65 protein-coding genes and 2 pseudogenes (2 of these 67 cut by a window edge) are annotated in these 57,671 nt (G+C 33.1%); 34 read left to right on the top strand and 33 right to left on the bottom strand.

Features of this window, described 5'->3' with window-relative positions:
* The 20 genes from gltB to DM397_RS12455 all read left to right on the top strand — a co-directional run.
* Positions 1-2,308 carry the 3' portion of a glutamate synthase large subunit gene (gltB, locus tag DM397_RS12555; RefSeq protein WP_111377868.1) on the top strand. Its footprint begins 2,210 nt before the window's first position, so only the last 2,308 of its 4,518 coding nucleotides appear in the window; the start codon falls outside the window, past its left edge; its stop codon occupies positions 2,306-2,308.
* Positions 2,309-2,421: 113 nt separating this feature from the next.
* Complete coding sequence (locus tag DM397_RS12550) at positions 2,422-3,876, top strand: glutamate synthase subunit beta (RefSeq protein ID WP_111377867.1); 1,455 nt, start codon at positions 2,422-2,424, stop codon at positions 3,874-3,876.
* A gap of 556 nt (positions 3,877-4,432) precedes the next feature.
* Positions 4,433-5,656, top strand: a complete 1,224-nt coding sequence (gene lysA, locus DM397_RS12540) for a diaminopimelate decarboxylase (RefSeq protein WP_111377865.1) — start codon at positions 4,433-4,435, stop codon at positions 5,654-5,656.
* Positions 5,657-5,788: 132 nt separating this feature from the next.
* A complete protein-coding gene (locus DM397_RS12535) occupies positions 5,789-6,262 on the top strand; it encodes a DUF6934 family protein (RefSeq protein WP_111377864.1) in 474 nt (157 codons plus the stop codon).
* Positions 6,263-6,660: 398 nt separating this feature from the next.
* Positions 6,661-7,050 carry a helix-turn-helix domain-containing protein gene (locus tag DM397_RS12530; RefSeq protein WP_111377863.1) on the top strand — a complete coding sequence of 130 codons (390 nt, stop codon included), beginning with the start codon at positions 6,661-6,663 and terminating at the stop codon, positions 7,048-7,050.
* Positions 7,051-7,140: 90 nt separating this feature from the next.
* Positions 7,141-7,857 (top strand): hypothetical protein, encoded by a 717-nt coding sequence (locus DM397_RS12525; RefSeq protein ID WP_111377862.1) that lies wholly within the window; start codon positions 7,141-7,143, stop codon positions 7,855-7,857.
* 38 nt (positions 7,858-7,895) lie between these two features.
* Positions 7,896-8,348, top strand: coding sequence for a hypothetical protein (locus DM397_RS12520; RefSeq protein WP_111377861.1), 453 nt, complete (start codon positions 7,896-7,898; stop codon positions 8,346-8,348).
* 53 nt (positions 8,349-8,401) lie between these two features.
* The gene (locus DM397_RS12515; RefSeq protein ID WP_111377860.1) at positions 8,402-8,938 is read left to right on the top strand and encodes a hypothetical protein; all 537 of its coding nucleotides are present in this window, start codon (positions 8,402-8,404) and stop codon (positions 8,936-8,938) included.
* A gap of 80 nt (positions 8,939-9,018) precedes the next feature.
* Positions 9,019-9,384, top strand: a complete 366-nt coding sequence (locus tag DM397_RS12510; RefSeq protein ID WP_111377859.1) for a hypothetical protein — start codon at positions 9,019-9,021, stop codon at positions 9,382-9,384.
* A 234-nt stretch (positions 9,385-9,618) separates the two neighbouring features.
* A complete protein-coding gene (locus tag DM397_RS12505) occupies positions 9,619-10,176 on the top strand; it encodes a hypothetical protein (RefSeq protein ID WP_111377858.1) in 558 nt (185 codons plus the stop codon).
* A 33-nt stretch (positions 10,177-10,209) separates the two neighbouring features.
* Entirely contained in the window at positions 10,210-10,677 is a 468-nt protein-coding gene (locus DM397_RS12500; protein ID WP_111377857.1) for a DUF1572 domain-containing protein, read from the top strand.
* Between the two features lie 19 nt (positions 10,678-10,696).
* A complete protein-coding gene (locus tag DM397_RS12495) occupies positions 10,697-11,407 on the top strand; it encodes a M949_RS01915 family surface polysaccharide biosynthesis protein (protein ID WP_111377856.1) in 711 nt (236 codons plus the stop codon).
* A gap of 80 nt (positions 11,408-11,487) precedes the next feature.
* Positions 11,488-11,853, top strand: a complete 366-nt coding sequence (locus DM397_RS12490; protein ID WP_111377855.1) for a hypothetical protein — start codon at positions 11,488-11,490, stop codon at positions 11,851-11,853.
* 245 nt (positions 11,854-12,098) lie between these two features.
* Complete coding sequence (locus DM397_RS12485; RefSeq protein WP_111377854.1) at positions 12,099-13,286, top strand: hypothetical protein; 1,188 nt, start codon at positions 12,099-12,101, stop codon at positions 13,284-13,286.
* A gap of 152 nt (positions 13,287-13,438) precedes the next feature.
* Positions 13,439-13,765 (top strand): ArsR/SmtB family transcription factor, encoded by a 327-nt coding sequence (locus tag DM397_RS12480; protein WP_111377853.1) that lies wholly within the window; start codon positions 13,439-13,441, stop codon positions 13,763-13,765.
* Positions 13,755-14,252, top strand: a complete 498-nt coding sequence (locus DM397_RS12475) for an SRPBCC family protein (protein WP_111377852.1) — start codon at positions 13,755-13,757, stop codon at positions 14,250-14,252. Before DM397_RS12480 ends, DM397_RS12475 begins: the two co-directional genes overlap by 11 nt.
* Before the next feature lie 239 nt (positions 14,253-14,491).
* Entirely contained in the window at positions 14,492-14,998 is a 507-nt protein-coding gene (locus DM397_RS12470) for an SRPBCC family protein (protein ID WP_111377851.1), read from the top strand.
* A 102-nt stretch (positions 14,999-15,100) separates the two neighbouring features.
* A complete protein-coding gene (locus DM397_RS12465) occupies positions 15,101-15,487 on the top strand; it encodes a hypothetical protein (protein ID WP_111377850.1) in 387 nt (128 codons plus the stop codon).
* Entirely contained in the window at positions 15,487-16,350 is an 864-nt protein-coding gene (locus DM397_RS12460; RefSeq protein WP_111377849.1) for an alpha/beta hydrolase, read from the top strand. Before DM397_RS12465 ends, DM397_RS12460 begins: the two co-directional genes overlap by 1 nt.
* A gap of 342 nt (positions 16,351-16,692) precedes the next feature.
* Complete coding sequence (locus DM397_RS12455; RefSeq protein WP_111377848.1) at positions 16,693-17,919, top strand: porin family protein; 1,227 nt, start codon at positions 16,693-16,695, stop codon at positions 17,917-17,919.
* Between the two features lie 72 nt (positions 17,920-17,991).
* Here DM397_RS12455 and DM397_RS12450 read toward each other — a convergent pair.
* Positions 17,992-18,105, bottom strand: a pseudogene (locus tag DM397_RS12450) (magnesium chelatase subunit ChlI family protein); the annotation flags it as partial.
* A 51-nt stretch (positions 18,106-18,156) separates the two neighbouring features.
* On the opposite strand from DM397_RS12450, the gene DM397_RS12445 reads away from it, so the two are divergent.
* Positions 18,157-19,659 carry a recombinase family protein gene (locus tag DM397_RS12445; protein WP_111377847.1) on the top strand — a complete coding sequence of 501 codons (1,503 nt, stop codon included), beginning with the start codon at positions 18,157-18,159 and terminating at the stop codon, positions 19,657-19,659.
* 192 nt (positions 19,660-19,851) lie between these two features.
* On the opposite strand, the gene DM397_RS12440 is transcribed toward DM397_RS12445, so the two are convergent.
* The gene (locus DM397_RS12440) at positions 19,852-20,298 is read right to left on the bottom strand and encodes a hypothetical protein (RefSeq protein WP_142479045.1); all 447 of its coding nucleotides are present in this window, start codon (positions 20,296-20,298) and stop codon (positions 19,852-19,854) included.
* 113 nt (positions 20,299-20,411) lie between these two features.
* On the opposite strand from DM397_RS12440, the gene DM397_RS12435 reads away from it, so the two are divergent.
* Complete coding sequence (locus DM397_RS12435) at positions 20,412-20,657, top strand: helix-turn-helix domain-containing protein (RefSeq protein ID WP_162615487.1); 246 nt, start codon at positions 20,412-20,414, stop codon at positions 20,655-20,657.
* A 557-nt stretch (positions 20,658-21,214) separates the two neighbouring features.
* Here the strand turns inward: DM397_RS12435 and DM397_RS12430 are convergent.
* Together DM397_RS12430 and DM397_RS12425 are read right to left on the bottom strand one after the other, a co-directional pair.
* Entirely contained in the window at positions 21,215-22,138 is a 924-nt protein-coding gene (locus tag DM397_RS12430) for a sce7725 family protein (protein ID WP_111377844.1), read from the bottom strand.
* 3 nt (positions 22,139-22,141) lie between these two features.
* Positions 22,142-23,020 (bottom strand): sce7726 family protein, encoded by an 879-nt coding sequence (locus tag DM397_RS12425; RefSeq protein WP_111377843.1) that lies wholly within the window; start codon positions 23,018-23,020, stop codon positions 22,142-22,144.
* Positions 23,021-23,436: 416 nt separating this feature from the next.
* On the opposite strand from DM397_RS12425, the gene DM397_RS12420 reads away from it, so the two are divergent.
* Positions 23,437-24,069 carry a recombinase family protein gene (locus DM397_RS12420; RefSeq protein ID WP_111377842.1) on the top strand — a complete coding sequence of 211 codons (633 nt, stop codon included), beginning with the start codon at positions 23,437-23,439 and terminating at the stop codon, positions 24,067-24,069.
* A 135-nt stretch (positions 24,070-24,204) separates the two neighbouring features.
* Here DM397_RS12420 and DM397_RS12415 read toward each other — a convergent pair whose 3' ends face one another.
* From DM397_RS12415 to DM397_RS12395, 5 genes are all read right to left on the bottom strand, one after another.
* Complete coding sequence (locus DM397_RS12415; protein WP_111377841.1) at positions 24,205-25,017, bottom strand: hypothetical protein; 813 nt, start codon at positions 25,015-25,017, stop codon at positions 24,205-24,207.
* Between the two features lie 7 nt (positions 25,018-25,024).
* On the bottom strand, positions 25,025-25,942 hold the full coding sequence (locus DM397_RS12410; RefSeq protein WP_111377840.1) for an ATP-grasp domain-containing protein: 918 nt from the start codon (positions 25,940-25,942) through the stop codon (positions 25,025-25,027).
* On the bottom strand, positions 25,939-26,190 hold the full coding sequence (locus tag DM397_RS12405) for a hypothetical protein (RefSeq protein ID WP_142479044.1): 252 nt from the start codon (positions 26,188-26,190) through the stop codon (positions 25,939-25,941). The genes DM397_RS12410 and DM397_RS12405 overlap by 4 nt, the downstream gene beginning before the upstream one ends.
* Positions 26,191-26,410: 220 nt before the next feature.
* The gene (locus DM397_RS12400; protein WP_111377838.1) at positions 26,411-27,310 is read right to left on the bottom strand and encodes a DNA-processing protein DprA; all 900 of its coding nucleotides are present in this window, start codon (positions 27,308-27,310) and stop codon (positions 26,411-26,413) included.
* A complete protein-coding gene (locus tag DM397_RS12395) occupies positions 27,307-28,476 on the bottom strand; it encodes a phosphoribosyltransferase (RefSeq protein ID WP_111377837.1) in 1,170 nt (389 codons plus the stop codon). The genes DM397_RS12400 and DM397_RS12395 overlap by 4 nt, the downstream gene beginning before the upstream one ends.
* A 323-nt stretch (positions 28,477-28,799) precedes the next feature.
* On the opposite strand from DM397_RS12395, the gene DM397_RS12390 reads away from it, so the two are divergent.
* Positions 28,800-29,516, top strand: coding sequence for a S1 family peptidase (locus tag DM397_RS12390; RefSeq protein ID WP_162615486.1), 717 nt, complete (start codon positions 28,800-28,802; stop codon positions 29,514-29,516).
* 36 nt (positions 29,517-29,552) lie between these two features.
* Here DM397_RS12390 and DM397_RS12385 read toward each other — a convergent pair.
* Positions 29,553-30,152 (bottom strand): annotated as a pseudogene (locus DM397_RS12385) (ATP-binding protein); the annotation flags it as partial.
* A gap of 65 nt (positions 30,153-30,217) precedes the next feature.
* Here DM397_RS12385 and DM397_RS12380 point away from each other — a divergent pair.
* A complete protein-coding gene (locus DM397_RS12380) occupies positions 30,218-32,056 on the top strand; it encodes a recombinase family protein (protein ID WP_111377835.1) in 1,839 nt (612 codons plus the stop codon).
* 165 nt (positions 32,057-32,221) lie between these two features.
* Here the strand turns inward: DM397_RS12380 and DM397_RS12375 are convergent, their stop codons facing one another.
* On the bottom strand, positions 32,222-32,758 hold the full coding sequence (locus DM397_RS12375; RefSeq protein ID WP_111377834.1) for a hypothetical protein: 537 nt from the start codon (positions 32,756-32,758) through the stop codon (positions 32,222-32,224).
* Positions 32,759-33,153: 395 nt separating this feature from the next.
* Between DM397_RS12375 and DM397_RS12370 the strand changes: the two genes are divergently transcribed.
* Entirely contained in the window at positions 33,154-34,155 is a 1,002-nt protein-coding gene (locus DM397_RS12370; protein WP_111377833.1) for a hypothetical protein, read from the top strand.
* 153 nt (positions 34,156-34,308) lie between these two features.
* Here DM397_RS12370 and DM397_RS12365 read toward each other — a convergent pair whose 3' ends face one another.
* A complete protein-coding gene (locus DM397_RS12365; protein ID WP_111377832.1) occupies positions 34,309-34,959 on the bottom strand; it encodes a recombinase family protein in 651 nt (216 codons plus the stop codon).
* 365 nt (positions 34,960-35,324) lie between these two features.
* Here DM397_RS12365 and DM397_RS12360 point away from each other — a divergent pair, with 365 nt between their 5' ends.
* Positions 35,325-35,615: a hypothetical protein gene (locus DM397_RS12360; protein WP_111377831.1), complete on the top strand. Its 291-nt coding sequence runs from the start codon at positions 35,325-35,327 to the stop codon at positions 35,613-35,615.
* A gap of 114 nt (positions 35,616-35,729) precedes the next feature.
* Here the strand turns inward: DM397_RS12360 and DM397_RS12355 are convergent, their stop codons facing one another.
* The 7 genes from DM397_RS12355 to DM397_RS24220 form a co-directional block, all read right to left on the bottom strand.
* Positions 35,730-36,152, bottom strand: coding sequence for a hypothetical protein (locus tag DM397_RS12355; RefSeq protein WP_111377830.1), 423 nt, complete (start codon positions 36,150-36,152; stop codon positions 35,730-35,732).
* Positions 36,153-36,234: 82 nt separating this feature from the next.
* A complete protein-coding gene (locus DM397_RS12350) occupies positions 36,235-36,537 on the bottom strand; it encodes a hypothetical protein (RefSeq protein WP_111377829.1) in 303 nt (100 codons plus the stop codon).
* Positions 36,538-36,830: 293 nt separating this feature from the next.
* Entirely contained in the window at positions 36,831-37,685 is an 855-nt protein-coding gene (locus tag DM397_RS12345; protein WP_111377828.1) for a DUF5131 family protein, read from the bottom strand.
* A 19-nt stretch (positions 37,686-37,704) separates the two neighbouring features.
* Positions 37,705-37,884 carry a hypothetical protein gene (locus DM397_RS12340; RefSeq protein ID WP_111377827.1) on the bottom strand — a complete coding sequence of 60 codons (180 nt, stop codon included), beginning with the start codon at positions 37,882-37,884 and terminating at the stop codon, positions 37,705-37,707.
* A 188-nt stretch (positions 37,885-38,072) separates the two neighbouring features.
* Positions 38,073-38,498, bottom strand: coding sequence for a hypothetical protein (locus DM397_RS12335; RefSeq protein WP_111377826.1), 426 nt, complete (start codon positions 38,496-38,498; stop codon positions 38,073-38,075).
* A 182-nt stretch (positions 38,499-38,680) separates the two neighbouring features.
* Complete coding sequence (locus DM397_RS12330) at positions 38,681-39,430, bottom strand: DNA cytosine methyltransferase (RefSeq protein ID WP_260677857.1); 750 nt, start codon at positions 39,428-39,430, stop codon at positions 38,681-38,683.
* Positions 39,325-39,567: a DNA cytosine methyltransferase gene (locus DM397_RS24220; RefSeq protein ID WP_111377824.1), complete on the bottom strand. Its 243-nt coding sequence runs from the start codon at positions 39,565-39,567 to the stop codon at positions 39,325-39,327. The genes DM397_RS12330 and DM397_RS24220 overlap by 106 nt, the downstream gene beginning before the upstream one ends.
* 548 nt (positions 39,568-40,115) lie before the next feature.
* On the opposite strand from DM397_RS24220, the gene DM397_RS12320 reads away from it, so the two are divergent.
* From DM397_RS12320 to DM397_RS12300, 5 genes are all read left to right on the top strand, one after another.
* Positions 40,116-40,835 carry a sigma-70 RNA polymerase sigma factor region 4 domain-containing protein gene (locus DM397_RS12320; protein ID WP_111377823.1) on the top strand — a complete coding sequence of 240 codons (720 nt, stop codon included), beginning with the start codon at positions 40,116-40,118 and terminating at the stop codon, positions 40,833-40,835.
* Positions 40,836-40,856: 21 nt separating this feature from the next.
* Positions 40,857-41,201, top strand: a complete 345-nt coding sequence (locus tag DM397_RS12315; protein ID WP_142479043.1) for a hypothetical protein — start codon at positions 40,857-40,859, stop codon at positions 41,199-41,201.
* 115 nt (positions 41,202-41,316) lie between these two features.
* Complete coding sequence (locus DM397_RS12310) at positions 41,317-41,796, top strand: hypothetical protein (protein ID WP_111377821.1); 480 nt, start codon at positions 41,317-41,319, stop codon at positions 41,794-41,796.
* Positions 41,797-41,802: 6 nt separating this feature from the next.
* Positions 41,803-42,576: a class I SAM-dependent methyltransferase gene (locus DM397_RS12305; RefSeq protein ID WP_111377820.1), complete on the top strand. Its 774-nt coding sequence runs from the start codon at positions 41,803-41,805 to the stop codon at positions 42,574-42,576.
* Positions 42,577-42,601: 25 nt separating this feature from the next.
* Positions 42,602-43,180, top strand: a complete 579-nt coding sequence (locus DM397_RS12300; RefSeq protein WP_111377819.1) for a glycoside hydrolase family 19 protein — start codon at positions 42,602-42,604, stop codon at positions 43,178-43,180.
* A 49-nt stretch (positions 43,181-43,229) separates the two neighbouring features.
* Here the strand turns inward: DM397_RS12300 and DM397_RS12295 are convergent, their stop codons facing one another.
* Together DM397_RS12295 and DM397_RS12290 are read right to left on the bottom strand one after the other, a co-directional pair.
* On the bottom strand, positions 43,230-43,625 hold the full coding sequence (locus tag DM397_RS12295; protein ID WP_111377818.1) for a hypothetical protein: 396 nt from the start codon (positions 43,623-43,625) through the stop codon (positions 43,230-43,232).
* A 67-nt stretch (positions 43,626-43,692) separates the two neighbouring features.
* The gene (locus DM397_RS12290; protein WP_142479042.1) at positions 43,693-45,033 is read right to left on the bottom strand and encodes a hypothetical protein; all 1,341 of its coding nucleotides are present in this window, start codon (positions 45,031-45,033) and stop codon (positions 43,693-43,695) included.
* A gap of 197 nt (positions 45,034-45,230) precedes the next feature.
* On the opposite strand from DM397_RS12290, the gene DM397_RS23805 reads away from it, so the two are divergent.
* A complete protein-coding gene (locus DM397_RS23805; protein WP_162615485.1) occupies positions 45,231-45,386 on the top strand; it encodes a hypothetical protein in 156 nt (51 codons plus the stop codon).
* Positions 45,387-45,424: 38 nt separating this feature from the next.
* The gene (locus DM397_RS12285; RefSeq protein ID WP_111377816.1) at positions 45,425-46,054 is read left to right on the top strand and encodes a hypothetical protein; all 630 of its coding nucleotides are present in this window, start codon (positions 45,425-45,427) and stop codon (positions 46,052-46,054) included.
* Here DM397_RS12285 and DM397_RS12280 read toward each other — a convergent pair.
* The 12 genes from DM397_RS12280 to DM397_RS12225 all read right to left on the bottom strand — a co-directional run.
* On the bottom strand, positions 46,049-46,867 hold the full coding sequence (locus DM397_RS12280) for a hypothetical protein (protein ID WP_111377815.1): 819 nt from the start codon (positions 46,865-46,867) through the stop codon (positions 46,049-46,051). The two genes, DM397_RS12285 and DM397_RS12280, sit on opposite strands and share 6 nt — an antisense overlap.
* A 257-nt stretch (positions 46,868-47,124) precedes the next feature.
* Positions 47,125-47,385: a hypothetical protein gene (locus DM397_RS12275; protein ID WP_111377814.1), complete on the bottom strand. Its 261-nt coding sequence runs from the start codon at positions 47,383-47,385 to the stop codon at positions 47,125-47,127.
* Between the two features lie 74 nt (positions 47,386-47,459).
* Positions 47,460-49,766, bottom strand: a complete 2,307-nt coding sequence (locus DM397_RS12270; protein WP_111377813.1) for a hypothetical protein — start codon at positions 49,764-49,766, stop codon at positions 47,460-47,462.
* A gap of 4 nt (positions 49,767-49,770) precedes the next feature.
* Positions 49,771-50,253, bottom strand: a complete 483-nt coding sequence (locus tag DM397_RS12265) for a DUF6712 family protein (protein WP_111377812.1) — start codon at positions 50,251-50,253, stop codon at positions 49,771-49,773.
* A complete protein-coding gene (locus tag DM397_RS12260) occupies positions 50,253-51,455 on the bottom strand; it encodes a hypothetical protein (protein ID WP_111377811.1) in 1,203 nt (400 codons plus the stop codon). The genes DM397_RS12265 and DM397_RS12260 overlap by 1 nt, the downstream gene beginning before the upstream one ends.
* Positions 51,415-51,753: a hypothetical protein gene (locus tag DM397_RS12255; protein WP_142479041.1), complete on the bottom strand. Its 339-nt coding sequence runs from the start codon at positions 51,751-51,753 to the stop codon at positions 51,415-51,417. The genes DM397_RS12260 and DM397_RS12255 overlap by 41 nt, the downstream gene beginning before the upstream one ends.
* 72 nt (positions 51,754-51,825) lie before the next feature.
* On the bottom strand, positions 51,826-52,377 hold the full coding sequence (locus DM397_RS12250; RefSeq protein ID WP_142479040.1) for a carboxyltransferase domain-containing protein: 552 nt from the start codon (positions 52,375-52,377) through the stop codon (positions 51,826-51,828).
* A gap of 78 nt (positions 52,378-52,455) precedes the next feature.
* Positions 52,456-53,472, bottom strand: a complete 1,017-nt coding sequence (locus DM397_RS12245; protein ID WP_111377808.1) for a hypothetical protein — start codon at positions 53,470-53,472, stop codon at positions 52,456-52,458.
* A gap of 14 nt (positions 53,473-53,486) precedes the next feature.
* On the bottom strand, positions 53,487-54,581 hold the full coding sequence (locus tag DM397_RS12240; protein ID WP_111377807.1) for an XkdF-like putative serine protease domain-containing protein: 1,095 nt from the start codon (positions 54,579-54,581) through the stop codon (positions 53,487-53,489).
* 77 nt (positions 54,582-54,658) lie between these two features.
* Positions 54,659-56,983, bottom strand: a complete 2,325-nt coding sequence (locus DM397_RS12235) for a coiled-coil domain-containing protein (protein WP_111377806.1) — start codon at positions 56,981-56,983, stop codon at positions 54,659-54,661.
* A complete protein-coding gene (locus tag DM397_RS12230; RefSeq protein ID WP_111377805.1) occupies positions 56,983-57,498 on the bottom strand; it encodes a hypothetical protein in 516 nt (171 codons plus the stop codon). Before DM397_RS12230 ends, DM397_RS12235 begins: the two co-directional genes overlap by 1 nt.
* Positions 57,499-57,525: 27 nt before the next feature.
* A protein-coding gene (locus DM397_RS12225; RefSeq protein WP_111377804.1) for a hypothetical protein crosses the window boundary here: on the bottom strand, positions 57,526-57,671 show its end. 2,365 nt of this gene lie beyond the right edge of the window; only the last 146 of its 2,511 coding nucleotides appear in the window; the start codon falls outside the window, past its right edge — the gene reads right to left on this strand; the stop codon is at positions 57,526-57,528.

The raw sequence follows: 57,671 nt of genomic DNA, 5'->3' as shown, positions 1-57,671 counted from the left end.
AGCTGCTCAGATTTTCGAGATTTTAGGTTTAAACAAAACATTTACATCTAAATACTTCCCATACACTCCATCAAGAATTGAAGGAATTGGTTTAATGGAAGTTGAAAAAGAAGTAAAAAAACGTTTCCAAAAAGCTTTCCCAAATTCAAAAATTGCAAACTTGCTTTCTCTTGAAATTGGAGGTATTTACAGATGGAGACGTGGTGGTGAAAAACACATGTTTAACCCAACCACTATTTCTAAATTACAACAGGCAGTTCGTTTAAACAGCCCAGAAAGTTATAAAGAATACTCAAATGCCGTTAATGAGCAAAGCTCGAACTTAATGACCATTAGAGGTTTATTTGAATTCAACAACTTAGATCCAATTTCTATTGACGAAGTAGAACCTTGGACAGAAATTGTAAAGAAATTCAAAACTGGAGCAATGTCTTATGGTTCTATCAGCCAAGAAGCGCATGAGAACTTAGCAATTGCAATGAACAGAATTGGAGGAAAAAGTAACTCTGGAGAAGGTGGAGAAGATCCAAGACGTTTCCAGAAAGAAATTAACGGAGATTCTAGAAACTCTGCAATTAAACAAGTTGCATCAGGACGTTTTGGTGTTTCGATCAACTATTTGACAAATGCTAAAGAAATCCAGATTAAAATGGCTCAGGGAGCGAAACCTGGAGAAGGTGGACAGTTACCTGGAGAAAAAGTGGTGCCTTGGATTGCTGAAACTAGAAACTCTACGCCTTATGTAGGTTTGATTTCACCTCCTCCTCACCACGATATTTACTCTATTGAGGATTTATCTCAGTTGATTTACGATTTGAAAAATGCAAACCGCGAAGCTCGTATTAACGTAAAATTAGTTTCTGAAGTTGGAGTTGGAACAATCGCTGCCGGTGTTGCCAAAGCAAAAGCGGACGTTATCTTAATTTCTGGTTATGACGGAGGAACGGGAGCTGCACCATTAACATCTTTACAGCACACAGGTATTCCGTGGGAACTTGGATTAGCTGAAGCTCAGCAGACTTTGATCTTGAACGATTTAAGAAGCCGTGTAGTTTTAGAGTGTGACGGACAGTTAAAAACAGGTCGTGACGTGGCTATCGCAGCTTTATTAGGAGCTGAAGAATTCGGTTTCGCTACTGCTCCGCTTGTAGCTTCTGGATGTATCATGATGAGAGCTTGTCACTTAAATACTTGCCCAGTTGGTATTGCAACTCAAGATCCTGAATTGAGAAAGAATTTCAAAGGAACTCCAGAGCACGTAATCAACTTCATGTATTTCATTGCTGAGGAGTTAAGAGAAATCATGGCACAGTTAGGTTTCAGAACTTTAAAAGAAATGGTAGGTCAGTCACAAAAATTAAATGTGAACAAAGCTATCAAACATTATAAAGCAAATGGTTTAGACTTGTCAACAATTCTATACAAACCGGAAAAAGCGAAAACAGAGCCAAATCATAATACAACTACTCAAGATCACCAACTTGAAAATGTATTGGATTTTGACATCATCAAAGAAGCGATTCCGTCTATCTATAGAAAAGAGAAAACAAGAGTAACTTTTAAAATTAAAAATACAGACCGTTCTGTAGGTGCTATTTTGAGTAACGAAATCTCAAAAATCTACGGCGCACAAGGATTACCTGATGACACTATTTTAGTTGATTTTGAAGGTTCTGCTGGACAAAGTTTTGGTGCATTCGCAACAAACGGATTGTCATTTAAAATTCACGGAAACTGTAATGATTATTTAGGAAAAGGTCTTTCTGGAGGAAAATTAATTGTAAAAGTACCTCCTACTGCAACCTTCAACCCTGAAGACAATATCATTATAGGAAACGTTGCCCTTTACGGAGCTATTACCGGAGAGGCTTATATTAATGGAATGGCCGGAGAGCGTTTCTGTGTTAGAAATTCTGGAGCAACAGCAGTTGTTGAAGGAATTGGAGATCACGGTTGCGAATACATGACCGGTGGTACAGTAGTAGTTTTAGGAAAAACAGGAAGAAACTTCGCAGCTGGTATGAGCGGTGGTGTAGCTTATGTTTACGATCCGAAAAAGAAATTCGATTCTACAGTTTGTAACATGGAAATGGTTGCATTCGATCCAATGGAAGAAGAAGATCTTACGAAACTTAGAAAACTAATCAAAAACCATTCGTTGTACACAAGCAGTCCATTAGCAAAAAGAATTTTAGCAGACTGGGAAAACCAACAACAGCACTTCGTAAAAGTAATGCCAACTGATTACAAAAAAGCATTACAAAGAATTGCAGAAGAGAAAAAAATAGAAGAATTAATAGCTGATTAAAAGGTTCTGAGTTACAAAGGTGCAGAGGTACAAAGGTGCAGAGGTACAAAGGTTGAGCTTCTCAACTCACTTCTCACATTTCACATCTCACAACTAAATTTAATAAAAATGTCATGGGTAAAATAGGCGGATTTAAAGAATATAACAGAGCCGATGAAAGTAATTTAGCAGTAGCAGAACGTGTTTCTAACTACAACGAATTTACTATTCCGGTACCAAAAGATAAATTAAAAGAACAAGGATCAAGATGTATGGACTGTGGAATTCCTTTTTGCCACAGTGGTTGTCCGTTAGGAAATTTAATTCCTGACTTCAACGACATGGTGCATCAGGAAGAATGGCAGAGCGCGTTAGAGATTTTACAATCTACTAATAACTTCCCTGAATTTACAGGACGCTTATGCCCTGCTCCATGTGAGAAATCATGTGTATTAGGAATCATCAAAGATCCGGTTTCTATCGAAAACATCGAGAAAAGCATCGTAGAAAGAGGTTTCGCTGAAGGATGGATTAAACCACAAGCACCAAAAACAAGAACTGGCAAAACTGTTGCTGTTATTGGTTCTGGACCTGCGGGTCTTGCTGCGGCTCAGCAATTAAACAGAGCAGGTCACACTGTAACTGTTTTTGAAAGAGACAACGCAATTGGAGGTTTATTACGTTACGGAATTCCGAATTTCAAATTAGAAAAAGGAATTATCGATCGTCGTGTAGCTATTCTTGAAGCAGAAGGAATCACTTTCAAAACAAATGTAAACGTTGGTGTTAACTTCAGCGTTGAAGAATTAAACCAATTCGATTCTATCGTTTTATGTGGAGGAGCAACAGAAAGAAGAAGCTTGCCAACTAAAGGAATTGAAAGCAAAGGTGTTGTTCAGGCAATGGATTTTTTAACTCAACAAACTAAAGTTTTATACGGAGAATCTATTCCAGATCAGGTTAAAGCAACTGGTAAAGATGTAATCGTTATTGGTGGTGGAGATACAGGTTCTGACTGTATTGGAACTTCAAACAGACACGGAGCAAAATCGGTAACTAACTTTGAGATTTTACCAAAACCTCCAGTTGGAAGAAGCGAGTCAACTCCTTGGCCTTTCTGGCCGTTGCAGCTTAAAACATCTTCTTCTCACGAAGAAGGTTGCGACAGAAATTGGTTAATCAACACTAAAGAATTCATTTCTAACGAAAAAGGTGAATTAACTGGATTAAAAACGGTTGAAGTGCAATGGAAAATGACTCCAGGTCAGCGTCCTGAATTAATCGAAAAAGAAGGTTCTGAGAAAATCTGGCCTTGCGATTTAGCTTTATTAGCTCTTGGATTTACAGGTCCTGAGAAAACATTAAGCGAGCAATTAGGAATCGAAACTGATATGAGAAGCAACTACAAAGCGCATAACTATCAGACAAACGTTCCTCACATTTTCACTGCTGGTGATATGAGAAGAGGACAATCATTAATCGTGTGGGCTATTTCAGAAGGTCGCGAAGCAGCAAGAGAAGTAGATTTATTCCTTATGGGATCTACAAACTTGCCTACTAAAGGAAAAGGAGATTTACCGAGTTTATAATTTTTAAGTTTCTGAGATACTAAGATGCTAAGGTTCTAAGTTTTTTCCCTTGCATTTTATTAATCTTTATTCCGATAACAACATAACTACTAACAAACCCTTGAATTTATATTCAGGGGTTTTGTTTTTTTATTTTTTTCCGCCACGAATTCACAAATTCAAGAAATTCAAGACGCTGAAAATCATCCTCTGCTTTAATTTCACGAATTATATTTAAGCAGATTGCCAATGACACTTGCCATTGGGTACGCAAAGTAAAAATTAGAGAAATTTGTAAATTCGTGGCGAAAAAAAAATAATCCATTTAAATTAGTCTAATTCATAGCAAAAAACAATTTCTACAGCATTTAAGAATTAGTTAAATTCGTGAATTCGTGGCAGAAAAAACTTAGTACCTTAGCATCTTAGAACCTCAGCACCTTTAAAAAGGTTATAAAATTCGAAAAACACCAACTTTTTGTTTGAAATAAAACAATTTGTTATATTTTGTTATTTTTCTGCAAATTATTTGCTGGTAATCAAAAGTGTAATAACTTTGCTCAAAATAATTTGAAAAATGCAAGCAAAAGATTTACTGCAGTTAGCAGACCAATTTGGAAGTCCATTGTATGTTTACGATGCTGAAAAAATCCAATCTCAGTACAACAGATTAACTAAAGCTTTCTCTAAGGTAGAAAACTTAAGAGTTAATTATGCCATGAAGGCATTGTCTAACATTGCGATTCTTCAGTTATTAAAGAACATGGGGTCTGGCTTAGACACTGTATCAATTCAGGAAGTTCAATTAGGACTTCATGCTGGCTATGAACCCGAAAGAATTTTCTTTACACCAAATGGAGTTTCTTTAGAAGAAATTGAAGAAGTTGCCGCAATGGGTGTACAAATCAATATCGACAATTTATCTATTCTGGAGCAATTCGGAACAAAACATCCACATATTCCAGTATGTATTCGTATCAATCCACACGTAATGGCGGGCGGAAACGCTAACATTTCTGTTGGACATATCGATAGCAAATTCGGAATTTCTGTACACCAGATTCCTCATATTTTGCGAATTGTTGAAAACACAAAAATGAGTATTGTCGGAATTCACATGCACACAGGATCTGATATTTTAGATATCGAAGTATTCTTGTATGCTGCTGAAATCTTGTTCGATACCGCAAAACATTTCAAAGATTTACAATTCTTAGATTTCGGAAGCGGATTCAAAGTGCCTTACAAAAAAGACGATATCGAAACAGACATCGAAGAATTAGGTAAAAAATTATCTAAAAGATTCAATGCTTTTTGTGCTGAATATGGCAGAGATTTAACTTTGATTTTTGAACCAGGAAAATTCTTGGTGAGTGAGGCAGGTCATTTCTTAGTAAAAGTAAACGTAGTAAAACAAACGACTTCAACAGTTTTTGCTGGAATCGACAGTGGTTTCAACCACTTAATTCGTCCAATGTTTTACGGATCTTCGCACCATATTGACAACATTTCTAATCCGAAAGGAAAAGAGCGTTTTTACTCTGTTGTAGGATACATTTGCGAAACAGATACTTTTGCAAGCAACCGTAGAATTCAAGAAATTACTGAGGGTGATATCTTATCTTTCAGAAATGCTGGAGCATACTGTTTCTCAATGTCTTCAAACTACAACTCAAGATACAAACCAGCTGAAGTTCTTTGGATGAACGGTCAAGGAATCTTGATTCGCCAAGCTGAAACATTTGAAGATTTACTTAAAAATCAAATTCCGTTGCCACAAGAAATTGCAGCTACGGTTTAACAATAGAAAAAAAGAGAATATCATCGAAGTCCCGTTTCTTAATTGAGGCGGGATTTTTTTGTTGAAAATTTTATCTCAAAAAAGTCAGACAGGCTTATAAAAACTTTAAATTTGTAAGAAATTTACATATTAATGAATTACAAAAAATATGCTCTTATCAAAAATGAATTATCTACAGTATTTAATTTTGTAAGTATCGGACATAAAGGCAATTTTAGAAAAATAGTTGTTTATTCCCCTACACAAAATCCCAATGTATACAATCTTGGTTTTGGAGATTTAAAATACGATCCCTCAAAAAAGAAATATATTATAGATGATCAAGTCATAAATGATAATGGGGATATTAGAATTGTTTTAGCAACAGTAGCAAAAACTGCATACGAATTTACAAGTGTTAACCCCCATATAACAATATTTTTAAGAGGTAGTGACACTAGAAGAACAAACACTTACAAAAGAGCCATAATGTTAAATCTAAAGGAATTATCAGAAACTTTTGATATATTTGGTGCACGAATGATTGAAAATAACAAAATCATAGATGAGCCATTTGATTATAAAAAAAACTATGATGGTTTTTTAATTAAAAGGAAAAGAATATGAAAAGTGTAAAAAAAATAATTAAGACTAAAAGATCAATCAAAAAAGACTCAAAAATCATTATTGATACATCACTCAATAATCTTAAAAATATTGAGTTCAAGTCTGGAAAACAAGACGAAATTAACAAAATCGAATTTAAACTAAGCTTTTAATCTCAAACTATATATTATAAATCCTATTCTCAAAAAGTGAGTAGGATTTTTTTATTTTGCACCTATGCACATCTGTCAGGCTGAGAGAAGTCGAAGCCCACGTAAAGTAACCCTAAAGTTTTTCATTTTTGACAAGATTGTGGATAATCCACATTCTAAACTGAGACTTAAACAGTCAATTTTACCTCAGAAAAATCATATATTAACTCTTCAATAAGATCAAAAAAATTAAATACCTTTGAAATTATGAGCACGACATCTAAACCAAAACATATCGGCAGAAACATCAGCCGAATCAGGGAATTTCGAGGTATGAAACAGGAAGCACTTGCGCAGGCAATTGGTACAAATCAGCAGGCTATTTCTGGTATTGAAGGAAGTGAAACTATTGATGATTCTAAACTTACTAAAATTGCAGAAGCACTTGGCGTTACGGTAGAAGCTATTAAAAGTTTTTCGGAGGAAAATGTATTTAATTATTTTAATACTTTTAATGAATCTGTTACAGGAAGTTTTATAATGAATAATTCTTGTAATTTCAACCCACTTGATAAAGTTGTAGAACTTTACGAACGTTTGGTTCAAGCTGAAAAAGACAAAGTGGAATATTTAGAAAAATTACTAAAAGAAAAATAATTCCTCTACATATAAAATTTATGAAAGCACAAATATCTCTTTAATTTGTGCTTTTTTTGTAAATGCTAATCTACTAACCACAATATTTCTATGAAGAAGTTGTTGCTTTTCGCATTATTTGTTTTATCTACTGCTTGTAATTTCAATTCAAATAACAAAACTGATTTTAGTAACAAAAAAGAGAATTCTGAAATTAAAAAAGAAAATCCGCAATTAAATTCGGATATTTTTCTAACCGATACTTTAGCCATTAATAAGCAGTATTACATTCAAAAATCAAGAAATAAATCTTTTTATTGTCTTACCTCTATTAATGGTGATACAATCATAAAGCCTGCCGATTACTATTTTGATGTCGAATATTTAGATATTAACGAAGATGGATATGATGACATTCGTATTTATTTTGTTAGTAACATTCCAAATCAATGTGATAATTACTTATATAATAAAGAACTTCAAAAATTCATTCTTATTGAGGACTGTGAGCTTGATATCCGAAAAATTAAAGGAGTTCCATTTTATTATTCATATAATAAAGCGGGTTGCTCTGACCTAAATTGGGAAAGTCATTTAAGTAAAATTGAAAACTTTAAGCTAATAAATTACGGTTACATATTAGGACACGGTTGTGATTTTGAGGTTGAAAAAAATCCCCAATCAATATCTGTTTATAAAATAATTAGCCCAAAAGCTATGAAATTGATTCAAAAGCTTCCTTATCTCAAAAATATTCCTAAAAATGAAGACAAATGGAGTTTTATAGAACGGTATTGGCAAAAGAATTATAGAACATTTGAGAAATAAAATCATATTTTTATCATTCCAAATCAAACCCAAAACAAATGAAATTCACAATAACCCTATCAACACTATTACTATTATTTGCAACCAATTCATTCAGCCAAACCCTAACCGATTTAAAACTAAAACCAAAAGAAATTCCAAAAGGCGGTTATATGGTAAGCGATGGTAATGTTTGCATTACCCCGCAAGCTTGTAGTTTTTATAATGATATTGAAACGTATAGCAACATTGTTGGAACTGTAAAAAGCAAAGCCATTCAGAGTTTTAAAAGCAAAGCCGATCGCGGTTCTATTATGTATTTTGAATTTGATCACGTTTTTAAAGGCGATCGTTTCTTGCAAGGTTTATTGTGGGGAAAAGCAGGTGAGCCAACCGATGAGCATCCAGAAGAATATGTTGTGAAAGGAAAATTTCTAATCATTTGGAGTTTGAAAGCAGATAGTCCGCTAAAGGAAAAATCGGAAACCAAAATAGAAACACTTTTGCCATAAAATCCTAATCAGAGCTATTTTACACCTTTCAAAACATTACAAATAAATTAAACATGAAAAAAATACTTTTTATTCTTATATCTCTTTTAGCGATAAGCTGCAGCAATGACGATAAAACTCCTCAAACCGATAAAACTTCTATAAATCTTGTAACAGGAGTTGATTTTAGACAAACTACAGACGATATGGGATTAAAACTCGGTAACCCAAATACTTTTGTAAAAAACAAATTTATAATTTATCCTAATCCTGCACGCAACAACAACAATCTTTACATTTCTGCGCAAGAAAACATTACAGCAATATGGTTAGTTCCTGCAACTCCTGAAAAAATTTATCAAAGTGTTGATTTCAGCACTATTTTAAACAGCAGCTTATATAGCGAACAATCTATTATATCAAGTTCTAAACTTTCTTTAAACGAATTGGCCACAAATAATCCTAAACTTGATATAAAAACCCTTACTACAGGATATTATAAAATTTTCGTTAAAATTGGAGGTCTTATTTATTGGGATAATTTATATGTATACACCGATGCAGAAGATAATGAAGAGCATTTTAACACACTTAAGAATTTTTGGAAATAGGTACCGAATTATCTTAACGACATTTTAAGACATTAAATAGTATCTTCGTATTTAAAAATTTATCATATTAAAAACACGAAATGAAACCACAAATACGAATCCTGATTTATTCTATACTTTTCTTTTTATACCTTACTTCTACGCACCTTTTACTAGAATTAAACGAAAAATTTAAAGGTGATCCATTTGTAACTTTAGGAGCTGGTTTCGGTATTTTGAATCTTATTTATGCATTCACAGCTTTAAAATGGAAACCTTTACTTAATGCTCTTTGCGCTGTCGGAATTGCGGCTTTAGCAATGTTTCTGGCTTTACAGTTTACCAATTTGCACCTATTTGTCAATTACGATCCTTATCAGGTTAAAACTGCTATTTTTGCTAATGCAGTTTTCTCAATTATTTTTTGGGAGATTGTATATCAAGTTAAGATTAGGAAATCTAAATAGATGTATTTTCAATTGCCTCTAGCTTTAGCTGGAGATTCATAAAAGTCTCAAAAGGGCTTTAGCCAAATCGTTTTTTTTGGCTAAAGCCTTTTTTATATCAATATTCTACCTCCAGCTAAAGCTGGAGGCAATTCATAAAATGATTTAAAAGGATAATACTCAATAATTCATAAAACCATATATTTTCGTACGTATTTTTTTATATTAGCATTTTAAAATTTATCTAAGCCTAATATGAAAATTAGAACTCTACTCCTTTTATCATTACTAAGTATTTCTTGTAAAAAAGAAACAAAAACTGAATCAGAAATTCCTAAAATTGCTTCAAAAGATTCTCTGGAAGTGACTGGAAAGAAAGAACCAGAAACGCAAAAAACAGATACGATTGTATTATCTACAAAACATAAAACCAATAAAATTTTATGTGATCTTGACGGAGATAATCTAGACGAAACAGTAGAAATTTTTAGAAGTACGAACAACCAAAAAAGCGGTTTTAGAATCACTTACGGAAACGGAAAAAGAACTGATTATTTAGGTTTTGGAAATGATATTTTAGATCGTGGTTTTGACGAAATTGATTGGGCTGGAATTTTTGAAAAAGCTCCGAAAAACGAAGTTTACTTTGATAACGTAAATGAAGACGGCGACATTATCGGCGAAGAACAGGTCGCAGAAGAAGACAAAATAAAGCTGCCAAATGACGGAATCTTTATTCATGCAGAAGAAAGCTGCGGAGGTGGCGTTATTTATCTGAAAAACGGAAAATACGAATGGATTCAGCAGGAATAAACTTTTAATAGTAACTCCAAAAATTTATGAAATATGAAAAGTACCGCAGAAATTGCCAATCGTTTTAGAGAAGTTATTTTAAACGGAACTTGGATTGCAAACACCAATTTTAAAGATCAGCTCGAAAATCTAGATTGGAAAATTGCTGTTAGTCCGATTCAGGATTTAAATACGATTGCCGCTCTAGCGCAACATATTCATTATTATATAAAAGGAATTAATCAGGTTTTTAAAGGCGGAACATTGGACATAAAAGACAAATTTAGCTTTGACTTTCCTCCTATCCATTCGCAGGAACAATGGAATAGTTTTCTAAATCAATTTTGGCATGATGCCGAAGCATTTGCCTCTTTTGTAGAACAAATGCCCGATGAAAAACTCGATGCCGTTTTTGTAGATGCCAAATACGGAAGCTACAAAAGAAACATTGAAGCTATGATTGAACATAGTTATTACCATTTAGGACAAATTGTATTGATTAAAAAACAGCTTACACATTAGAATTGCATATAACCTTTTTATGAAAAAAATTACAATCTTATTACTAGTTCTTGTTCTCTTTTCAAATTGCAAACCAGAGAAAAAAGATGAAATTAAAACTGCGGCTTCAAATGAAAGACCTTCAACGGAAGAACCTTTTATTTTAACAGTTGAAAAAATCGATTCTACACAATTTCCAAGTTCAATTAAATACGAAGGTTTTATAAAAAATGCTGTTCGCTGGAAAGATAAATCGGGAGATAATATTGTAATTACTACAGAAACTGGCTATCATATCAATAAAAAATTTGTACATGAAAATGATGGTTCTGACGCTGAATTATTTGCATATCATTTTATAGTTTCTGGCAATGAAACTAAGCAAACTTGGAAAGTATACGATTATATTTCAGATTGTCCTGTTGATATTGTAGCTTCATTTGTAAAAAACACTTTTCAAGTTACCGATTTAAACAAAAACGGAATTGCCGAAACTTGGCTCATGTATAAAACCGTTTGTCATGGCGATGTTAGTCCTTGTGACATGAAGATTATTATGTACGAAGGCAATACAAAATATGCAATGCGTGGCGAAAATAAAGTCGCTGTTGGCATAGATGATAATGGTAAACAACAGTTTGAAGGTGGTGAATATAAACTGGATGAAAACTTTAAAAAAGGCCCAAAAGTTTTTAAAGAGTTTGCTCAGAAATTATGGAAGGATAACTTGATCGAAACATGGGAAGATTAGAATGGGTAAACTTAACGTTAGTTTTTTATTCTTGAAATAGAAAATACTTAAATTTATACATCAATTCTAAAAAACTAAAAATGAACAAATTACTTTTTTGCATCGCATTTTTACTTGCATTATCTACATCTGCACAAACTTCTAAAGAGCTTATCGGAAAATGGCAACTGGTAAAATGGACCAAAAACGGAAAAGAAAAAAGCATTGAAAAGCGTTTTAAAACCGATCAGGTTTTTCAGGTTTTTAAAGAAAATGGTGATTTTGAAAGTGTTATTGGAGATGAATTACACAAAGCAAAATGGAAATTATCAAACGATAATTCTCAATTGACCATTATTTCTGTTATTCTTCCTGTTGTGTTTACCATAAACTCTTTTGACAGTCAAAAACGTGTTATAACAAATCCTGAAGTGGGTACTTTTGAATATAAAAAAGTGGCCGAATAAATTAGATTTGTTTTTCTATTTCTTCTGAAAAACAAAAGTTCTAATCTAGCCCCGATGGAAGCGGTATCTCCCGATTTAGAAAAACAAGGCTATTTCAGCCGTAGTTTTTGTTGATCGGGAATTTAGCGGACAGCGGGAGTAAAAGTTCTTATGAAAATAGCTTTTTCTGCTCCTTAAATAAATTAGAAAAAGGCATAGTTGTTGAAAGTTAAATAAAATATATTTGCAACTTCAAAAAACACACTATGCAAAAAATTACTCTTCTCGTTTCTATATTGTTTTTAACCTTTTCTTCTTGCGGGGTAAAAACAACACAATCAATGCTTAGCGACGGAAATTACGATGGTGCAATTGATCGCGCTGTAGAGGCACTTCGCACCAAAAAAGATTCTAAAGGAAAACAAGATTATGTTTATTTACTAGAGGAAGCTTTTGCAAAAGCCAAAGATCGTGATTTGCGTAATCTAGAAATGCTGAATAAAGAAAATAATCCAGCAAATGCAGAACGCATTTATAATACTTATGTTCAGCTGAATAACCGTCAGGAAAAAATCAGGCCGATTTTGCATTTGCCTCTATTGAAACTGGGACGAAATGCAAATTTTCCGTTTGATAATTATTCGAATGAGATTGTAAACAGTAAAAATGCGCTTTCGAAATATTTATATGAAAATGCTTCGTCTCTTTTGAAATCGAATAACAAATTGGATTTCAGAAAAGCATACGACGATTTTGCTTATTTGGAAAGTATTAATCCTGGATATAAAAACGCCAAAAAACTGATGGACGATGCTCAGTTTAAAGGAACTGATTTTGTAGATGTTTACGCCAAAAATGAAACCGAAATGGTGATTCCGAAAATGCTTCAGGAAGATTTATTGGATTTTAAAACCTACGGATTAAATGATAAATGGACGGTTTACCATAGCACGAGACAAAAAAATGTCACTTATGATTATAGCCTGATTTTGAGTTTTAGACAAATCGCTATTTCGCCAGAACAGATTAAAGAGAAAGAATTTGTTAAGGAAAAACAAGTTAAAGATGGTGTAAAAACACTTTTGGACAGTCGCGGAAGACCTGTAAAAGATAGTTTAGGCAAAGAAATTAAAGTAGATAATTATAAAACACTTCGTGCAACGGTTTACGAATTCAGACAGTTTAAATCTTGTCTGGTTACAGCAAAAGTGGATTATATAGATTTAAAAAGCAATCAGCTAGTGCAGACTTTCCCGATAAGCAGCGAATATGTTTTTGAAAACATTTACTCAACTTACAAAGGAAACAGAGGCGCTTGCGATGATAACTATCTTGGGTATTTTGACAAACGTGCCGTTGCTTTTCCGAACAATGAACAAATGGTTTATGATACAGGCGAAGACCTGAAGGCCAAACTGAAAGATATCATTGTAAAGAATAAATTTAGAAGGTAATTATGTAACACGATTATAGAAGAAAAGACGCATTTTTGATGCGTCTTTTTTTTGCAATATTCTCATTAAAAAAAATTGCATTTTTATATTGCGCAACCAAAAAGTTGCGTATATTTGCAACTGATTAGTTGCGAAATGAATATTCCAAAAACATGAAAAGAGATATTTTTCAAGCTATTGCCGATCCGACGAGAAGAGCAATATTAGTTTTGATTTCTTCAAGTGCATTAACCCCAAATGCTATTGCAGAGCAATTTCAAACTACAAGACAGGCAGTTTCTAAACACATTAAAATACTGAATGAATGTGATTTATTGGAAGAAAAGAAATTGGGCAGAGAAATTTATTATCAGCTCAAAATTGAAAAAATGAAAGAAATTGATCAATGGCTGGAGCAATTTAAAGCAATTTGGGAACAGCGTTTTAGCCAATTGGATCAAGTATTACTTAACTTAAAATCTAAAGAAAATGAAAACTGATTTATTAATGAATTTTTCTATAGACAAGGAAAATAAAACAGTGAATGTAAAACGCGAATTTGATGCGTCATTGCCAAACGTTTGGTCTGCTTGGACACAAGCCGAAATTCTAGATTTGTGGTGGGCACCGGCTCCGTTTAAATCTAAAACTAAAATCATGGAGTTTATAGAAGGTGGACGAAGATTGTATGCTATGGTTGGTCCTGACGGTACTGAGCGCTGGAGTTATTTTGAATATTCTTCGATTTCTCCTAAAACAAACTTCAAGCATTCTGCTACTTTTTCTGATGCTGATGGAAAACCAAATTCAGAATTTGGCAGTTCATATTGGGATATTACTTTTTCTGAAGAAGGCAATTCGACAATTGTTGATATCACAATTAGACGTGACAGTTTTGAAGAGCTGCAAAAAATTATCGAGATGGGCTTTAAAGAAGGATTTACTTCTGCAATGCAAGGTTTGGATAAAATCTTGGCAGAAAAATAAATGTATTTTTAATTGAATTAATTATTATAAAAAACGTTAGATCTGATTTTAACACATAGAAACATTCCCGATAGCTATCGGGATAGAAAACTTAAAAAAGGCGTTTCACTAATCTAAATGCACATAGTTAAGCTATGTGTGGAAACTAGTTTCTTTTATTTCCTTTCTTACAATAAAAATCTATGTTTCTATGTGTTTTAAATTTCATCCGACTGGTTATTAACTAAAATCTAAAGAAAATGAAATCAAATCTTTTAATGAATTTTACCGTTGATAAAGAAAATAAGGCTGTCAATGTAAAACGCGAATTTAACGCCTCTTTATCTCAAGTTTGGTCTGCTTGGACAGAAGCTCAAATTTTGGATTTATGGTGGGCGCCAGCTCCGTGGAAATCTAAAACAAAAAACATGGAGTTTAAAGAAGGCGGCCGCAGATTATATGCCATGCTGGGACCAGAAGGCGAAGAACATTGGGCTATTGCTGATTTTACTTCAATTAGTCCGAAAACTAATTTTAAATATCTAGATGCTTTTAGCGACAGCGAAGGAAATCTAAACGAAGAATTTCCGCGTTCTGACTGGAATGTGACTTTCTCAGAAAAAGACGGTTCTACTTTTGTGGATGTTGTCATCAAACACGAAAAACTATCTGATTTGGAAATGATTATTCAAATGGGATTCAAAGAAGGTTTCACCATTGCAATGGAAGGTTTGGATGCTATTTTTGCAGAAAAAAATAAGAATTAAAAAAAATCTTACTATTTGTTAAATCCTGCTTTTTTGCAGGATTTTTTTGTATTTTCGATCTAAAAATTAATTTTCTAATCTGAAAAACTAAAAAATACACAAATGATGAAATTTTTCACCTTTCTGTTTTTGTTCATTTCTGCCGCTGTTTTTTCTCAAAACAGATACGAGCTTTCTGACGAAGGGCAAGACAAACTCTATCTTTCCGATTCTATTTCAAATCTAGCTAAAGCTGGAAAAATCACAGATCATCCGATTGTGGTGGTTGACGGAATTCCGCATCGCTTTGAAGATCTTGAAAAAGAAAAACTTGTTCTTTCTAAAATTGAAATCAAAAAAATTATTGCTCTTGAAAAAAAAGCTGGAATCAGTATTTATGGTAATTACGGCGAAGCTGGCGTTTTAATTGTTACTACAAATAGAAGTAGTTATTACAAGCCTGAACAAGAAGTGAAACAAGAATCAATACCACAAAATTTCAAAAATTAATGACCAAATTTATTGCCTTAACTTTTTTACTTTTTTCTTCGAATTTTATATTCAGCCAAAAAAATAAAACAAAAACCACAGAAACTCCAAAGCCTTTTGTATTAGGCGTTATCGATGAAATTCAATCAAAAGAATTAAACGAAAAAAGAACTTTAAATATCTATCTTCCTGAAGGTTACAATCCAGCAGAAGACACAAAATATCCAGTTATTTATTTGCTGGACGGATCTGCCGATGAAGATTTTATTCATATTTCTGGATTAGTTCAATTTAATAGTTTTGAGTGGATCAATCAGGTTCCAAAATCAATTGTTGTCGGAATTGCAACTGTTGACAGAAGACGCGATTTTACTTTTCCTACTACTGTTGAAAATGATAAAACTCGATTTCCTACAACTGGGCATTCTGATCAGTTTATTGCTTTTATCGAAAAAGAATTACAGCCTTTTATTGAGAAAAAATACAAGACAAATGATTCTAAAACCATTATTGGCCAATCTCTTGGCGGATTATTAGGAACTGAAATCTTACTCAAAAAGCCAACTCTTTTTAATAAGTATGTGATTGTAAGTCCGAGCTTATGGTGGAACAATGGCTCATTGCTAGATTTGGATTCTGAAATGCTGAAAGAAAATTTTACACAACCAACCGAAATTTATATTGCTGTCGGCAAAGAAGGATTAGCTCCAACAGCAATTCCGCATGTTATGGAAGTTGACGCTAATTTACTGGCAGAAAAACTAAAGGAATCAAAAAGCAAAAATGTAAAAGTCTATTTTGATTATTTCCCAGAAGAAAATCATGGGTCAATTCTGCATACAGCTGTTTCCAATTCTTTTAAATTCTTTTATCCTCACATTTAATGATAAAATAATCTATTTTGTAAAAACGATTCGTTTTGCTTAACCAAAAATCATAAAAGAAATTTATTCTTTTATGATTTTTTTTTTACCACTAGTAATAAACTGTAAAGTAAAGAACAAAAAAATCAACAAAAAGTAGAAAGTCACGCGCCATTAAAAAAAAAACAATCTTACGGTTTCCCGTAAAGATTATAGATACTTATCATACTATATTTGACTCAAAAAAACTGTATAAAATAATCCGACCTAAACCCCACAATTTTTATTGTTCCATTATATAAAAAACGACTCTTTTAGATACTAAACCAAAATAAAAACAAATCTGATAACCTATTTAATTTAATGAAAAAACAAATTTTATTTACTGCTTTAACTTTACTTTTAACTATTAAAAATTATTCTCAAATAGCTTTTGAAAAAGGATACATTATCTCAGAGAACAATCAAAAAATAGAATGCTTAATTGAGAATATGGATTGGAAAAATACTCCAACCAATTTCAAATATCGTCTATCTGAGGATTCACCCATTATTGATTCAGATATTAAAGCCATAAAAGGTTTTGGAATTTCTGGTCAAAACAAGTTTATAAGATCAATTGTAAATATAGATCGTTCTACCAAAAATTTGCAAAACATGAACAAAGACAAAAATCCTGTTTTTCACCAGGAAAATCTGTTTCTGCAAGTTCTAATGGAAGGAAATGCTTCATTGTATTTGTATGATGATGGAACTGTAAGGCGTTTCTTTTACAAAATGAATGATTCTGAAATAAAGCAGCTTGTTTACAAAACTTACTTCGCAAATGATGACCAAATTGCTAAAAATAATTACTTCAGAGAACAGCTTTATCTTGACTTGAAATGCGATAATATTCAGCAAAATGAATATGAGACATTAAGCTATACTAAAAGTGCTCTAGTACGTATTTTTGCAAAATATAATAAATGCACAAATTCTGAATTTGTTGATCTTGAAGTAAATGAAAAGAAAGACTTATTCAACCTTACACTTAGACCTAGATATAATAATAGTTCTTTATCTATAGACAACTCTATTTTTGAAGGAATTGGTTTTGATTTTGGTGGAAAATCAAGCTTTAGTTTAGGAATTGAAGCCGAATTTATTTTGCCATTTAATAAAAATAGCTGGTCTATTATTGTTGAACCAACGTACCAATATTACAAAGGAGAACAAACAATACAAAGTTCTCAAGTTATTGGCGGAACTCTGACAGGTAAAATAGATTATAAATCAATTGAATTGCCAATTGGCGTTAGGCGCTATTTCTTCATTAATAAAAATATCCAAATATTTGCCAACGGCTCCCTTATTGTAGATTTCAGCAACAACTCTAAAGTCAACATCACAAGAAAAGATGGATCTGAACTAAATAAATTGGAGGTAAAGTCAGGTATCAATTTCGGTTTTGGTTTAGGATGTAAATTTTTAGATAAATTTAGTGCAGAGGTAAGATATCAAACTCCTAGAGGCATATTGGCTGATAATCCAGACTGGCGTTCAACTTACCAAACCACTTCTTTAATTGTTGGGTATTCTTTCTTTTAATTTTAATTTTTCTAATTATATATGCTAATTGAAAATCTTATCAATTAGCATATATAATTAAGCAATAAAAAATCATCCAAGCCACCCTTCTCTATCCAAACTTCTATATTGAATAGCTTCTGCAATATGAGATGAAACAATATTTTCAGAATGATCTAAATCGGCTATGGTTCTCGAAACTTTTAACTTATTATTTCAATTATAGCAGTTTTTCAATTATCTTTGTAAAAAAATAATGTGGAAAAAGCTGTTATATACGTACGAGTAAGCACTAAAGAGCAAAATACTGATCGCCAAATTTTAGATCTACAAAAATATTCCAATGAACTTGGATTAAAAATTGTCAAAATATTTTCAGATAGTATAAGCGGATACAAAAAAGGTTTTGATGATAGAGAAAACTTTAATTTAATGATTGACTATATAAACCAAAATAAAATCAATCATGTCCTAGTATCGGAATTAAGTAGAATAAGCCGACAATATATACAAACCGTAAATTTTATTGAAGATTGTAGCAAGAAGAAAATAAATATCCACATACATAAAGAAAAATTATCTACGCTTAATGAAGGTGGAACTGTAAACTATTTGGCTCAAATGATGGTTGGATTATTGTCGTCAATAGCAACACAGGAATCTGAGACACTAGGATATCGTATAAAATCAGGAAGGCAATCAGAAGTTCTAAAAGGAAAATCTTATCATGGTATGCTTTATGCATACGACAAAAAAGATGGCTACCCAGTAATAAATGAAGAAAAAGCAGTAGTGGTCAGAAAAATGTATGATATGCTATTACAAGGCTTAGGCTGTCGAAAAATTGCAAATTACCTAAATGAAAACTATAAAGATCAAAGGAAATGGTCTAGTGCATCTGTTCATTCCATAGTTACCAATCCATTTTACAAAGGTCAGAGAAGATATCTTGATTTAATTATTCCTGCTCCTCCAATTGTAAGTGAAGATGTATTTGATCGTGCTCAAACTTTCATTAAAGAGAGGTTTAGATTTGTGTCAGAAGCTAAATATATCAACCCATTCGCATCATTTATCTTTTGCAAATGCAAAGCAACATTTATCCAAACAATTAATGACAAAAGCAGAACTGATTTATATAAATGTAGTTCGTCGTGTGGAGTAAAAAGTGTAAACAGAGCCTACTTAATATCAGAAATTAAAGATTGGCTCGAACACACGGCAAAAATATCTAAAGACAAACAAGAACGAGCCAAATTCAATACTCAAATTAAAGCAAACATTGCAACTATTGAAATCAATAAAGCTCGTATTTCACAACTTCAAAAAATGTCACGAAAAAACTATGATTTATTTACCGCTGAACATATTGAAGAAAGTCAATTCGATGAAGCACTATCAAGATACAATAGTGAAATATTGAAATTGAATGAAAATAATTCAAAACTTACCGAAGCCAATAATTCTATACACATAGCTTTAGAAAATGAAATTTTTCACTACAGCGATAATTTAGAAGTTTTCAAAAGCCAGATTTTACCAATAATGGAGAGCATTATAATAGATGAAAAATACTGCACTGTCAATTTAAAGGGCTTCTCAATGTTTTATTTTAAAATTTATCGCGGACATGAACTTCAACTTTATAGAAATCATTTGAAAAAATTTGGAAATACAGTTCCTTTTAAACCTCGTTTAACTTTCGAAGGAATCGACGAAAACCTTCAAGAATTAATTGACAATCACTTAGATCCATATTAAACATAGTATTACAGCAACAACAAAAAAACATAATACACTATAAACAAGCCGATTAACACTAACCTTAAAAATAAATGCAAAAGCTGTAATTACAGCATTAAAAACAATAGCTCTATTATTTCTTCAGACTTAAGATAAATAAAAAAAGGACATTTAAAATGCCCTTATTATTCTTTACAATTACTAAATCAATTACACTTTATCAAATAGTTTTTTCACTTGTTTTTGAGTTAAATAATACCCCATCGCGTACACTCCATTTTTTTCAACACCAAATTTTACCGATTTTGTTCCCAATGATTTAGTAAATTTAAAGATAATCTTAGCGTTATCCTTTGTAGTCATTATCAAGTTCTCATCTGGAGTAAATTCTTCTTTAGAAAATTTATCAGATATGGCTTGATATACTTCTTCATATTCTGAATTAGTTAGGTTGAAAAAAACTGGTACTTTAATTTGCTGGTATTTAGAATCGTCAAATTGGAAAATAGAAATATTTTCAAATCTATCGCAACTAATCAAAATCGCCCCGAAAGAACCAACTTTGGTTTGTTTTAATGGTTTAGAAACTTCGCTTATTTGTGAAAATGTAGCCGTTGACATCAAACACATCATTAAAAAAGTAAATAGTTTTTTCATCTTTTTAATTATAAATATTTAGTATTAAATTATTTATTTAAACATAAATCAGCATCGCAATGTTGACATATATGTTTACTTACACAGCGAAAATAACAATTAATATTGACTTTATGTCAATAGATCTCTCAAAAACGAAAAAAGAATTTGGACTTAATATTAAAAAAATAAGAGAGTCAAAAGGACTAACGCAATTAGACCTAGCTACAGCTATGAATAATATAGATTCAGCATCTTTTATTGATAAGACAACTATTTCCAGAATAGAAAATGCCAGAACCAATGTTACGCTCTCTACAATCATAAAGCTATCTCTAGCATTAGAAGTCGACGTGAAGATTTTTTTTGATTTTGATTAAATTTTCAATTATTTAATATTAAACTTAATCATATTCCGTAAGATAATACTTTCAAAAAAAGACAAGTTGTAATCAGTTGATTATCAACACTATCCCTTTACTCCACTCATTAGATAGAATCAAAACCCGAAAAAAGAAAACATGGGTTGTTTTAAATGGTTTTATAAGATAGTTTTAATAAGTAATATTTATATAGTATTACAAATGCATAAATGAACTGATAATTACTATTCAAATTATTGCATTCAATTTTGCTCACAATAATTTCACCCATGATTTAGCATATTTTTTAGACATCTTTGTCCTCAACATAATTCAATCTTACGTCTATCTACAAATTTTAGGATTTAAAAAATAAATTGAACTTCAATAAATTCACAATCCACACCAAAATCAATAATACGCTCTAAAAACAATTTAAACAGTGTTTTAACAAACTGTATCGGTATTTTAATATCAGTTAGCATAGAGATAAAAACAAGTCTTTAAAGAGGCTTAAAACGAGTTTATAAAAACCTAATGAATTAACCTGTTTATAACCTCAACAATTTTTGATTTTATAAAATACTATTTACTAACTCCAAATGATGCTTTATAGATATTTTCTTTACCACACCAAGACCTGGATATTTCGCTTCTGTATAATACTTTCTTAGTTCCTCAATCGCTTCTGTATTAATATTTTCTTCATCCATAAACTTCAAAGCTTTCACGCAAGCTTCAGCAAACTTCGCCTGTATGTTTGCTGTTGATGTTGGATAACTCTTAGAGGTGAAATGCCTAATCCAAATCTCTTTATTAGATTTTTCATAAGTCATATGTATTGAAACCGCGTATGGTACGCTACCACCTTCTACAAATTGGCTTGACAAACATGTATAGTCCGAAAATCCCATAAAACCATCCCTACGATAAAAAAGATGCTCTTCACTAAATTTTTCTTCTGCCATGTCTAAATAATCAATATTTCTTTTCTGCCCATTAAAATTATCATCTAATCTTATTAGACTTTTATCAGTATCAACAGTCAAACTTTTTAACGTTCTATTATTTTGACAAACAATATACTTTACACGTTGACTCATAACCAATTTTTGAAAAACTTCATTAGTTGTATCTGTTAATTCACTACAAATCAACATTATGTCATCATAATTATAAAACTCTATTAAATCCTCGATTTCTTTGTAATTGTTTTTTATAATAAATGCAGGAATCCAATTATTTGTATTTTTAAGTAAATCCTCCATACCATTCAAGGTGAATGCAGACTTCTTATAATCACCATTTTGAGGGTTTAGAATTAAAGCAAATTTCACTCCTCCTTTAATCAATTTAGGAATTGCCAACTTAAAACCTGAATGATTTTTTTTTACGGGTTCAATTATTGGAATAACATTATTTTTTGAACCATGGTTTTCAGCAAATTCTCTTAAGGCAATTAATTCAAATTGCCTCCCTCTTAGGTATGGATAATACATATATTAAAATGGTATTGGTTTATTTAATTTATATAATAATTTTTCATGTAAATTGTTATTTATATTCATTGATAACCCTAACTGCCTCAGTTCTTTTTGAAAAACCGCTAAATTTTTAGTGTTAGACTTCCTTTTTTTTAACTGCTCAATAAATAAATTATGCAATGTTTCTGATGGAATTTCACGCATCAATTCTCTACAAATTTCAAACATATTGAAGCTATTCATTTTAGGAAGCTCACCAAAATATTCTAAAATTATGGTTTTATATTCTTCTGTTCTAATACAATGCATTAAAGCATCTGAATCAATTTCTAAGTTTTCTTTTGCTTTCCGAATCTCTCTCATTTTTAAAGACCTCTTTTGTCTTTCCAAGACAATAACACCAACAGAATCATTTTCTATCAAATAGTCATCTATAAATGCTTCATGAATTATAACATAGCATTCCTTAAATATCTTTCGATAATCCATCAACTGTCCATTCAGCCTCCTTCTAGAGTCCAATTCTGTTTTTATTTCAAATGCCTTACTTGTACCATTGAACAAAACAATATCTGCTATTGAATTACCAACTTTGAACTCACTTAAAGCAATAGTATTTTTTACACCGTACGAGTTAATTAACAACTCAGTTATAAAGGTATTTTTATACACATATTCATTTCTGTATTGCTTAGTTAATTCATTATAAATGTATCTGATATACTCATAATATGTTTTAAAGCTTTTTCCAATTTTAAGTTGGTCGTATTGAAGAATATTATCATCAATAAACGAATAATCATCGTGTTGTAATAAGTTTGAAAAATATGAACTTGAAAATATTGAAGAATAACTTCGCATTTTATCTATGTCCTTATTTTGTATTTTATCCTTCATTATTCATTTTAATTAAAATTACGTGCAAATGTAGATAAATCAAATTTGGTTAATCATTCTTTTGATATTAATGAATAGTATACACTCATATTGCAATCTTTTAATTGTCTAAAAAAATAAACTTTTCTATCAAACAAATGTTATTCTTTATTTTTTGTCATTTTTACGGAAAACCATAATTTCTAAAATATTTTCTGAAACAAGATACATCTAAAAATAGATATTAAACAATACGTATAAATACGGTTTATTAGAATATGTGCAAAAAAAGACTATACTTATAAACTTCACGATTTTAAAAACAAGAAAACCTAGAACACAATGCAAATTACATGTTCAAAATACACCACTCTATATTTGCACAATAATTCACAATATTATACCTTTGGATTCTCAAATTAATCAGAAGCTATAATATGAAAGCAAGATACATAAGAGTGAGTACATCTTCACAATCAACGCGTCGCCAATTAGCCAAGACCCACCCAGATGAACTATTATACATCGACATATGCTCTGGCTCAATTCCTTTCAACGAAAGACCCGAAGCAATAAAATTAAATGATGCTATCTCAACAGGTACAATCAACACATTAAACGTATCAAGTGTCGATCGCTTGGGTCGTAATAGTTTTGATGTTCAATCAACATTAAATCGACTTGACAAAGACAAAGTAAACGTATACATAGATAACTTAGGCATATGCTCAATAGTTAACGGAAAATCTAATTCAATCTTTAAGATTATTACTGACGTGCTGGCAAATGTTGCTACTATGGAACGTGAAGCTTTGTTAGAAAGGCAACGCGAAGGTATTAAAGCCGCCATTGCTAAAAACCCCAATACATACAAAGGCAGAATAAAAGGAACTATTGATACAATTGATGAGGTTCTAACAAAACACAAATTATTGGTAAAAATTATAAAGGCAAATCCAAATCTATCTTTAAGAGATTTATCCAAACTATCTGTAGATAAGGAAAGAAATTACAAAGCAAGCCCAAATACAGTTAAGAAAATAAAAGCAATATTAGATAAAACTACATAACTTCTCAGTAATTCAATTTGCATGTAATTATTGACAGCCCAACAGAATATTTTTCAAACAATAATTTATTATAAAACCCTTAAACTAATACAAACAATAAATTCAACTACTTTCCTCATTATCTATATTTCATAATCAAGGTTTTTTCGTAGATACTCCATTAGGATTTATAGTATCATTGTTTTTTACATTGTCAGCTTTAGTTTTCAAAGAATCCTTAACCGATTTATTAGGCGTAATACTATTTTGCTGAATACTATAAGCCTTAACTTTTACAGTATCAATAACTGTCATCTTTAATTCTTTGATATTTGAAATTTTTATTTCGCTAGAATCTTCTTCAATCAAAAAAGAAGATACAATTATCATAAAAGTCAACAACCCAAAACCAAAATTTGCAATTTCAAAACATCGAGTCCCTAGAATTAAATTTTCTCCTTTAATATTATCTACAGGAGAGGCTTGGTTAACAATAATGACTAGATCATTTATTTCTTCATTTAAAAATTCAATTTCATTTTTTGCTCTTGAAGCTTTGGTTACTGAAGAAGCACTTCTTGTAGCATAACTATATTTATTGATTTTCAGGGTTTTTATTGCATGAAAAATAGTCATTAAATAATGAAACATAATAAAAACAAAAACTACCGTCAGAGAGACTTTAACCGCCCAAGACAAATCCTTAAAACCATCTAGTAACAACGGAACAAACAAGGCAAAAATAGAAGTTACAATACTTGCCTGTCCTACTAACTGAGAATTTTTATTTTCAATTGTTACTCTCCGATCTTTTTGATAACTATCAATTTCTTTTAAATATGTCAAATATCTATCAGCTAGTTTAATATCGGTAATATTTTCATATTGTTGTAAATTCTGCTCAAGATCAGTATCGCTTTCTACGTCTTTTTTAGCTTTTTTAAGCCCTATATATTCAAAGTACCACACACCTTATCTAAGTTAAAAAGTTTATTATTTCATCAGAGATTTGCAAACCAGCTTCCATTTCAAGCCATGCCCATTGCCCATTGGGATTAATTTCTAAAAAAACATAACCACCATCTTCTGTTTTTATCAAATCAATCGCGCCAAATGATAGATTCAATTTGTTAGTTATTAATTTACATTTGTTTTCAACTTCTACAGGCAAATCATATCTTTCAAATGGAATTTTTTCTTTTCTCCAATCAATTGACGTGTCTTCTCTAGATTGCGAATTTACTTTTCCTGCAAATACTTTATCATTAACAACTGTTACTCTTATTTCATATTGTTTATTTATATATTCCTGATAAATACACGGAGTCAAATCAAATTCAGTTAATTTTTGAATTATTTCTAAATCAAGCTTATTAGTGAAAATTGTTTTAAAACCATCTTTTCCTACTAATCTCCCTTGCCTTATTGGCTTTATTATAACATTACAACCATTCTGCTCAAAAAAATGACACAACTCTTTATGCGAATTTGTTACTAATGTATTTGGTATTTTAAACCCTATTGACTTTGCTATTTTTAATTGAAAAATTTTATTTTCAGCTATATAAATCTCTTTAGGATTACTTAACCATTTTTTTGTATCCGTTAGCGCATAAATGTTATCAAAAAGTGTCTCATAATCCCCTAACAAAAAAAGCTTTTCTGCTTCATCATTAATGTCAAGATCTGGCAATTTAGTTCTTCTAAACCACACAGAATCAAAATTGCTTATTCCATTAATTGTAAAATTAAATCCATCCTCATTTTTAAAATTGTAGAAATCTTTATGTATATCTTCACAATTAAGTCTGAAATAACTTATATTTTTTTTATTAAGCTTATCAACAACAAAATCAACCGTAAAATCTTCTTTGTGGGTAATTATTAAAATCATTTATCCGAATCCGTTGGTTCTTGAGATTCTGTAATTGTCATTGTATCCATCAATAATTTCAATGATGAGTAATTTCTGTCACTATCACTTGGTTCTGTAGTAGTAAAAGTTTCAGAACTAGTATCCATTAATCTTTTCACTCGAAATCTTGTATCATTATCTGAGTCAGTTGGCTCTCCAGTAGTTTTAGTAAAGGTCTCAGTATCCATATTTACATATGCTACAGCTGGAATATTAGTACCCTTCAATACTGATAAGTTTTTAGTTTTAGAATATTCTATAATTGAATAATCTAGATTTGTATTTTTAGGTCTTTCTGCAAAACTAAGTATTAATGGTCTCATTTTTAATTAAATTTAAATTACAATCCAGCACAAAATCACATATTTATTAATATCTCACATCAAGCTAATATATGAATAATACCATAAAAAACAATTGTTAAATATTATTAAAATACTTGTTACTTTATAGATTAAAATCAATTTCTGTTTGATCATTATTTTGTTTCTTATCTAAAAGTTCCTTAAAACTTTCTTGATCATCATAGATATACAAACCTTTAAAAGGATTCGTCAACAAAGTTTGAATTCCTGAATATTGCTCCAAAGACCTACAATCATCAGTAATTTTTTGCACAAGAACTTTTCTCCCATATCGCTTGGCAAAATTAATAGTATGCATAGTTCCTGAATTTGTTCCCATTTCTATTGGTATCACAATATCTGATAATGCAGACTGAATTCTATTTCTTTGTACAAAGCTTTTTTTACCTCTATTTATACCAAACATACTTTCAGATATAAGACATCCACCTGCATTTAATATATCGATCGCCAATTCATAATTTGTATTGGGATAAATTGAATCTAAAGAATTTGGCAAAACCGCTATTGTGTATTGGCTGTTTTTTAAAGCAATTAAATGAGCTATAGAATCAATCCCTTCCGCTAAGCCTGACACGATAGAATACTCTTCTTCATTAAGCCAATCAACAATTTTTTTTGTATTTGCATAAGCAAAAGAGGAAACATCCCTACTTCCTACGACAGCACATGTCTTATTTTCTTTAAATTCTCCTTTAATATACAAAACTGGTGGAGCGTCTTTAATTTCCTTTAATCTCTTAGGATAATTATCATCAAAAATCGAAATAGCTTTTATCCTATGATACCTTAGTTTTTGCAAACCAATTTTTGTTTTTTCAACACTCGCGTTAAGCTCTTTTTCATTCAGCTTCATTTTATTAACACAATATGCCAAAATCTCTTCCCTTTCCTTCAATTCTAATGCTTCATACATTAATCCAATATCATAATTGGTAATATATGTCAGGAAAATTAAATCATGTACCTCTAATTTATTCATAAAAAAGCGTCTTTTAATGAGTCTAACAATTCTTCTGAACCGCTATTATTTATAACCCCAGAAATCTCTTTATAAATTCCATTTTTTGTGTATTTATACGCTGGCGCATATAAATCGCCACTTAAACTATAATCATACATTTTATAAGTTAATTTAAACTTCCCCAGAGCAATAAAAATTACCTTATTCGCTCCTTCATGCTGAAGTAAATGCCTAACAGTTTCGCTCGAAGTACCATGAGTGCTAAAGTCATCTATTATACAAAAATTTTTACCTTTGATTTTTCCTTTATAATAAGGGTTTAGATGAATAGAGTCAAATTGAGAATCACATCCGTCTGAAACTCTAGATCCCGCACTAAGCATATTTCTTTTTACAGATGGCTTGTGTCTAATTAACAGATCTTGTGTCGTCCTACTACCAAATGATTTTCTTAGAACTTCTTTTATTGAAATTAATGCTTCATTAGGTTCACCACTAGATGAAGGATAACAAGCCCAATAATTAATATCTCTAATTTCTTTAAAAATTCTATAAAGACTTAAAAGACTATAAATTCTAAAAGGAGATTTGCCTTTTTCATACCCCGCTTTTAAATGAGATCTTAAATGATTACAAATTTCGATTTCTGTACGGTCTCTCATTTGACCAGTCATGGCATTAGTTAAGCCAAACAACTTAAATGACTCATCTATTGAATGAGAGAAAAACCATGGAGTAGCTATGTTTAGATAATGATCAAAGAAATAATAAAGTCTATCAATAGATAAAATACCTATTCCATAACCTTCTGAATAAATCCTATCATCTGGATTGTTTTTTTTTGCATAGTCAGCCGTTAATAACAAAATTCGAGCATTTGCCGCCAAAATCATATCATCATCTTTAGAACCAAGCACAATAATATCTTCGAAGAGAATATTCAATTTGGTAGATATGTATTCTATTAATTTAGGACTTTTCCTTATCCACTTAATTTCCGAAAGATTTAGAGTATAAATTCCCTCTGGTATAACTTCCAATGTCTCAGCATGATTAGATATCACCACAACTTTATGATCACTACTTAAACTTTTAAAATATTGCAAGGCTTCAAGAGAGCCTGGGAAAAATTCTTGCTTTTCTTTATCAAATAAAGCATCGGTGCTAGTTATAATTAACTTCATTCTTTTACCCTAAATAGTTAGTACTTAAAAACAAATATATTGCTAAATTTCTTTTAAAACTATTATAATAACCCTACAATATCTCTAAGGAATAAAATCTAAAATAGAAACAGCAAAAGCCAAATATTACGAATTAATAATTGACAATATGCATAATAAAATCTTACATTCGTATAATCAAATCTCATAGTTGACTAGATATAGCTTATTAATAAAAATCTTGTATCTAGTGCTGAAATCTTTGAAAAATAAATTCCATGGCAGAACAAGAAAAAAAAACTAAAGAAATTATATCCCCAAATCGCTTTAGAAATTTATATGACATGTATGGTGCAGGAGTAGCATACATTACTATTTTAGACAAAAATGGCGACGAAGGAATTGGATCTTGTTTTCATATTGGAGATAATGTTTTCATCACTGCAAGGCATGTTGTTGAAAATTGCACAATAAAAGAAATAGGCACAACAGTTCATCAACGTCGTCTTTTTGAAACAGAAGACACTCATAGCTCTGGAATGGTTAAAGTTAGTTTAGATTACACTCCTAAAACCACTTGCAACTTTAAAGGACCTTATTTTCATCCTGACGAAAAAATAGACATTGCCGCATTAATAATTGAAGATTTAAACTGCCCTACTCTTTTACTAGGTGATCATTTAGATGATTGGTTGGGTGACGAATTTCTTCTTTCAAATGCAATTATAATGGGATATCCAATAATTCCATTTTCTTCACACCCTATACTTGTAGTTTCTAAATGTGAAATAAATGCTATAGTTGATAAATACACTGGAGGACATCCACATTTTATTTTGTCTACAATGGCTAGAGGAGGTTTTAGCGGTGGTGCTGTTATATCCGAGAATGGCTTTGTCCTTGGTATTGCAGTAGAATCTTTAATTTCAAATCATCAACCTACAGAATTAGGATATACATCAGTAATGTCTGTAGAAGCTATTTACAATTGCATTTCACATCATCGAATTGTTCCTAAAAGCATAGATCTACGATGGGATGGCTTCTGGAATAAAGAATGACACAGACAGAGCTAACTGCAATAACTGAAAAAAAAAGATATTCAGAATTCTATCATAAGCTCTAGCAGAAAGATTCAGTCTTTCCATGGCTGTTTTTAACAATTCTTTTGAAGGTTCGTCTAAAACGCAAAATTCTCGAATTAGTTTACTGCTCATTTGTGCATTATAATGAACATTTTCAACGGCTTCAAATCGCTTGGTTTGAATTTCTCGTGCTGCTGTAACACGTTTACGAATTTCGACACTGCTTTCTGATTTTCGCTCATCTGATAATTTCTCAAACGGAACGGGCGTAACTTCTATATGAATATCTATTCGGTCTAATAATGGTCCCGAAATTTTACTCATATAACGCTGCATTTCGTGTGGCGAAGAAGTATTTGGCATACTTGGATCGTTAAAAAATCCGCTTGGACTTGGATTCATACTTGCCACCAACATAAAAGATGATGGATACGTAATGGTAAACTTAGCACGAGAAATTGTTACTTCTCGATCTTCCAATGGCTGACGCATTACCTCTAAAACATCACGTTTGAATTCTGGCAATTCATCCAAAAATAAAACACCATTATGCGCCATCGAGATTTCTCCTGGCTGCGGATAACTCCCTCCTCCTACCAAAGCAACATTAGTAGTTCTTATATAGTTGGTGGTCTAAAATTTATTAATAACTTTGCACAATATCAAGGTTATAGAATATGAAAAGATTTGCAGTTTATGTTAGAGTCAGTACCCAAGACCAATTTTTTGAACGTCAAATTTCAGACATTAAAGCATTTATTGAACGTGAAAACTTTGGCACTGATTACGAAATCGACTTATATAGCGAAAATATCTCAGGTTATAAACACGCTAAAAGCAGACCGCAATTAACGAAATTTTTAAACAAGGTTGAAGAAGACCCGAAATATTACAGTTGCCTATATGTCACCGAGCTTTCAAGACTTGGACGTGACCCACTCCAAACTAGACAAATCGTAAATGATTTGATAACTCAGAAGATTCAAATTTGCGTCACAACAAACGGCTCAAAGATGTTGGACGAAAACGGTAATCCTCATAAAATAACAATTGCCGTTTTTCAAATGCTAATGGAGTTTGCTGATATGGAAGCTGACACTTTCAAAAAGCGTAGTAGGTCAGGTTTACTACAAAGTGCTAGTGTTTTGGGTCGTGCTGGTGGTGGCTCATATTATCCGTATGGCTATAAAAAAGACGCTGATAAAAAGTTAGTTATTGACAAAGATGAAGCTGTAATCATTAAAGAAATTTTTGACCTTTATAGACAAGGAAACGGCTGCAAAAAGATTGCTGGCTACCTCAACAATAGACCAAATACACCAACTCGTACAGCCAAAAACTTTCAGAGCAAAGAATCCGAACAACAAAAATTTGGCTTTAAATGGGTCGATAAAACCGTAAACGATATAATTCGAAATCCAATCTACAAAGGTCAAAGAAGATATAAAGGCGATAAGCTTGATATTGATGACGATTATGATGGTGCAGTAATCAAACGAAAAGGAGAAAGATTCAAAGAACTAATCTTATCAGCACCGCCAATTATTTCTGCTCAATTGTATGACGAGTGTATCGAAATAATGGAAACTAAAACACATCGAAACTATCTTACTACTTACACTTACCTATTGAAAGATTTGCTTATTTGCGGTTGTTGTGGTCGTAACTATTTTGCAAAATTTAAGCCTGTTGAAGGTGGTGACAAGGTTTATATTTGTAGTTCCCGATTAAAACCTAAAGGTAATTGCGGTAACATTGGGGTCAATATATCGCTATTGGATTCTGCAATCTATAATGAAATTGTAAACAGTCCAAGCATATTGCAATATCTAGGAAATAGCGACCTTAAAAAAGAATTGGAAACAAAAATTCTACTTCTTGAAAGCGAGTTAAAAACAAATGACGAGATACTAAAGAAAATAGAAAAACGCAATATAAATGTTATTGCAATGCGTGAGGAGGGAGAAATCACAAAAGATGAATTTCTATCACGACGTGCTGTAATTACAAGCGAGGAAACCGAAGCAACCAACAAATATAATCTGATTTCAAAAGAATTATTTGAACTGCGCAAGCTATTGGCTCGTCAGGATGATAAACAAGCTACAGTGCAAATGCTAATCGATGCAAAAGACAATAGAGCTGAATTGAAATCAATCTTCAATCAGTTTATAAGCAGAGTAATCATAAACAAGCTTGATGCTAAAACTGTACTTGCAAGTGTTTTTATCTCAATAGCTGGTCAAGAACTACCCCAACCGTTAAAGCTATTTTTAAACATACGAGGATTAATCAACAAACCCATAAAATACCAGTACGTTCCATATTACAAAATGGCATCTGACCCAATTTACAAAAACAATATTCTTTTAGTAGATACAGATGAAATACTAGAAGAGTTACAAGCAACTATGAATACTTATGATGCAATCGTAGACAAAATGCATCACAGCTTGATTACGATAAAAAAAGAAAACTTAGTTTTGATTGAAAAAACGTACCCTATTCTTGGCTAAAATTTCAAATTCAATTTATATTAATTCCAATAAGATTTTTAATTTTGAATCGTGCTTAAAGACTTCGTACGTCTAGTGCGTTGCTTTTTCTCTTTATAACAAGCACTTGTTATAAACAAACCCCTATAGTGCTGTAGGGGTTTTATCATTTTATAGCTTATATCTTTAGAAATGCTTACTTATAAAATCTTTAATTTCATCCCATTTCAAAATTAATGTGATTATCGGAATTAAAAACAAAATAAATTTTACGAAAGCACTATCTAAAAATCTTTTAATCCCTTTTGGAAAAGTTGAAAACAGAAAATCACCAAGTACTTTTGCGCCTTTCGAAAACCAAATAATAAACCTTTTAAATCGAGTTGGAACATAAATTTTATATTTTTCACAATTGAATTGATAAGCTCTTTTTCCGCTTTCGGTAATTTTTAAAATATAGTAATCATTAGTTTTTTCTAATACTTCAACATAATTTAATTTAACTGTGTATTCAATTTCAAAAAAACGCTTAACAGTAACATATACACTATTTTTCCTTAGTGTTAAAACATCAATTTTCGCAGTATTTTTCCTAGACTTCATTAATAAATTCAAAACAAAATCACTGTATATTTTAGATTCGTTTTTTGGCAATTCAATTTCTTTAAAACCAAGTAAAATATTATCGATGGCTTCTCTTACTTTATATCTGTTATGTTCCATTTGGTTTAGTTTGAAAATGCAAAACTAAGATTTTTTCTACACATCTTTTGCAATTTTACACTATGGCTTAAATACAGGGCTTAATTTAAAAGATTTAATGATACCTGTTGACTAATTGAAAATGGTTAGTATAATTGGTTAAAATAGGTTGTAATTCATAAACCAACCTCATATTTAAGTTTATGCTATTATCAAAATCCTATTGGCGTTCCTTACCAATGTTTTTTTTTATAGTAAGTTTACTGTATTCTTTAACTGCTGTACTGAGCAGTATAAATGGTAAATTAAGAACTCCCCAGCATTTCGGTATTGGGGTTTTTCTTTTTATCTTGATTGATTTACATTTTTGACCCTAGTAAAATTTATGACTATTTTTATAACCTAAAATATTTTAAATGGAAAATTTAAGTACTGCTTTTGTAGATATTATAAAGGATGACAAACTGCAAGATGTGACTAAGGAATTAACCGAATTTACTATCGATTCTGTTCTCAAAGATGGATTGTTAAAAGATTTTCCAGTTATCAATGTTTTGACGGGACTTTATAGTATCAATTCTAGCATTCAAGATAAATTGTTCTTGAAAAAAATCATAGCTTTTATTAAAAACCTGGATGATACTACTGCTAGGGAACGTCAAGAAATGATTAGCAACATAGAAACTTCAGAAGAGTATGGCATAAAAGTTGGAGAAAAGCTTCTCTTCTTGATAGATAAATGTGATGACTACTCAAAAGCAGGAATTGTTGGAAGTTTGTTTAATCAAGTAGCGAAGAAAAATTTAACATACGATGAATTTCTCCTATGCTGTATAATTGTAGAAAAATGTCTTATTAAGGATTTGATTGGATTTGTCAAAGACTACAAGAACAGTTACACTATGACTAATGATAACGATTTACTTAACTGGGGCTTACTTGCAATTAAAAACATTAAGGAACAAATAATTGTTTTAGAAGTATCAACTGGCGGTAGGCTACTAAAAAAAAATCTTATTCCGTATATAGATTCTCGAATCCAAATGCAAGGACTTAGAAACAAGAATTTATTTGAAATTGAAACCTATTTTATCAGAATATTTGAAAAGTATTCAACTCTTACAAGATGGTATGAATCTGGTCAAAGTATTATGGAAGCAGTTGCAGAACTATGCAATAATTTCATTATCAGTGATGATGATTTTAACACAATTGTTTTCAAAGTACATATGCAAGGTTTAGGACTTTTTAGAATGACCGAAACATATATAACATTACTTCAAAGAAGAGAGAATTTCCACAACAATGAATTTAATCTAGAAAGATGGAGAAAATATCTCAGCTATTATGCTTGGAATCAAAACAAGATAAATGTCGAAAAATACAATAGACCAATAGAACCACATAGTATTTTATAAGTTATAGCTCTACTTTTTTCGTTTATGGTCACTGGGGCGTTTAATATATATGCGTGTTCCAAAAAGCCCAAAAACACCGAAATCACAAACTATTTGAAGTATAATAAGCCACGCTAAGGGCTTATCTTTTTGTTTAACACCTTAAGATGACTGCTAAGCAAACGGGTCAACAAGCTTGTTATAATAGAACTTCCCACCTAGCTCTTGGAATGCTTTAGAAACACGTTGAACAGTGCTTGGATTCTTCTTGGTAATACTGGCAATCTCTCTAACACTATAAGACTTATCTTTCTGTTTCGCTCTACGTTGAAGATATTTAATAATATCAGGATGCTTACCGCACAACTCAGCTGGTGTAAACTTACTACCTGCTTCCCTGCCCTTATAAACTCCTTTCTCTTTAGCCAGTCTCACACCTTCGGCTTGTCTTTCCCTGAGTGTATTAAGTTCCTGCTCTGCAATATTAGCAAGTATTGTAACCACCATCTTAAACGCTCCTGATTCTTTACCATCAATCAAAGAATGCATACCAATATTATGCACATAGACGTTTACGCTTTTGGTGGTCATATACTCAAGTGTTCCGAGAATATCCAGCAGATTACGACCAAGCCTCGACACCTCGTGTACTGTCACTTGAGTAATCAAACCTGCTTCAATATCCTGCATTAATTGCTGGGCTTGTGGTCGGTCTGCAAACTTAGTTTTACCACTTATAACATCAACATATAGCTTATCACTATCGTTAACCTGTCGCTCTGTATTTTGGCTCTTATCTGAGATTCTAATGTATTTGGCAATCATAACTTTTTCATTTGTTGATTGGATTAAAACAAAGTTATAAATATCTTCTATATCGCGGTAGGGTTTACCCTAAAAAGAAAACAATTATTTCTCTTGTCAATCCTTATTATCAGCGGTTTTACTGATGTTTCCACTGTATGCTTTGTAACTATCCTGTCTAGCATACATAAATAACATAAAAAAATGCACCGAATTATGGCACATCATTTTATAAATCTTTTGTTTAAAGCGGTTTACAAATTAAAACTCTACTTCAACTATAGAAATTATAGTTTACAAAACCAAAAAAGTAAATATTTGAGTGAAGAAAAAAAAGTATTTCAATTTAAAAAAAAGAAATTCGTACATTTATCAAAAATCTAACTATGTTACCAAAAGGCTTTACTTTATTCCTCCAAGGAATGATGTACTACAATCACAACTTAAACACTAATGCGACATTGATAAGTCACAATGTAAACTTAGATTACTTAAATTCTGCCGTTATGACTTTTTACGACAATAACTCAAGCATTGATGTAAGATTTTCAATTGACAAAAATATCACTATGACTTTTATACCAATTAATGTTAAAGGTTTTAGTCCCGAAATGGTAGAATCAATCTTAAACACTTTAAAAGATTGGGAATATGGTATCTCAACTTTCTTTAATTAATTCCCTTTAAACCAGTCTGCATTAATAACTAAATCATCTCTACTCCCTTTTCACCAGTTGGTGGAGCCAGTTGAAATTATCTTCTGTTTTTAACTGTAACTTTCTTAAGCGCTTTTAGGATTCGTTGTCTTTTCGGTAATCAATAATTACGTTCAATACAAACTGAACTACAAAAAAAACTCCCAGTACTCCGTATGCATAACGCAAAAAACAGGTAAAACTCACTGAATAGTAATAACTAATTAAAATTGATATATTAAGTAAGATTATAGAACAAATAGTTAGTAATGGCGTCGGATTCGCTTCTTCAGTCAGGATTAATCCCATAAGATGTAGCGAGGCAAAGAATGTCGAAACGTACCAAACAAAACCTAAAGCAAAAATTAAAGCTATTTGAGCATAAACAGGAAAAACAAAAAAATCAGGCTTAAATAACATAAAAGGAATCACCCAAAAACCAATTACTATCGCCAATGAAACTAGTGTCGATTTAACATTACTGTTTAAATCTTTGAAAAGCCCTGCAAATTCACTCATCTTATTTTTTTTTATTATCTTGATTTAGAATGACGAATGTAATAAAATTTAATAATTGATGTAATTTTTTTATTCACTGGACTTATTTAGAGGCTTTTCTAAGCTCTTTCAATTCTTGGGATTTCTCTTCAAATTTCGCTTGCAAAGCTTCTATAATGTGGCGTTTGTGATATTTGCCCGAATCTTTGAAATTTAGTTCCAGTTCGCAAATCTCATCATTTCCGAAAACTAAATCCGCTTTGCCATCGGCTGTAAATTTAAACTTTGGATTTAGATTTGCTTTTAGATTTTCCCTGACCCAAGCGGGCTGGTACTTTTCTGTAGCTTCTATAGCACTTACAATGTCTTTCAGATAATCTTTCAATGCTTTGATTTCGTGCTCCATAGTAGTCTTTATAACGGTTCTGATTATAAATTTAACTAAACTATTGGAAATGAATCAATAAAAAGTGTTTTAGTTGATAACTGTGTGTATTTGGGATTGGTTGCACCCTAAGAGTTCAAACGGGCTTCTTGAGCCTTTTTAAAGTCTGCAAGCATCTGTTCCAGCTCGCTACTTATTTCTTCTTCTCTTGGGTTTTCTGTCATACTCAATAATTTTAATTAATACTAATTAATTGCTTGGCTTGCTTTTCTATTGAGTGGTTGAGACGGTTCTTTCTCCTTTTGGCTACTGCATTAGCTTGCTAACTTAACCTGTTCTGATTCATCGGTTCCTTGAACTTCAAAACTTTTCGGAAATTCCCGAACCATTAAATCCTCAGGAATTGGCAATACCTTGTCAATCTGCTTAAAGAAATACGGAACTCCTTTTGTTTTGCAGTCGTCTCGCAAGATTCTGCCCCAGTCAGTGTTAAACGGTCTTCTCTTATTTCCGCTCTCACCGCCACAAATTACCCAATCCACCAAATCAAGTAGTGCCCTATCTGTTCCGTCATTGGCTTTTGCCATTAAATCGACCTTATCCAATTGAGGTTCAACAGATAGAAATCTCTGACCGTTTACCTTTGATAATTGGACAATCAGCTTATCAGCAGTCTCTTGATTCACAGGTGATGTTCCAAACATTACATTCTTTGGAGAATTCTGTTTCCAGCTCTCAGGAATGTATTTATTGATGTTTGATGGTCTTTTGGTCAATAACAAGAACATAAGATTTGGTGAATTCGGAACAACTTCATTGAAAAACTTATCTCTCAACTGTCCTGTATTCCAAAATTCTGCCTCACCTTCCTCATAAGGATTACCTTTGTGGTCTACTAATGACATTGGTTTTTCGAAAATATCCATCATTGACCCAACGAAAACCTTATGTATTTCGTTTTTCTTTTCAGCTTCTTTCTGAAATCTATCAAATTCAGTCCAAACGCTCTTAATCATTCGCCTAGGTTTGTCATTTCCCCAAACGTCACTACCTACTCGCTTTGCAATTTTGCCCGCATAGCAGTTTGCACACCCCTCGTGTACTTCTGTGCATCCCCACCAAAGGTTTGCAGTGTGGTTCGTCCACTCAATTTTACTGTTTTCTGCCATTCATTTTAATTTTTAATTGTTAATTACTTTTCTGTTGTTCTTTTTCTTGTTTGATTTCTTCCAATATATTTTGGTCTACTAAATACGTAAATCCGTACACATTTGGCATTCCCGCTTTGTGCCACTCTTTACTACCAATCATAACTCTTGGAAAATTTGAAGAGTGTTTCTTCCAATCAATTTTACAGTTTTCTACCATTCATTTAATTTTAAGTTACTATTTATTAATTATTCTCATTTTCGGCTAGTGCGTGCCAGTTATTAATAGTGTTTTAGTTGATAGTCTGTGCGGTGTTAACCTTTCTGTTGTGCTCTGCTCTTTTCAAACAGTTCGAACAACTCTCTTAGTTCCTTGTTGATTTCACTTTCTATCATAATTGTTAATATTTAGTCCTCAGAAAGAAGAAACAGCTTAATCACATCACCCAAATAAACACTTGTAATATTATCATCGTTATCAGCAATTAGAATATGATTATCTTTAGTCATATCCTCACGTAAATAAGATTGGTTTCCAATACCATACGCTACATCAACCATTTCGTGAAGTCGGTCTATTGGTATTTCTGAAAATTCCAACTCAACTTTTATAATTGGACTGTTAAAATTGATTGTCATTGAAGCAATTTGTTCTTCACCGTGTTGTACAATTACTGGTTTGCCTCCAAAACTGCGGATTGTTTCCATTAATGATAAATCCGTAAATTCTGCTTTCTTTTGAAAGTGGTGTACATTTGAGATTTGAAATGTTTTTCGGTTTCTCAATTTAGCAATAAGCATCTCTTGATGTTTGTTTAATTTAATTTCACTCATACTTTATTTTTGGTTTAAAATGTTAAAATTTAATTTTTTATATAAATTTATATGAATTTCTTTTGGTAACTCAATTAAGTTATATATCTTTGTCTCGGACTTATAGTACACTTACTATAAATTTTTAATTCGAATACAACAAAGGTACGTATTTTATCCGAAATACGCAACTTTTTCCTATATTATTTTACCAACCCCTGTAAAATATGGGCTATCACATCGATTGTCCAGCCATTTCCTAACATATTGTAACGCTGAGTATCGCTGACTCCTGACGTGTAGCCCTCGGGTACGTTCTGCAGTCTCTCATACTCCAACGGTGTCAATTTCCTTGGTTTTCCGTCTTGCAATACTTTCTTTTGGTGATTTCCACCTTTTAAGCACGTAAGCGTTCCACATTTGCCTTTGAGGTTGTAAACACGTTTTAAGATGTCGTGACCGTTGATATGCAATGTAGCTTGCACCTTTTCGTTGTCTCCAAGATAATCAAAGCTTTGAGCGTACCAATACTTGGGTGCTGGGTTTTGCTCCACAATATCCCCTAAAACAATCCCTTTGTCAATTGGCTGGGCCGCAACTGGTATGTTTGTCCAATAATAGCGGTCACGGTCTTGGGCAGTGGTCAGATTGCTGTTAATCCTGATTGGTTCGCACTCTAGTGCTTGGCTGATTACGTCACTGTTTGCGTTGGTCATACTAGCGACATTCTCAAAGAGAAAATACTTGGGCTTGGTCTCGTTGAGGATTCGTAGATACTCGTAAAACAACTTAGACTTATCACCCGCAAGCCCTCCGTTGTGTTTAATATTGTTGATTGTGGTAATGCTTAGGTTTTGGCAAGGCGACCCCCAAGCAGTAAGTTGATGCTGGGCAAGTCCTTTGCGTTGATGTTGTACACATTTCCAAGCTGTTGAGTATTTGGAAAGTTGGATTGTGTTACTTGTATTGCATATCTGTCGATTTCACTTGCAAAGTAGTTGAAGTGTGTTATTTCTGCTTTGTGTAACGCTAGTTGTCCGCAGCTCATACCGTCGAATAAGCTCAGCACGTTGAAGTGTTTGTTTGTCATAATATTTTATGACAAGTATCGACCAGCTTTGCGTTGAAGTAAAGATTATCGTTGAAGTATATTTTTTTTTCCTTTATCTATAAAACAACTTGAACTTTCTTCAACTAGTGTATATTTATTATTATATAGTATTTTATTATTTCTTATATATTTCTTATTATGACGTACTCAAATGAGTACCGAGAAGTACTCAAACAAGTACCAACCAGTACCCAAATGAGTACCAAGAGGTACTCAAATCAGTACCAAGACATAAAAACAGGTACTCAAATAAGTACCGAGATTAAAACAATAAGTACTCAAATGAGTACCTTAAATTGCTTATAGATATTTGGGACAAGAAATCACAATCACTTCAACTATAACAAATAATTATAATAACATAATAAAATATTATATCTGAAAATTGTTGACTTATTGAAATTTAAGAAGTACCATTGTAAAAATCAGCAAAGATTTCAAAAACCTTGGTGCTGGTAGGTAGCTCCTGCCAGCTTCTAGTCCAAGTAAAAAACTAGACCATAACACAAATACTAGAATAAAAATGAATGACAACACAAAAACAGCTAACCAAGTTAGAACAGCTTCAACAACAACATAATGGAATAAGATTCATTAGAAGCTATCCAATATTAAACTACATAAAAACTCTTTCACCGACCGATAAGCAATTAATCGAGTTGATATTATCCTACCAAGATAACGGACAACCTTTTCAAATGAAATATGAAACTATAGCCGATATCCTAAACATAGGCTATCAAACTGTTAAAAACAGAGTCACCAAGCTAAGCAAAGAAAACATAATCATCACCAACCACAAGTCAAACTTTAACGGTGTTGATGGCGGTAGCTCTACAAAGTTAAGTGTCGATTTAGATGTATTGATAACTATGATTGAAACACCAGCCGAAAGTAAACCAGCTTCAACGCTAAAACCAGTCCAAGAACGTGAGCCGATACTAATAGCTAAATCTGAACAACCAATACCAGCCGAAACGAAAAAGCCTGATGAAGTTGAGATAGTACAGACTGACCCAAAAAAGGCTTTAATGTTCGAACGCTATAAATCCAAGTTTTACTATTCCAAAGCTGGTGATACAATGACTCCAGCAGATTTTCATAGTCTGACTGACAGGCGATTTATGGACTTGCCAAAAGTAACATCTAGAGTTATTGGCTTGCCAGCCGATAATTTTGACGTGTTTTGGTTAAAGGTTCAAGAGTTAAAAAAAGACCTGTTAGCAACTGAGCAGGCATATCAATAACGAAAAATAATAAAGGTATGAATGAAAAGAAAATTCAACAAGAACAAGCTCGTAACCTATGTGTTAAACGACCACAACAAAACGATTAAAATAAGATACTACAAAAGTATGATTGCAATGTATTTCGAAACTGGAATCGTTTACAAGTACATCTTTAAAAACAACAACTGCTTAGAATACAAATACATCAACGGCACGCTAATTGGTTGTACGGTGTGGGAAAACAAGACACGCCAGTCATTGATAGAAGATATTCAAGATAGCCACGCTGGAAAACCAAAAGCGGCCCAACCTATCGAACAGACCCGCCAAGAAAAACAAAAGAATTTCTTCAACGCAATAACATCATTTTTCAATTCCATTTAACAAGTGAGCCAGCATTTATTTACTGGCTTATTTTATTTTCGATTTCATCTTAAAAATTTTCGGTTACTATTTAGTTTTTTCGCTTGTAGCATATATTTATTAATAAACGATAGATATGACAGCAAACGAAATAAACCAAAACATCTCGAAAGATGAAGCAATTGGACGAGCAAGATTCAGTGACTTCCAAATAACGCAACAACCTGACTGGGATATAAACAAATTTTCAGAAACTACATCAGCTTCTTGGGATGTTGCTTATTATACTGGAACTACTAGAGATATGGTAATCGGTGAAATTAAAAACCGATATAAAAGCGACAACCAGTATGACACTTGGATTCTTGAAGAAATAAAAATCAGAGGACTATTTGAAACCAAAAGACTTTTACAACTTAAATATCCTAATGCAACTATTTACATTCATTACATCAATTTTTACAACAATACGGATAAACCAAGGTTTTGGGATATTACAAACCTTATTCCTGATTTTGAAAGCAATAGCTATCCTAAAAACTCATTCGACCCAAATGCCAAAATAGTCGATAAACTTTCAATGATGCTAAAAAATAACGAAGCTATTAACCTTTAACTCTGATTGAGCAAATTAACTAAAAAACAAATCGCTGACCATAACATTGCTGTTGAACTATTAAAAAAAGATTCGCTAACATTTGAGGAAAAACTTATCGTTTATGAAAAATGGAATGAATCTGCTAATAGTCTAAACTCTGAAGCTGGCGCATTCTTTACACCAATTGATTTAGCAAGAGATTTTTCACTTCAAATTTATGAAGGCGCGAAAATTGTTGATATGTGCGCTGGCATCGGAATGCTATCATTCTTTGCTTACCACTACAATAAATGCACCGACATAACGTGTGTCGAACTAAATCCACAATATGTTGAAGTTGGAAAAAAGCTACTGCCTGAGGCAAAATGGATATGCGGGTCAATATTCGATTTTGAGCAACTCGAACACTATGACCAAGCCATTGGAAACCCACCATTTGGTAAAATAAAAACTGGAATCTCAACAAGCAGCAAACTTAAATACAAAGGTTCTGAGTTCGATTTAATAACAATTGAAATTGCTTCATTAATTGCCGATTGCGGAGCGTTTATTGTGCCGCAAATGTCAACGCCTTTTAGATATTCAGGCTGCCATTTTTTTGAAGACTTAAGAGAGAATTCAAAAGGCTACAATCCTTATGAAAGAAGTTTACCGCAAAAAGTTCAAAAGTTCATAAACGAAACCAAGTTGAACTATGAATTTAATATAGGAATTGACACATCGGTTTATATCAATCAGTGGAAAGGTGTGAGTCCAATGTGTGAAATAATAACATTTGATTTCACAGATAAAAAATAACAATACTATTAACCTTTTAAATTAAGTGAATGAATTAATACAGCAATTAAATACCAAATACAATACCATATTAAATCAATACGGCTTAGACACCCAATTAAGACGCGTGCACTTTTGGTCACAACTATACCACGAAAGCAAACTTGTGCCACGTGCCGAAAACCTCAGCTACTCAGCTGAAAGACTTTTAAAGATATTCCCTAAATACTTTAAAGATTTAGAGACGGCAAAAAAATATGAACACCAACCCGAAAAGATAGCGAACTACGTTTACGCTAACCACAATGGTAATACTGAAAGCAGTGACGGCTGGCATTATCGCGGTCGCGGATTTATCCAGCTAACGGGCCGCAATAACTATGAAGCATTTTCAAAGCATTTAAACAACGATAAGATATTAAGCGAACCCGAATTATTACTAACTGAAGTTAACGCATTGGTGAGCGCATTGTGGTACTGGAAGATGAATAAAATTAATTCAGTCATTGACAATAACAACGAGTTATCAATCCAAAGAGTAACCCGCAAAATCAATGGTGGAACAACAGGGATTGCACAGCGTATTGTCCTATTTCACGAAGTATCAAAGCTCAAACTATTATAAAATAAAAAACCTCGAAAAATAATTTCGAGGTTTTTTATTTTAAAATATGTCAATCATAAATTTCAACGATTGGATTTACTTTGATGAATTCGGTTTTATTATTCTTTTTTCTAACTAAATAAACTGTGGCGCTACTAAAAAAGTTTACCAATTCAGCATTGTTTAATTTATTCTTTTTGTTTTTATTGTAATATTTTGAAGTCCTTACAAAATCTTTCAGACACAGCACTTCATTAGGTTGTAAATCATTTACAACTTCAACTCCTTTAAAATAAAATTCCTCATCCTCATTTTTATCTTTTATCAAAAACGTATTGGGTTTAGTTTTGGATTCGATAATGTACGAATCATCTAACTTAAAAAAGAATGTACCATTTAATTTTTCTTGAGCGTGTAAATTGAATCCAAATAAAAGTATGGCTAATAAATAAATGTGTTTTTTCATAACTCGATTTAAAGTAGGTAATTGAATTTAGTTAACTAATATACAAAAAGTATCATTATTAATACCTTTATGGACAAGGAACAGTTTTACTTAAAATAGGAACTCTGCTTGCCAATGAATTAATAGATGCTTTTTTATCTGCCGACAAATCCGTCCAAGCTTTTACATTACTGTCTTTTAAACCTCCCCACGCCATAGCTTCATAGAAAGCATCACTTGGGGCTTCACCATAATATTTCACATAGTTGTTATAATCACTATTCAGTACTGTTTTATGAAATTCCTTTAAGGCATCTCTCATACTAGTAAGATAGACTTGAGCCATTGCGTTGTGCTGATTTTCATATGTTTCAAAAACCTTTTTAAAATCTCTAGCATCAGCATCATTAGGATTTGTTGTATTTAACTTTCTATACATATCTGCGTGTATATATTCGTGTAAGATTATTCTAGCAGATTCCAAAGCCGCAAGTCCATCTAATCTACTTGTGCTTATTTCTATAGTCATAAGGCTATTCACCTTATCAAAACCTGTAGTTCCATTCACTTCTTGATTGGTTGATGAATAAACTTTAGGAAGTGAAACAATCTGAATATTAAATTCTGATTTTCCAGCAAATTGACTAAATATATTTTTCACAAAATTATTTCCCGCACTACTCAATAAATCATTTAAACACTTTGCTTTACCTGTTAGCAAATTAGTTATTCTTTCAACTAAAACACACTCCCCAAGTTTATACCTATATCCTGCTGGACAACCTTCCGAATTAGAGTCAGACGTCCCTCCACCACCATAACTTGGTCCAGGATTTTCACCGCCTCCACTAGGTACTCCATTTCCTCCACTACCTCCGTAGCATCCTACTTCATAAAGAGGCGTAAAACTTCCATCTGAACCCCACCAGCCAAAATACACACAAGCATATTCTTGCATTTTTCCAGTGGTTGAATGCTCGACTTTTTCACCGTCTTTAAATTTAATTTTATTTCCGATATTAGTAGCTAATTCTTGAACGTAAATATTACCATCAAAATTATCTTTGATATTATAGTAATTGTAATTTTTATCTTGAACACTATAATCTTCATCATTTGCGAATATCTGAACATAAAAAAGTTTATACACATTTTGTTCATCTCTCACAAACATTAATCGATGATGGTCATTATATTGGTCGGCTTCTTTAGTGCTGGCACTTAAATTTTCTGTTAGAGTAAATGGTACTTCTACAACTTCTCCTATTTCACCATTTGAAACAATTGCATTTTGCCATTGCAAATCTTCAATATAATTTAAAACCGTTGCGTTGTAATCCTTTTGATGATTATCAAACCAAACTTTAGCCTCCAAAGGAGACTGGGCAACATTCTTCTGCGCAATTTCTTCAGTAGCACAACTAGTCATTAATAACACAGAGCCCAAAAAAAATAAGCCCTGAAGCATTTTTGTAATTTTTTTCATAAGTAGTTAATTTCTTACCGCGAAAATAAAAACAATCAATCATAAACAAAGAAAAAACTTATAAACATTATCATTACGGAATCCCGTAATGAATTTAAATTTTTTAATCTTTAATTTATGATTCTAAATTCAACTAAAAAATGAAAAAATCACTTGACGAACAATATTTAGATATTAGAGTAGAAATGCAGAACCATTTCAAAGAGATGGAAAAGGAATCAAAAATTGAAATGACAGCTCTTAAAGCATTAGTCGCTTTGGTTTTCTTCGGTCTTATTGTTTTGGTTATAATTTAACTTGAATTGATTGATTATATTTGTTAAAAAACCGCTGTATGGAAAACGTATTAACTACTATTCTCAGCTCTTCGATTATTGCGACTTTGGTTGCTGGAATTGCAACAAAAATTACCGAAGGAAGAATTCAGAGCACTTTTGACAAGAAACTTGAAAGCGTCAAAAAAGAACATACTTTAGAAATCGCAAAATTTCAAAGTGAATTGGATTCGCTAAAAGCAAAGGAAAATTTCAAGTTTACCAAATTACACGAAGAGCGTTTTAAGGTATTAAAAGAAACCTACGCATTATTAAATAAGACTAGAAACAGTTTGGCTCTTTTCGTAGCAGAAATTAAACTTATCTCAAACAGCACAACATTCGAAAAAAACGAAGAAAGATTACATATGAATTTTATTGCTTCACACGAAGAGTTTGTAAAATACATCGATGATAATTTAATTTTTTTCAGTAGCAATCTTGAATCGATGCTTGCTGAATTCATCGAAGAATCTTTTCAAATCTCTGTCGATTATAATCCAAATCATCCTATTAACAAATTAGTATTTCCTAACAAAGAAGTTAAAAAGAATGCGGTATCAGCTTATAAAAGACTTAACGATAATATTCAACCTATTATGATTACTATAAAAAAAGAATGTAGAACAATATTAGGAGCTGATTTATAACTTTTTCTTTTCTTCTTCTTTAAATATCTCGTTTAATTCTACAATGTAAATTTTCTCAAGGGTTTTACTTGACTCCTTTATCTTCATCTTTTCAAATTTTATTTTATAAAATAGATATTTGTCATTAAAATAAAGAATTTCACTTGTAGCTGTAGGGAATTTTTGTTTAACCAACAGATTTGCTTTTTCAATATTAATTAAGTCATCTGTCAGTAAAAAATTTCGGTGAATTTCTCGGAATAGTGTACTAGCTAAAAATAAAGTTGTAAAAATAAAAAGTAACCTATAAAATCGAATATACCTAACTGGTCTTAATTTATTCGCCTTACCTAAATCATTTAAAAGTGTATAAATAACATATAAAATTGTAACCGAAATAATAAAATAAACGTTTAATATTGAAAAGTCTTTTGCTACAATTTTAAAATAGTTCACTATAAACACCATTAAAAAGGATGAAAATACTAATACTAAAAATGTAGTACTATGTTTTTTTACAAGAGGTTTCAACTCATTTACATCTACTGTTATATTACTGAATAAAAATTTGCCTTTTTTTTCGTCCCAAAAATCTTGAATTAAATTCATCATCATAGGCATTAAAGACACTAACATAAACATTAAAATAAGTAATCCATCGGGAATAATTTGAGATATTGAGAAAAACCTAAGATAAGGAAGTGAAATGTTCATCAATTCCATTGCTTGCCATAAGCCTCCAATAAAAGCGGGGATTACAACAATTGTACTTAAATTATTTTGAAAGAACTTCAAAATTCTTTCAGCAATGTTATTGTTATTTTCGTCTTCCATTTTTTTCAATCAAATATATATGAAATTGAATTCTATGCCAATACTATTACTATAATTTTATTTCTTCAATAACTTTTCAGCTGCGTTAATTCCCAAAGCCCCCAAAGAAAGTATTAACACTGAATTGTTGGCAGCATCACTAGGAAAAACAAACATATAAACACAAAGACTTAACCCAGCAACCAAACCGATAAATCGTTTTGATGATGGATTAGAATTGTACTCAATCAGTTTCTTTAGGTAGTTTAGAAATATCATTATTTTTCAATGTCTTTTTTCTTGCTCAACTCTTTTGAGAGCTGTTTGATTTCTTGACTCAATTCTTTAATTGCAGCAAACAAATCATCAATTCGATTGTTAAGCGTGTTATGTTCTGTTTCAATTACTTTAATTGATGTTGTGTGTTCGTTAATCATCACATCGTGCTTTTGGATTTTCTCAAACAATTGTTTTATAAAATATCCAATAATTGAGATAAGCAGTGAAATAACCGCTAACGCCAGTTGTTCTATATTCATTTGATTTCGTTTATGGTTATTATAGTTTTAATAAGAGCGAACGTAAACGCCCGCCCTTGTTAAAGTTTGTATTATTACGGATAAACAGAAATATCTATTGTCGCCAAAGCTAGGTTATCTGTTCCTGTACCACCTACTAAGGTATTATATGCAACGGCATTTGTTGATACGAAATTACCATTGATTGTATAAGATGTTGGTGAAGGTGTATTAGTTGTAGCTAAGAAAGTGCATTTACCTGTCGGAAATGCACTTGACAAAGTTCCAGTATAATACCCCGTCGCTGTTCTACTCCAAACTATATTGCCAACACTATTTTCTAAAACTGTTACTGTAGGTGCTGTTGTTCCTGATTGAGCCACTAACGCAACGTATTTTTTAACTCCGTTGATTCTACCGTAAATAGTCGTTGCACTCAAGACACCTGTAAAAGTTCCCGTTGTTCCAGTTAAACCACCTGTAAGCGTTCCGCCTGACAAAGCAAGCCTTAGAATTGAATCTGTTGCATTAATTGTTATATTGGCTGTACCGTCAAAACCAACACCGTTGATTGTTCTTGCGGTTGTTAATTTGGTAGCCGATAAAACATTTTTAGTTGAATCGGCTGTATTGTCAACATTAGCCAACCCTACAGCTGTTTTGTTCAGCGTTTGCCAAGATTTATCGCCTCTATAGTATTGAGAGGTAGAACCAATAATGATATTTGGCTCTTTTGCATTTAACTGTGTTTGAATTGAACTTGCAGCTCCTTTAACATAGGATAGTTCAAGCAATGTGGGGTATGTGACAGTATTTAACGATTTTAATCGTTTAGATGCATCGAATCCCGCAATAGTGTTTTCTATTTCTGTATTCAGTAATAACCCATTATTCGATATGCTTGCAACTTCAGTTGTATTAATACCAAAACGTATAGGTGTAATTGAACTGTCTTCATTTATTGAGGTTATTAATGCTGTAGAAGAATTTTGGAATCTTATTTGAGCTAATTTATTTTTAGCATAACCTAAAACAGTACCTGGTCTTCCATTACTTCCAAAATAAGAAAATCCTAAACTATTAGGCACTCCTGAAGATTCCCAATCATTGCCTTGTAAATCTATATTTGCCTCATCTACTGTATCTAAACCTCTTGCATCTATATTAGCTCCATTAGTCCCACCGTACACATAAAGTTGAGATTCGACAGGAACAACTGATACTTGCCCTATTGCAAATTGAGGTTGTTCGATAATACTTACTGGATTTGTTACTGTAAATATGTTTTTTCCTTGATGATTCTTATAAAATAAAGTACCACCTGCATTCATATTAAATTCCCCAAAATAATTATTCAAATTATTTTTTATTCTATATATAGGATTACTACCATTTATTTCTAAAATACTTGATGTGTTTGCCCACAAAAGACGGCTACTATCAACAATAGTATTTGGACTTGTTGTATAAGGAATTCTTCCAGCTGTAAAAGCTGTACCTATAGTAGTTTTAGAATCTAATTGGGTTTGAATTGAACTCGTTGCATCATTGTAAAGCTTTTGATTATCGGATTGGTAATTCTTATTTGTGGTTTCAGTTACTTGGGCTGTTGTATAATCGCCAATTTGTGCAGATATAACACCAGCACGACCAAACACGCTAACAACATTGTCACTCCCTGAGTGCTGTTTTTCCCAAGTTGAACCGTTATAAACCACATAATCACCAATAACAAAATTTAAGCTGTTCACACCTGCACCGCTAACCGTAACACGGTAAACATCTCCTGTATTTCCAGTTCCGTTAACAAGAGCTGGCGTATTAGTTGCCGCATTGTAAACGCCTTTGTATTCCATTACGGAATTAGGAAGCTGAGAAGTAAGGATTTTACCGCCAGCATCTAAACCTGCATACCCGTTGGCTATGTTTTTTTCTGAAACATTTTGTTTAACAGCCAAACCGTTGAAAACTGCATCTTCGCTCGGTGCATATTCTGTTGTTCCAACGTTAATTGTCTGCGTTACCTTTGCGTCAACATATTCGAATGTTGGTTTATAATCTAAAGCAAGCTGTAAATCGCTTTGGTCGCTTAGAGTTCCGTTAATTTCACCCCAATTTACCGAACTGATTAAGTCAGGCTTATTTTTAATAAAAGCATCACTATCAGGGTCATTGACTAACCAATCAGATTGTACATTTTTTTCGGCATCTGCTGGAATGCCCGCAAGCTTTGTTTTTTCAGCAGTTGTGTAGTCGTTTGTACTTAGACCTTTACCACTGATTTTATCAACTTTATTGGCATATAACTCTGTAAAATTGTCTTCGCATTTTATGTTGGCATCACGTAAAGTGTCACCCAAATTATCATTTGGAGTTGATGTATTAATATGCTTTTGAGCCATATAGTTAGTACCAACCTATCAGGTTGGTTGTATTTTTCGTATCGTTATTTTGTCCGTATTCGGGAACTGGATTTTTGGCAATGAAGCTGTAAAAGTTCTGCTCGTAGCTTATGCCTATAGACTCGTAAGTCTTACCCAATATGGTGAGTTCGTTAAGTGGGGTATTTGTCGAACCCTCAGCACCAACTCTGTAAGTCCCTGCATTTGTAGTCTTGCTTGTGTTGATGGACAAGTACACGCTGCAAGAAAAAAAGGTGAGCATATCGATAACGTAATCGGTGTAAATCGTTTGGTAAATTCCCGTTAACGTTCCAGCACTATAATCTGATGAAATTTTATCGTATAAATCAATTCCTAAGATTCTCTTTAAGTAAGTGGTTTGAGCAATGATAATGCTTGGTGCTAACTGGTCAGGGTCGATATTACCACCAAATCCAACTGTCTCACTAATTATCGTTGGTTTGATTAAAACCTTAATTTTTCCCATTATTCAATGATTTTAGGCTCTTCGTTATTGTTTTCAGGCTTATCAATTAGATTGATATTTTCCAAGTCCTGAGACCTTGTAGAATTGTTGGTATTTTCAAGTTTCGTTTCTTCTTTAAAGTCCTCAAAATCCAAATCAATAGTTGAATCGATTACATTAAAAACCTTATTCAAACCGTTTATAATCACCTCACGCATTGGGTTTATATGTCTTCTAAACAAACCACGGGTTGCCGTTGCGATTTCGTCAGCGTTGGAACTGAAACCATTATTTGCATTAGAACCTTGGAATAGAATTGGAGGACAAGAATGAGCAACAATAAGCTTGCGTTCAGCTTCTTCTGAATAAAAAACGTTTTGCTGGTTCAACTCAGGTGGTGAAAGCTGGTCAACGGTTGTTGCTTCTTCAATTCCCTCATTAAATGATACAAGCACCGCACTTTGGTTGTCCGTTCCTGTAATCTTGTTTCTAACATCCTGCGCTTGCTTCTCGGCTACCTCTTTTTCTTGAATACGTCCGTTGTTATAGTTAATAACAGTTAACACCGTCATAGCGTTCAAGAAGTGGCTTTTGGCTGCGTTTGCGAGTTGCCCCTCAACATTAGCCCAAGGAATACCCGCCAAGTAGTCAGGCAATGGGAAAAACGGCTCTCGTGATGGTCTTTTGCAAACCAAAACTTCTAAATCATTTCCTTTGTAAACGCCCGTATATGCTGGCAAAAATTTTGGTTTATATCTGTACTGGCTTGTCCAATCCCAACTATACCAGTAGCCGTTAATGCAATTAAAATCGTCAAGATTAACCGCAAGTTTAGCAATGTCAATTCGTTCAATTCTAAGCGGTTTCTTGGCTAGCGACCAAATAACTTGAATTGCATACCCGCCAAATAGTTTATAATCTTGGCATAATAGCAATACGTCTTCGTCGCTGATGTACTTTTTTATGTTCTGCCCGTTTATGTCGTAAAGACCGCAACCGTATATGTAGTTTACAAATGCGTTAATGATACTTGCATTGGTCGGGCTGTCGTCGTAAGCATCAATATAACGTTTGTAGTTTCCGTTGTTGATTCCGTTGGTAACCCATTTGCGCCCGTAAGCTGGTTTAATGTCTATCGGTTGAAAAGCTGACATTAAAATGTTAGATTCGAATGCGTAATTATTAGAACTCGTAACGGCTGTTACTTTGTTGTTTGTACTCATAATTTTGTACGTCCGTATTATCGTCAACGACAAGCATTTTACCCAAGTAAACCAAATCGTTGTTATTCGTTATGTTGCTGATAGTTATTTCGTACCTATTACCGCTTTCAAAATCTGCGGGAACGTCTGTAATTACTATATTTAAATATGAAGCTGAAACCGAAAAAGTAAACACCAAATCAATCATTGCATTTGTCAATTCATTCTTAAGCTTAACACTTAATTCGTCCGTTGAATTTGGATATTGTCTAGGAACACATTTAAATTGCTCCAACTGGTTTAATTTGATAACTTTCATATTGATATTGTTTGAGAAAAAAAAAGCAGGCATATTAATTGCCTGCCTTAATTTGTTAGTTTAATTTGATACTTACGCGTATGGCTTAATTGCCGCTGCGTAATCAACCAAAGCGGTTGAACTTAATACGTAGTTTCTTGAAAGCTCGGCTTCCTCAGTGTGGAATGTTACCGTAAACCCGTTTAAATCTGCAATTGCGCCACCAGTTTGGTCTGTAGTTGTAATTGCTACCGCTCCGAACTGAGAACCAGCCGCAACGATTGAACCGTCGTTCTTTTCTATGAATAAAACAACCTCACCTTTTATAAGTTCATTTATTAATTTTACTGTTTCTAAATCTTGACCTTTCGCAACGTTAAATACACAAGGAATATCGCCAACAACTGATGTTGAACGGTTATCACCTCCAACGGTTGCAGTCTCTAAATAGTTAACAGTTGTATTTTTAAGTTCTAACCTTGCGATAGTTGAACCGCTGTAAACGCTTGCAAGTGTAGTTACACCCGCACCAGTTACCGTGATTTTGTTTAAACTATCAAAAGGCGCAACCCCCACCGCTTTTACTCCTGCCATTGAAGACATACAAGATAGTTTACGGCTTTTTGAAATTGATGTACAACCCATTTATTTTTACTGTATTTTCTTTTGTTATAAAGCATCAATCCAGCACCTAAATGCTGGATGAAAGCCCTACTGTTATTTTTATCCTTGAATTGTGATGTATCTTTGGTTAGTTACCCACGTTGCAATTGATTGTTTGTTTTTGATGTATCTTTTTTGTGCACCGTTTGCCATCTTGTCAACTTCCAAGTAAGAAGCGTCACCGCTTAAGTCAAGCAATACTTTTAAGTACTCAGGAAGAGTTAAAATCATAACGTTAACCATTGGGTGGAATTCGATTGCAACACCGTTGTAAGAGATTTTTTCACTTGCTCCGCTACCCTCAACCAAGAAGTTTATTTGTTGGGCTGCACCAACTGAGTTGTTCGCAATTTTTATTAATTGGCGGTGTGCTAATGGTGCGAAGATTCTAGGCTCTGAACTTGTAGAGTTGATTACTTTGTCAGGCGCACCAGCGTATAGTTTTGAGTATTCAGCTGCAATGTTTGCACTTGTGATTGTAATTCCAGTTAATTTAACAGAATCCGCAACACCTGCGCCAGCAACTGTTTTACTGTTAGAATCGTTCCAAAGGGCACGAACTGGAATTGAATCGAACTCACTTGTTGGCATTGCTGCAACTGTAGCTTTGAATGATGCCGTTAAACCTGTTGTAGCTGCAACCGCTACTTTTGTAGCTGATGTTGCACCGTTCCATAGGTGGTTTTCCAAGTCTTCACCGATTGCTGGCGCAACTTGAATTAATACTTTTTTATCAAATTCGCTTGACACTTGGTTGAATGCTCCAGCTGCCATTGATTTTTCAAATCTTGTACCGAATAAAACCGCATCGTCGATTACATCACTATACTCTATTGATTTCAACGCTACTGGTGATTTTTGTACTCCTAAATTAATCGAACCGTCACTTGTTACCGCATCAGTTGAACCTGCTTTCATTGTTACGCTTACTTTGCTTTCGTAAACGTCTGCACCCGATTTAAAGCCCTCTTGAATGTCGATTACTCTATCTCTAAGTGTTTTAGAATCTGCATATAATTCTGATTGAATTGCTTCTAAATCTGGGTTTTTCTTCCCTCCTGCATAATTTATTGCCATTTTTTAGTTAATATTTATTTTGCTTTATTGTGTTGCATCTTTTCGTAGTTGCTCATTTCATCATAAGATTTTGTGAATGCTGGCGGTACGTTTTTGATTGCCTCTGCTGCTGGGGTCTGTGCTTTCATTTCTGTTAATTCAGTATCAGCTTTGATTTTCTCAGCTTGTAATTTTGCTAGTTCTTCTTGGGCTGTTGCTAAATCTTTTTTCAACTGTTCGTTTTCTGCCTCAAGGTCATCTTGGCTTTCATCGGCTGGCTCTGCTGGTGCTTCCGCTTCTGCTGGCACGTCGGCTTGTGTTTCTTCTGCCATTTCCTCAGTTGCTTTTTCTTCTTCAGCTGGTTTGTCCTCAATCGCTGTAATTGTTCCCAAATCGTCAGTTTTATAAAGCTTTGAATCGATTTCAACCTCAGCATTTGCGATTGGTTCGCCCGCTTCATCCGTCAAGATTTCGCCTTCTTTTAAATCAATTGCATAAACTTTTTTATCTCCGCTTGTGAACTCTTTTTTGTCCTCATTAGCCATAAAAAAATCTTTGATTGACTTGAAAATGCTTTTTTTGTTCATTGTCTGCTTATTGTAATTTTCATTATTGTTGACCTCTTTGAAACCTAAGCGGGCTTCAATGCTCAAACCGTCAAGATTTCCACTTTTTATATCATTCCAAACCTCTTGGTTATCGATTTTATAACCCATCATCCAAGTACCTGCTGGAACATCAAAGCCCATTGCATTTGATTTGTCATTTGTTGGGTCTTGAACAATCCAAGATTCGAACGGATAAATACCTTTTGTGTCTTCGGCTTGGTGGTTGATATTGGTTGTTGAGTTATGACCGTTTTTGAAGTAGTTTTTCTGCAACTGGTCAATTGTTTCTGCTGTGTAGAAAACTTGTGCGTTTTCACCGTTTACGTCTGCTCTAAAAATTAGCTTGTTAGGTATCATTGCAGGTGCGTAAACGATTTGCTTTTCGTCTTGTGTGAAGTGGAAAATTTGAGGTTTTTCAGCGTTGAAGTGCAGCAAAGTAGTTTCGAGCGCTGGGTCTTTCACAAGTGAAACCCTAAAAACTCCCTGCTGGTCTTTGCTAAATACTAATTCATACTTTTTCATAACTTTATTATAGTACCGAAAAGCCTGAAAGTAAACGCTTCACAATAAAAAAACCCGCTGAAATGAGCGGGTCTTATTTAAAAACTATTTGCTTCTACTTTTTTACGGTCTAATGCCTGTTGGTCTGTAACTGCACTTGAAACAACATAAGCCTGTATTGGTGGTTGGTCTTGTGCATTCCTTGCGATTGAACTGGCAATTTGATTTTCGCTAGATGCTTGAAAATTCACTTGCGGTGTTGCTGTTGCCTGTGTTCTTGCTCCCGTTCCGCTTTGTGTTGGCGTGTCGGGCATTGCTGGTGCTGAACCTGCCGAACCACCACCAACCGCTTGCAATGCTTTTGACGTGCTGGCAATAATGCTAGCCGCCCCAAGCGCACCCGTTGCAATGTGAACCGCTGACCAAGGCAAACCGAATGTTAACGGGCTGGCCGCGTTATCTTTCGAAACCGCTTCAACCGTATTAATAGCAACTTTTCCCAAAGCTACCGCACCATCTGCAACAATAATCCCTTTTTGAACTGCTTTATTCTTTTCAAACAAAGATTTACCAGCTGAAAGAGCCGCATTTCCTAACGCATTAATTGAATCCTGCTCAGCTTTCTTTTGGGCTAGTTTTCTATCTGCAATTTCTTTCTCTTTATCTGCATTTGCTTTGGCTAAATCAGCTTGTGCGGCCCAATAGTCTTGGTCTTGCTTCAATTGGTTGGCTTTGTTCTCTGCGTCTAGCTCAAGTTGAAGCGTGTTATACTTTTCAGTTATCAACGCTTCCAAATCTCCAGTGTCAACACCCTTTTGTTTAAACGCTTCAATCTCCAGTAAGTCGCGCTCTTTTTGCAGGTCTAACTTTTCTTGGGCTGTTTTTGCGTTTATATCTTGATTTGCTCTAAACGCTGCTATTTCCGCATTGTTTATATCTTCGAGATTTTTCTTTTTAAGCGCAAGCTCTGCTTCTGCCGCTTTCTTGGCTTCTTCAAGTCGTTTTTTGTTTGCATCCTGCTGGGCTTTCAAAGCATCATCTGCCGCCTTTTTTCTCGCTTCGGTTTCTTTCTTGGTTTCATCAACTAAAAACTGGTTATTTAAATCGATTCGCTTCTCTTTTAAATCGTTTGTTTTCTTGTTGTAATCCTGCAATTCGTTGTAAGCATTAAGCATCGCCTCTTTTTGCGCTTTTAAAGCTTCTTCGCTTGCTTCTTTTTCCTTTAAATCCAATAAGATTGAACGCTCACGCAAAAAGTTTGTTCTCGCAATCATTGCGTTTTTTTGGCTCAAACGGCTTGCCTCGTTGATGTGAGCATTTGCCAAGGCGTTAACCTCTTTTGCACTCTTTCCCGAAGCTGCTGCCAAGTCTTCTTGCAACTTATTGTGCCTTTCCAGTTCTTTAAAACTCTCTTTTCTAGCTTCTGTAAGTTTCTTTTGGGCTCTAAGATTGTCCTCGGCTGCTTTGGTCTGTTTTTTCTCGGCTGCTTCACTAGCCGCAAGTGCTGATACTAGCAACCAAATACCAGCAGTAAGAGCAGCAATTGCCAACGCTATCGCAACAACTGGGTTTGCCGCTAAAGCGACGTTATAAGCCCACTGAGCGGCCGTAAGTATTCTCGTTGCTGTTGCGTTGATACCTTTTTGAATGATATTCTTTTCTTCGGCTGCTGTATCTATGTTAGTAGCTGCCGCACTGGCTAGAATAGCCATTCTAAGTATCTTAAATTGTTCCCCAAGCTCTGCAACTCCCTTTAATCCTTCGGCAAAAGCCATAGCAGCTTGCATCTTTTGTAAGACCTTGGTTGCTTCCTCTGAATCATCAGCAAATGCGCCAATTGCGCCAGCTGCAAAATTAATTCCAGTGGATGCTATTTGTGTCGCAGCTCCTAATTTGTCTTTAAAAGTGGCTGCTGCTGCATCTACTGCCCTATCAGTCAGAATTTGGGTACGTCTATATTCCCCAACAACCTGCAATAAGCCTTGATATTCCTCACTTGCCTGTTCGCCAGCTAGTGCCAATTCATAAAGACGGTCTTCGGCTTCACCCATACGAGTTGTCAACGGCTGCAATTCTCCATAAACCTCTTCAAAGGTTGCGTTTAAATCTCTTGTACTGTTTGCCGTTGCCGTAATCTGTTTTTGAAGGTCAGAAACTGCCTTTGCAGCGTTAATGGCTTCTTTTGAACTTGCCCCGTGTAGCTGTGCCATTTTCGCAAGCTCTTTAATTGCAGCATCCAACTGCGCTTTAAGGTCTTTTTGTGCCTTGGCGTTACGCTCGGTTTCGCTCGTGTTATCGTTGATGCTGTCCGTTGTTCCGTCTATAGCATCACCTAAGTTGTTTACTTCTTTTTGGATTTGGTTTGCATTGGTGTCAAAATTCAACCTAATATTTTGCTCTAAGTTTTCGTTTTGCTCTGCCATTAGTAACCAATTGTTTCAAAATGTAATCGTAATGCTTGAGCTTCCCCAGTCCATTCTTTTAAAATGATTTGAAACTGAGATGGTGAAACAACTTTAAATACGTTTTTCCCAAGACTAGACCCGTTTTGTAGCAAAACAGAACTTGTCGGCACTTGCTCGTACCAGCTTTTTACGATATAATTATTGTTTGGATGTGCGTTTTGAAGATTAACCGTAATAATCGCGTTATTAGGTATAGACACGCACGAAACACCTGTAACGTTTCCTGTAGCACGCAAACGGTCTGACAGCTGAATACCTATTTCTATCCCAACCTCAACGCCTCCAATCGTAAGGTTATTTGCTGTTATATAACCTTTATTTAACGGTATATTACTGCTTGATATTGGTTGAAGTGTTTCTAAGTAATCGATTATAGCGAGTTCAACCGCTCTATGTTCTATTGGCTCAATATTGCTATTGTCTGCTAAGTTTACGTTTACTAAATCCCTTAATTGCGCTATGGTTAAAGCCATTTTTTTTCATAGTATTTTTGCTTTTCGTTATTGTATTTGATATTGTGTTGAATCGTAACCATCAGGGCTGTACATATTAGGTGTTGGTAAAACTCCCTTACCAGTATTGTCAGCAGTTAAATAGTTAAGCAGGTTCAATTTTGCCTTTCCAGTAGTAATGTCAATATTTGCAT

It is taken from the genome of Flavobacterium nitrogenifigens, assembly GCF_003254565.1.
Classification (GTDB): domain Bacteria; phylum Bacteroidota; class Bacteroidia; order Flavobacteriales; family Flavobacteriaceae; genus Flavobacterium; species Flavobacterium nitrogenifigens.
This window is presented reverse-complemented; position numbering and strand designations above follow the sequence as displayed.

What these genes read in the sequence shown, in the direction of transcription:
- DM397_RS12380 (WP_111377835.1), top strand. Translation starts at nt 30,218, where the DNA reads ATGAAAAGATTTGCAGTTTATGTTAGAGTCAGTACCCAAGACCAATTT.
- DM397_RS12235 (WP_111377806.1), bottom strand. Translation starts at nt 56,983, where the DNA reads ATGGCAGAGCAAAACGAAAACTTAGAGCAAAATATTAGGTTGAATTTT.
- DM397_RS12345 (WP_111377828.1), bottom strand. Translation starts at nt 37,685, where the DNA reads ATGGCAGAAAACAGTAAAATTGAGTGGACGAACCACACTGCAAACCTT.
- DM397_RS12245 (WP_111377808.1), bottom strand. Translation starts at nt 53,472, where the DNA reads ATGGCAATAAATTATGCAGGAGGGAAGAAAAACCCAGATTTAGAAGCA.
- DM397_RS12455 (WP_111377848.1), top strand. Translation starts at nt 16,693, where the DNA reads ATGAAAAAACAAATTTTATTTACTGCTTTAACTTTACTTTTAACTATT.
- DM397_RS12280 (WP_111377815.1), bottom strand. Translation starts at nt 46,867, where the DNA reads ATGGAAGACGAAAATAACAATAACATTGCTGAAAGAATTTTGAAGTTC.
- lysA (WP_111377865.1), top strand. Translation starts at nt 4,433, where the DNA reads ATGCAAGCAAAAGATTTACTGCAGTTAGCAGACCAATTTGGAAGTCCA.
- DM397_RS12435 (WP_162615487.1), top strand. Translation starts at nt 20,412, where the DNA reads ATGTCAATAGATCTCTCAAAAACGAAAAAAGAATTTGGACTTAATATT.
- DM397_RS12240 (WP_111377807.1), bottom strand. Translation starts at nt 54,581, where the DNA reads ATGAAAAAGTATGAATTAGTATTTAGCAAAGACCAGCAGGGAGTTTTT.
- DM397_RS12425 (WP_111377843.1), bottom strand. Translation starts at nt 23,020, where the DNA reads ATGAAGGATAAAATACAAAATAAGGACATAGATAAAATGCGAAGTTAT.
- DM397_RS12355 (WP_111377830.1), bottom strand. Translation starts at nt 36,152, where the DNA reads ATGAGTGAATTTGCAGGGCTTTTCAAAGATTTAAACAGTAATGTTAAA.
- DM397_RS12470 (WP_111377851.1), top strand. Translation starts at nt 14,492, where the DNA reads ATGAAATCAAATCTTTTAATGAATTTTACCGTTGATAAAGAAAATAAG.
- DM397_RS12310 (WP_111377821.1), top strand. Translation starts at nt 41,317, where the DNA reads ATGACAGCAAACGAAATAAACCAAAACATCTCGAAAGATGAAGCAATT.
- DM397_RS12360 (WP_111377831.1), top strand. Translation starts at nt 35,325, where the DNA reads ATGTTACCAAAAGGCTTTACTTTATTCCTCCAAGGAATGATGTACTAC.
- DM397_RS12285 (WP_111377816.1), top strand. Translation starts at nt 45,425, where the DNA reads ATGGAAAACGTATTAACTACTATTCTCAGCTCTTCGATTATTGCGACT.
- DM397_RS12410 (WP_111377840.1), bottom strand. Translation starts at nt 25,942, where the DNA reads ATGATTTTAATAATTACCCACAAAGAAGATTTTACGGTTGATTTTGTT.
- DM397_RS12230 (WP_111377805.1), bottom strand. Translation starts at nt 57,498, where the DNA reads ATGGCTTTAACCATAGCGCAATTAAGGGATTTAGTAAACGTAAACTTA.
- DM397_RS12260 (WP_111377811.1), bottom strand. Translation starts at nt 51,455, where the DNA reads ATGAGTACAAACAACAAAGTAACAGCCGTTACGAGTTCTAATAATTAC.
- DM397_RS12550 (WP_111377867.1), top strand. Translation starts at nt 2,422, where the DNA reads ATGGGTAAAATAGGCGGATTTAAAGAATATAACAGAGCCGATGAAAGT.
- DM397_RS12390 (WP_162615486.1), top strand. Translation starts at nt 28,800, where the DNA reads ATGTATGGTGCAGGAGTAGCATACATTACTATTTTAGACAAAAATGGC.
- DM397_RS12505 (WP_111377858.1), top strand. Translation starts at nt 9,619, where the DNA reads ATGAAAATTAGAACTCTACTCCTTTTATCATTACTAAGTATTTCTTGT.
- DM397_RS12515 (WP_111377860.1), top strand. Translation starts at nt 8,402, where the DNA reads ATGAAAAAAATACTTTTTATTCTTATATCTCTTTTAGCGATAAGCTGC.
- DM397_RS12275 (WP_111377814.1), bottom strand. Translation starts at nt 47,385, where the DNA reads ATGAATATAGAACAACTGGCGTTAGCGGTTATTTCACTGCTTATCTCA.
- DM397_RS12350 (WP_111377829.1), bottom strand. Translation starts at nt 36,537, where the DNA reads ATGGAGCACGAAATCAAAGCATTGAAAGATTATCTGAAAGACATTGTA.
- DM397_RS12370 (WP_111377833.1), top strand. Translation starts at nt 33,154, where the DNA reads ATGGAAAATTTAAGTACTGCTTTTGTAGATATTATAAAGGATGACAAA.
- DM397_RS12495 (WP_111377856.1), top strand. Translation starts at nt 10,697, where the DNA reads ATGAAAAAAATTACAATCTTATTACTAGTTCTTGTTCTCTTTTCAAAT.
- DM397_RS12485 (WP_111377854.1), top strand. Translation starts at nt 12,099, where the DNA reads ATGCAAAAAATTACTCTTCTCGTTTCTATATTGTTTTTAACCTTTTCT.
- DM397_RS12315 (WP_142479043.1), top strand. Translation starts at nt 40,857, where the DNA reads ATGAAAAGAAAATTCAACAAGAACAAGCTCGTAACCTATGTGTTAAAC.
- DM397_RS12460 (WP_111377849.1), top strand. Translation starts at nt 15,487, where the DNA reads ATGACCAAATTTATTGCCTTAACTTTTTTACTTTTTTCTTCGAATTTT.
- DM397_RS12400 (WP_111377838.1), bottom strand. Translation starts at nt 27,310, where the DNA reads ATGAATAAATTAGAGGTACATGATTTAATTTTCCTGACATATATTACC.
- DM397_RS12375 (WP_111377834.1), bottom strand. Translation starts at nt 32,758, where the DNA reads ATGGAACATAACAGATATAAAGTAAGAGAAGCCATCGATAATATTTTA.
- DM397_RS12265 (WP_111377812.1), bottom strand. Translation starts at nt 50,253, where the DNA reads ATGGGAAAAATTAAGGTTTTAATCAAACCAACGATAATTAGTGAGACA.
- DM397_RS12530 (WP_111377863.1), top strand. Translation starts at nt 6,661, where the DNA reads ATGAGCACGACATCTAAACCAAAACATATCGGCAGAAACATCAGCCGA.
- DM397_RS12480 (WP_111377853.1), top strand. Translation starts at nt 13,439, where the DNA reads ATGAAAAGAGATATTTTTCAAGCTATTGCCGATCCGACGAGAAGAGCA.
- DM397_RS12520 (WP_111377861.1), top strand. Translation starts at nt 7,896, where the DNA reads ATGAAATTCACAATAACCCTATCAACACTATTACTATTATTTGCAACC.
- DM397_RS12290 (WP_142479042.1), bottom strand. Translation starts at nt 45,033, where the DNA reads ATGACTAGTTGTGCTACTGAAGAAATTGCGCAGAAGAATGTTGCCCAG.
- DM397_RS12430 (WP_111377844.1), bottom strand. Translation starts at nt 22,138, where the DNA reads ATGTATTATCCATACCTAAGAGGGAGGCAATTTGAATTAATTGCCTTA.
- DM397_RS12270 (WP_111377813.1), bottom strand. Translation starts at nt 49,766, where the DNA reads ATGGCTCAAAAGCATATTAATACATCAACTCCAAATGATAATTTGGGT.
- DM397_RS12490 (WP_111377855.1), top strand. Translation starts at nt 11,488, where the DNA reads ATGAACAAATTACTTTTTTGCATCGCATTTTTACTTGCATTATCTACA.
- DM397_RS12535 (WP_111377864.1), top strand. Translation starts at nt 5,789, where the DNA reads ATGAATTACAAAAAATATGCTCTTATCAAAAATGAATTATCTACAGTA.
- DM397_RS12465 (WP_111377850.1), top strand. Translation starts at nt 15,101, where the DNA reads ATGATGAAATTTTTCACCTTTCTGTTTTTGTTCATTTCTGCCGCTGTT.
- DM397_RS12420 (WP_111377842.1), top strand. Translation starts at nt 23,437, where the DNA reads ATGAAAGCAAGATACATAAGAGTGAGTACATCTTCACAATCAACGCGT.
- DM397_RS12440 (WP_142479045.1), bottom strand. Translation starts at nt 20,298, where the DNA reads ATGAAAAAACTATTTACTTTTTTAATGATGTGTTTGATGTCAACGGCT.
- DM397_RS12250 (WP_142479040.1), bottom strand. Translation starts at nt 52,377, where the DNA reads ATGGGTTGTACATCAATTTCAAAAAGCCGTAAACTATCTTGTATGTCT.
- DM397_RS23805 (WP_162615485.1), top strand. Translation starts at nt 45,231, where the DNA reads ATGAAAAAATCACTTGACGAACAATATTTAGATATTAGAGTAGAAATG.
- DM397_RS24220 (WP_111377824.1), bottom strand. Translation starts at nt 39,567, where the DNA reads ATGACAAACAAACACTTCAACGTGCTGAGCTTATTCGACGGTATGAGC.
- DM397_RS12500 (WP_111377857.1), top strand. Translation starts at nt 10,210, where the DNA reads ATGAAAAGTACCGCAGAAATTGCCAATCGTTTTAGAGAAGTTATTTTA.
- DM397_RS12255 (WP_142479041.1), bottom strand. Translation starts at nt 51,753, where the DNA reads ATGAAAGTTATCAAATTAAACCAGTTGGAGCAATTTAAATGTGTTCCT.
- DM397_RS12295 (WP_111377818.1), bottom strand. Translation starts at nt 43,625, where the DNA reads ATGAAAAAACACATTTATTTATTAGCCATACTTTTATTTGGATTCAAT.
- DM397_RS12395 (WP_111377837.1), bottom strand. Translation starts at nt 28,476, where the DNA reads ATGAAGTTAATTATAACTAGCACCGATGCTTTATTTGATAAAGAAAAG.
- DM397_RS12365 (WP_111377832.1), bottom strand. Translation starts at nt 34,959, where the DNA reads ATGATTGCCAAATACATTAGAATCTCAGATAAGAGCCAAAATACAGAG.
- DM397_RS12320 (WP_111377823.1), top strand. Translation starts at nt 40,116, where the DNA reads ATGACAACACAAAAACAGCTAACCAAGTTAGAACAGCTTCAACAACAA.
- DM397_RS12335 (WP_111377826.1), bottom strand. Translation starts at nt 38,498, where the DNA reads ATGAGTGAAATTAAATTAAACAAACATCAAGAGATGCTTATTGCTAAA.
- DM397_RS12475 (WP_111377852.1), top strand. Translation starts at nt 13,755, where the DNA reads ATGAAAACTGATTTATTAATGAATTTTTCTATAGACAAGGAAAATAAA.
- DM397_RS12340 (WP_111377827.1), bottom strand. Translation starts at nt 37,884, where the DNA reads ATGGTAGAAAACTGTAAAATTGATTGGAAGAAACACTCTTCAAATTTT.
- DM397_RS12510 (WP_111377859.1), top strand. Translation starts at nt 9,019, where the DNA reads ATGAAACCACAAATACGAATCCTGATTTATTCTATACTTTTCTTTTTA.
- DM397_RS12525 (WP_111377862.1), top strand. Translation starts at nt 7,141, where the DNA reads ATGAAGAAGTTGTTGCTTTTCGCATTATTTGTTTTATCTACTGCTTGT.